At 37.8% G+C, this 40,943-nt stretch carries 39 protein-coding genes; 10 read left to right on the top strand and 29 right to left on the bottom strand.

Going from position 1 to position 40,943, the window contains the following annotated elements:
* Positions 1-318: 318 nt before the first annotated feature.
* Positions 319-888: a porin family protein gene (locus ACPDG9_RS13080; RefSeq protein ID WP_430528164.1), complete on the bottom strand. Its 570-nt coding sequence runs from the start codon at positions 886-888 to the stop codon at positions 319-321.
* Positions 889-1,101: 213 nt separating this feature from the next.
* Here ACPDG9_RS13080 and ACPDG9_RS13075 point away from each other — a divergent pair, with 213 nt between their 5' ends.
* The 3 genes from ACPDG9_RS13075 to ACPDG9_RS13065 all read left to right on the top strand — a co-directional run bounded on the left by ACPDG9_RS13075 (position 1,102) and on the right by ACPDG9_RS13065 (position 3,999).
* Positions 1,102-1,482, top strand: coding sequence for a winged helix-turn-helix transcriptional regulator (locus ACPDG9_RS13075; protein WP_430528163.1), 381 nt, complete (start codon positions 1,102-1,104; stop codon positions 1,480-1,482).
* A gap of 576 nt (positions 1,483-2,058) precedes the next feature.
* On the top strand, positions 2,059-2,919 hold the full coding sequence (locus tag ACPDG9_RS13070) for an NUDIX hydrolase (RefSeq protein ID WP_430528162.1): 861 nt from the start codon (positions 2,059-2,061) through the stop codon (positions 2,917-2,919).
* A 444-nt stretch (positions 2,920-3,363) separates the two neighbouring features.
* On the top strand, positions 3,364-3,999 hold the full coding sequence (locus ACPDG9_RS13065) for a LexA family transcriptional regulator (protein ID WP_430528161.1): 636 nt from the start codon (positions 3,364-3,366) through the stop codon (positions 3,997-3,999).
* A gap of 58 nt (positions 4,000-4,057) precedes the next feature.
* On the opposite strand, the gene ACPDG9_RS13060 is transcribed toward ACPDG9_RS13065, so the two are convergent.
* From ACPDG9_RS13060 to ACPDG9_RS13040, 5 genes are all read right to left on the bottom strand, one after another.
* Positions 4,058-5,953, bottom strand: coding sequence for a DUF349 domain-containing protein (locus tag ACPDG9_RS13060; RefSeq protein ID WP_430528160.1), 1,896 nt, complete (start codon positions 5,951-5,953; stop codon positions 4,058-4,060).
* 137 nt (positions 5,954-6,090) lie between these two features.
* Complete coding sequence (locus tag ACPDG9_RS13055; RefSeq protein WP_430528159.1) at positions 6,091-6,846, bottom strand: shikimate dehydrogenase family protein; 756 nt, start codon at positions 6,844-6,846, stop codon at positions 6,091-6,093.
* A 53-nt stretch (positions 6,847-6,899) separates the two neighbouring features.
* Positions 6,900-8,297: a tetratricopeptide repeat protein gene (locus tag ACPDG9_RS13050; RefSeq protein WP_430528158.1), complete on the bottom strand. Its 1,398-nt coding sequence runs from the start codon at positions 8,295-8,297 to the stop codon at positions 6,900-6,902.
* A gap of 29 nt (positions 8,298-8,326) precedes the next feature.
* Positions 8,327-9,520, bottom strand: coding sequence for an aspartate aminotransferase family protein (locus ACPDG9_RS13045; RefSeq protein ID WP_430528157.1), 1,194 nt, complete (start codon positions 9,518-9,520; stop codon positions 8,327-8,329).
* Between the two features lie 2 nt (positions 9,521-9,522).
* Positions 9,523-11,175, bottom strand: a complete 1,653-nt coding sequence (locus ACPDG9_RS13040) for an OstA-like protein (protein WP_430528156.1) — start codon at positions 11,173-11,175, stop codon at positions 9,523-9,525.
* A gap of 708 nt (positions 11,176-11,883) precedes the next feature.
* On the opposite strand from ACPDG9_RS13040, the gene ACPDG9_RS13035 reads away from it, so the two are divergent.
* Positions 11,884-13,203, top strand: coding sequence for a T6SS phospholipase effector Tle1-like catalytic domain-containing protein (locus tag ACPDG9_RS13035; RefSeq protein WP_430528155.1), 1,320 nt, complete (start codon positions 11,884-11,886; stop codon positions 13,201-13,203).
* A 76-nt stretch (positions 13,204-13,279) separates the two neighbouring features.
* Here the strand turns inward: ACPDG9_RS13035 and ACPDG9_RS13030 are convergent, their stop codons facing one another.
* From ACPDG9_RS13030 to ACPDG9_RS12975, 12 genes are all read right to left on the bottom strand, one after another.
* The gene (locus tag ACPDG9_RS13030; protein ID WP_430528154.1) at positions 13,280-14,551 is read right to left on the bottom strand and encodes an adenylosuccinate synthase; all 1,272 of its coding nucleotides are present in this window, start codon (positions 14,549-14,551) and stop codon (positions 13,280-13,282) included.
* 35 nt (positions 14,552-14,586) lie between these two features.
* Complete coding sequence (locus ACPDG9_RS13025) at positions 14,587-15,045, bottom strand: Fur family transcriptional regulator (RefSeq protein WP_430528153.1); 459 nt, start codon at positions 15,043-15,045, stop codon at positions 14,587-14,589.
* A gap of 102 nt (positions 15,046-15,147) precedes the next feature.
* Positions 15,148-17,364, bottom strand: coding sequence for a RelA/SpoT family protein (locus ACPDG9_RS13020; protein WP_430528166.1), 2,217 nt, complete (start codon positions 17,362-17,364; stop codon positions 15,148-15,150).
* Between the two features lie 157 nt (positions 17,365-17,521).
* Entirely contained in the window at positions 17,522-18,154 is a 633-nt protein-coding gene (locus tag ACPDG9_RS13015; protein ID WP_430528152.1) for a hypothetical protein, read from the bottom strand.
* Positions 18,155-18,324: 170 nt separating this feature from the next.
* Positions 18,325-19,050, bottom strand: a complete 726-nt coding sequence (locus ACPDG9_RS13010; protein WP_430528151.1) for an SDR family oxidoreductase — start codon at positions 19,048-19,050, stop codon at positions 18,325-18,327.
* A gap of 93 nt (positions 19,051-19,143) precedes the next feature.
* Positions 19,144-19,941 (bottom strand): TrmH family RNA methyltransferase, encoded by a 798-nt coding sequence (locus ACPDG9_RS13005; RefSeq protein WP_430528150.1) that lies wholly within the window; start codon positions 19,939-19,941, stop codon positions 19,144-19,146.
* Positions 19,942-19,944: 3 nt separating this feature from the next.
* Entirely contained in the window at positions 19,945-21,264 is a 1,320-nt protein-coding gene (locus ACPDG9_RS13000; protein ID WP_430528165.1) for a DUF58 domain-containing protein, read from the bottom strand.
* Positions 21,265-21,275: 11 nt separating this feature from the next.
* Entirely contained in the window at positions 21,276-22,382 is a 1,107-nt protein-coding gene (locus ACPDG9_RS12995) for an AAA family ATPase (RefSeq protein WP_430528149.1), read from the bottom strand.
* Between the two features lie 6 nt (positions 22,383-22,388).
* Entirely contained in the window at positions 22,389-23,600 is a 1,212-nt protein-coding gene (locus ACPDG9_RS12990; RefSeq protein ID WP_430528148.1) for a DUF4350 domain-containing protein, read from the bottom strand.
* Complete coding sequence (locus ACPDG9_RS12985; protein ID WP_430528147.1) at positions 23,597-24,421, bottom strand: hypothetical protein; 825 nt, start codon at positions 24,419-24,421, stop codon at positions 23,597-23,599. The genes ACPDG9_RS12990 and ACPDG9_RS12985 overlap by 4 nt, the downstream gene beginning before the upstream one ends.
* Positions 24,414-25,358 carry a hypothetical protein gene (locus tag ACPDG9_RS12980; protein WP_430528146.1) on the bottom strand — a complete coding sequence of 315 codons (945 nt, stop codon included), beginning with the start codon at positions 25,356-25,358 and terminating at the stop codon, positions 24,414-24,416. The genes ACPDG9_RS12985 and ACPDG9_RS12980 overlap by 8 nt, the downstream gene beginning before the upstream one ends.
* Before the next feature lie 9 nt (positions 25,359-25,367).
* Entirely contained in the window at positions 25,368-26,333 is a 966-nt protein-coding gene (locus ACPDG9_RS12975; protein WP_430528145.1) for a stage II sporulation protein M, read from the bottom strand.
* A 25-nt stretch (positions 26,334-26,358) separates the two neighbouring features.
* Between ACPDG9_RS12975 and ACPDG9_RS12970 the strand changes: the two genes are divergently transcribed.
* Together ACPDG9_RS12970 and ACPDG9_RS12965 are read left to right on the top strand one after the other, a co-directional pair.
* The gene (locus ACPDG9_RS12970; protein ID WP_430528144.1) at positions 26,359-27,102 is read left to right on the top strand and encodes an RDD family protein; all 744 of its coding nucleotides are present in this window, start codon (positions 26,359-26,361) and stop codon (positions 27,100-27,102) included.
* 12 nt (positions 27,103-27,114) lie between these two features.
* Positions 27,115-27,732 (top strand): trimeric intracellular cation channel family protein, encoded by a 618-nt coding sequence (locus tag ACPDG9_RS12965; RefSeq protein ID WP_430528143.1) that lies wholly within the window; start codon positions 27,115-27,117, stop codon positions 27,730-27,732.
* Positions 27,733-27,769: 37 nt separating this feature from the next.
* On the opposite strand, the gene ACPDG9_RS12960 is transcribed toward ACPDG9_RS12965, so the two are convergent.
* The 4 genes from ACPDG9_RS12960 to ACPDG9_RS12945 are packed head-to-tail and all read right to left on the bottom strand — an operon-like array spanning position 27,770 to position 30,181.
* Positions 27,770-28,306, bottom strand: a complete 537-nt coding sequence (locus ACPDG9_RS12960) for a mechanosensitive ion channel domain-containing protein (RefSeq protein ID WP_430528142.1) — start codon at positions 28,304-28,306, stop codon at positions 27,770-27,772.
* Positions 28,307-28,312: 6 nt separating this feature from the next.
* Positions 28,313-28,897, bottom strand: coding sequence for a Maf family nucleotide pyrophosphatase (locus tag ACPDG9_RS12955; RefSeq protein ID WP_430528141.1), 585 nt, complete (start codon positions 28,895-28,897; stop codon positions 28,313-28,315).
* A gap of 10 nt (positions 28,898-28,907) precedes the next feature.
* Entirely contained in the window at positions 28,908-29,435 is a 528-nt protein-coding gene (locus tag ACPDG9_RS12950) for a KdsC family phosphatase (protein ID WP_430528140.1), read from the bottom strand.
* On the bottom strand, positions 29,435-30,181 hold the full coding sequence (locus ACPDG9_RS12945) for a Rossmann-like and DUF2520 domain-containing protein (protein WP_430528139.1): 747 nt from the start codon (positions 30,179-30,181) through the stop codon (positions 29,435-29,437). Before ACPDG9_RS12945 ends, ACPDG9_RS12950 begins: the two co-directional genes overlap by 1 nt.
* Positions 30,182-30,237: 56 nt before the next feature.
* On the opposite strand from ACPDG9_RS12945, the gene ACPDG9_RS12940 reads away from it, so the two are divergent.
* Complete coding sequence (locus tag ACPDG9_RS12940; RefSeq protein ID WP_430528138.1) at positions 30,238-30,606, top strand: group III truncated hemoglobin; 369 nt, start codon at positions 30,238-30,240, stop codon at positions 30,604-30,606.
* 247 nt (positions 30,607-30,853) lie between these two features.
* Here ACPDG9_RS12940 and ACPDG9_RS12935 read toward each other — a convergent pair whose 3' ends face one another.
* From ACPDG9_RS12935 to ACPDG9_RS12915, 5 genes are all read right to left on the bottom strand, one after another.
* Entirely contained in the window at positions 30,854-31,276 is a 423-nt protein-coding gene (locus tag ACPDG9_RS12935) for a DUF1456 family protein (RefSeq protein WP_430528137.1), read from the bottom strand.
* A gap of 10 nt (positions 31,277-31,286) precedes the next feature.
* The gene (gene uvrB, locus ACPDG9_RS12930) at positions 31,287-33,272 is read right to left on the bottom strand and encodes an excinuclease ABC subunit UvrB (RefSeq protein ID WP_430528136.1); all 1,986 of its coding nucleotides are present in this window, start codon (positions 33,270-33,272) and stop codon (positions 31,287-31,289) included.
* A gap of 90 nt (positions 33,273-33,362) precedes the next feature.
* Positions 33,363-34,580 carry an OmpA family protein gene (locus ACPDG9_RS12925; protein ID WP_430528135.1) on the bottom strand — a complete coding sequence of 406 codons (1,218 nt, stop codon included), beginning with the start codon at positions 34,578-34,580 and terminating at the stop codon, positions 33,363-33,365.
* A 229-nt stretch (positions 34,581-34,809) separates the two neighbouring features.
* Positions 34,810-35,091 carry a DUF3817 domain-containing protein gene (locus ACPDG9_RS12920; protein ID WP_182650709.1) on the bottom strand — a complete coding sequence of 94 codons (282 nt, stop codon included), beginning with the start codon at positions 35,089-35,091 and terminating at the stop codon, positions 34,810-34,812.
* Between the two features lie 124 nt (positions 35,092-35,215).
* Entirely contained in the window at positions 35,216-35,581 is a 366-nt protein-coding gene (locus ACPDG9_RS12915) for a hypothetical protein (RefSeq protein WP_430528134.1), read from the bottom strand.
* A gap of 747 nt (positions 35,582-36,328) precedes the next feature.
* Between ACPDG9_RS12915 and ACPDG9_RS12910 the strand changes: the two genes are divergently transcribed.
* Positions 36,329-37,384, top strand: coding sequence for a helix-turn-helix domain-containing protein (locus ACPDG9_RS12910; protein ID WP_430528133.1), 1,056 nt, complete (start codon positions 36,329-36,331; stop codon positions 37,382-37,384).
* Between the two features lie 77 nt (positions 37,385-37,461).
* The gene (locus ACPDG9_RS12905) at positions 37,462-38,508 is read left to right on the top strand and encodes a helix-turn-helix transcriptional regulator (RefSeq protein WP_430528132.1); all 1,047 of its coding nucleotides are present in this window, start codon (positions 37,462-37,464) and stop codon (positions 38,506-38,508) included.
* Between the two features lie 222 nt (positions 38,509-38,730).
* On the opposite strand, the gene ACPDG9_RS12900 is transcribed toward ACPDG9_RS12905, so the two are convergent.
* Both ACPDG9_RS12900 and ACPDG9_RS12895 read right to left on the bottom strand, forming a co-directional pair.
* Complete coding sequence (locus tag ACPDG9_RS12900) at positions 38,731-39,606, bottom strand: PepSY-like domain-containing protein (RefSeq protein WP_430528131.1); 876 nt, start codon at positions 39,604-39,606, stop codon at positions 38,731-38,733.
* Positions 39,607-39,621: 15 nt separating this feature from the next.
* Entirely contained in the window at positions 39,622-40,071 is a 450-nt protein-coding gene (locus ACPDG9_RS12895; protein WP_430528130.1) for a PepSY-like domain-containing protein, read from the bottom strand.
* A 286-nt stretch (positions 40,072-40,357) separates the two neighbouring features.
* Between ACPDG9_RS12895 and ACPDG9_RS12890 the strand changes: the two genes are divergently transcribed.
* Positions 40,358-40,807 carry a hypothetical protein gene (locus ACPDG9_RS12890; protein WP_430528129.1) on the top strand — a complete coding sequence of 150 codons (450 nt, stop codon included), beginning with the start codon at positions 40,358-40,360 and terminating at the stop codon, positions 40,805-40,807.
* Positions 40,808-40,943: the final 136 nt, after the last annotated feature.

Raw genomic sequence — 40,943 nt, 5'->3', positions numbered from 1 at the left:
TTAACAGTGAACGGTTATCGGTGAACAGTAGATTTTGCTGAAATAGAATGTGTTTTCTTTAAAACAACGAACAACAACCCGATCGCGCGGATTTGCAATCCGTGCGCTAAATTGTTTTGACTCAAAGTTTTAGTTAAATTGAAAGAAGTTAGACCTAATCGTGCGGACTTGTAGCTCGTTTGTATAAAAAAAGTCACGGATTGCACTCGAGGCTTTAGCCGAATTGAACGAAGTTAAATCCGCGACATCGGTGAGTGTGGGTACTGAACAGTTAACGGTTAACAAAAAAAGGAGAATGCTGCTGCATTCTCCTTTTTTTTAAAACTTATAACCTACTGAAATTTGGAAGACACCATTTTTACTAGATTCGCCTTCTTTGAAGACCTTGCTTAAACCTAGGTTGTAACGGACATCTGCAAATACTCCCATTGGTAATTCGTAACCCGCACCGAAGTTTAAACCAAAATCAACAGAATTAACATCGTCTTTGACATCATTTTTTACTTTTACTCCCATTGCTTTGAACTCTGAATCAGCTTTTACGTTAAAACCAATTTGTGGACCTGCTTGAACGCTTAATCCATCCATTACATAGTATTTGGCCATGATAGGAATGTTTAAATAATCCAATTTTAGCTTAAAACTCTCATCTCCTTTTACTCCTTGAGAAGAGTATAGAATCTCAGGTTGAACAGAGAATTTTTCGTTGATGAAGATTTCGGCTAATGCCCCTACGTGGAAACCAGTTTTACTAGAAGTATTGTCAAGGTTTGAAACATTTGAAATGTTTAAACCTGCTTTTGCTCCTAATTTAATGTCTGGTGTTTGTGCTAATGCAGCAGCGCTGAATGCGAATACAGCTACTAAACTCATTGTAATTTTTTTCATGAACATTTATGTATTTGATGTTTAATTAATATTAAAAGTAGCTCTTTTTTTTGATAAAAGAGAATATAATAGAAGTATTTTTTAAGTATTTTTTAAGTATTTGATAAAGAGAATGTAGGGTTGTTAAGGTTAAATACAAGCCAACTATATTGTATATCCATTAGGTCATGCTAACTTTTAATTCGACCTTTGTTGGATTAAGTTTAAGGAAGGATGCAAAAACAAATCATTACAGATAAAGTATGTCCCTTAGAATACGCGGTTAAGGCGATTAGTGGAAAATGGAAAATCCCCATTATTTGGAGAATTAATGAGGGGGAACGCAGACCTAGTGAGTTTTTACGTGGAATTGCAACTGTAGATCGACGTGTACTCAATCAACAGCTCAAAGAGTTGGAAGATGCTGGGGTTTTGACCAAACAGCGTTTTGATGAGGTGCCACCACGTGTTGAATACAGCCTTACGCCCTTGGGTGTAAAACTCGTAGCGGTGTTAAAAGAACTCAACGCTTGGGGATCTCTTCTTTTAGAAGAGCAACAGCAAGCAAAATTCAATGCGGAAGGTCAACCCCGTGAGAATCACGCAGATCGGTAAGAAAAATTCAGTAGCTCAGCTACTAACTGCTTGAAATAGTGAAGGAAAGAAAGAAAATACAGTCAAAAATTCACTTTTTTTTAGTGAATCTCCAAAATAATCAAATGAGGAAAAAATAGTTTTCTCTTGTTTTTTTTGTATTATGTGTAATTTTTAAGCGGCTGTTTTTCATTTATTTTAGTTGGTTTTTTTTGACTATTAAAATAAAATTAAAAAGATAAATCACTTGTTTTTTTTCTTGTTTATTAGCTAGATTGTTATTTCCTTTGTTGGGGAATTAAATAATTGAGTGAAGGTGCTTTTGCGTGTAAAAATCCCTGTTTTAAGTAAGGCGAAAACAGCGATTGATGAAGCAATAGAAAGAAACTTCATAGTTGAATTAAAAGGAGAAAAGACGCTATTTTTTTATTTGTTGTTTCAAAATAGCCCTTTTGAATTTTAGTTAAAGTTAGGTGATAAAAACGGCTCGTTTTTAATACACGACAAAAATTTGTGAAAAAGAAAAAGCAGGACACTAAATGGTGTCCTGCTTTTTCTTTTTATCTTGCTCCTCTACAAAAAAAGAATACAAAACTCATGGATAAGGTACATCAAACAACAATCGACTTACTTCCTCTTAAACAAGCGGATCACTTGCAGCTACTGGAACTAAAAAAGCAGGGAATATTGTATTGTGTTGCTTCAGACGAAAGTGTGGCAGACCGAACAGATTGGGGGCAGAGGATTGGCTATTTCACGCAAGTAAACGACGTAGTGGTGGGGTATTTTATACTTTGTCCGAAAGGGGGCTTTGGGGAGTTGGAAGAACTTTGTTTGTTGCCTGCTTATGCGAATCATGGGATCGTTCAAGGGGTGATTGCTAAGAGTAAAGCGGTTGGACTGGCTCATGACTACAGCTACTTGTTGACGTGGACGACAACGGCGTTTAAGCTGTTTTTTGAGCAACTAGGCGGACAATTATCACAAGTGGTGCCTGCTACAGCGAACGGGCAGGAGAGGCTCGCTTATTACCTCCCAGTGGTTGATGAACCGTGGATTGATTTGCCAACGGCTGGGTTAGTATGCCTCAAAGGGGATCGACTGCTCTTAGCGTACAGCAAGAATAAAAAAGCTTGGTACTTACCGGGTGGAAAAATAGATCAAGGGGAAAATAGCCAAGAAGCGCTAATTCGAGAAATTGAAGAAGAATTATCTCTCGTTTTACAACCAGATCGACTGTCTTTTTTAACGCGTATTGTCGCACCCGCTTATGGGGAAAAGAAAAATAGGATGATGCAACAAGATTGTTATGTCTATGAGTTGATGCAAGACAAAATAGCTATCGCAAATGAAATAGGGGGGGTACAGTATTTTTCCTTGGCTGAGTATACCCAAGGGCAAATTCCCGTTCCGGGGGTATTGAAGGTGTTTGATTTTTTGTCGACCTGGAAGAAATAATTCCACCTTCTTTTGGGGTATAAAATAGTGCCAAGGGATGCGATTGTATGCGCCTTTTACTTTTCTTTGGGCTCTTTTTGCTTTTAACTGGATGTGTTGGGCTCTTTTGCGCGTATGCACGGAAGGGTTTTTCTCTTATTTGGGCTTTTCTTGTTCGGTTTTATCCTGGGTGGTAAACGCTATTTTACTAAGGAAAACAGGTTAAATACACATTATGTGAATATTGTTGTTAAATAAGTTATTATTTGCGATTTTTTTGTACATTTAATCGGCTGTCTTGGTTGTTGCTATCTTGTGGTAGCGGGAGTAAAGATCGATTGTGATAACAATAGGGGGTTTCTTATTGGTGGAACGATAGTTTTTAGGGTGTTGTTTGGTTTAGGTTGAACTGCTTCAACAGCCACAGTGGAAGTTAGATCCTCAAACAAAATTAATACGTACGTTATGTTAGACGCAAATGAAGTGATCCGCAAGTTAAAAGAACTCCTTGGTTTTAAGACCGACTTAGAATTGGCAAATTTGTTAGGGATAAAACCCAACACGCTATCGTCTTGGAAGATTAGAGAAACAGTGCGTTTTGATAAGATTATCGAGGTTTGTAGGGAAAATCACATAGACTTGAATGAGGTGTTTTTAGTTCGACCCAATTTGGTGTATAATGTCGATATGAATAATCGCGTGGTGAAAATGGTTGCTGCCAATCGCCTTATTGAGTATTGTATCCATCCTGAAAAGTGTTTGGCTTCTTCTCCTTCTTGTGTTTTTCCAACGGAGGAAGAGGTAACGGTAGGATTCCAAATTCCTATGGAAAATATGTATCCTACTATAAAGGTAAGTGCTTATGTGCTGTCAATGAAAATTGAGGTAAACGAAATCAAACCTTGGCATCTTTATGTTCTTGTTGTTGAAAACAGAGGGATTTTGTGCTATCGCTTTAAACGCTGGACAACAGACAATAGACTCTTATTTGTAAGTGATAACCCAGCCTTTGATAATCTGACTCTTCAACTTAACGATATTCAAGAAATCTTTATCATTCGCAGCATTTTCTTGCCCAATGTCAAAGGACTTTTGGAGTAAACGGTTAGCTGTCAACAACGAATAAAAAAAAAGCTGGTATAAAACCAGCTTTTCTTATTTATGCATCGAGATTTTTAATCTGTTGTAATTTATCTTGCCAGATTTTCAATTCATCTCTGTGTTTTTCAATGTTTTTGTTTACTTCTTTTACGAGTGGATTGTCTTTTGTTGCGTTAGAGACATAAGCTAAGTTATTTTCTAACTGTAGGATTCCACTTGTGATTTCTTCAATTTTGCGTTGAATAAAGATAGCTTCTTGTTGTAGTCTGCGCTTGTCATTTGATTCTAATAAATCGTCTAAACGATTCGAGAACTTCATCGCTTCAGCATCTCTTTTAGTCAAACTTAATTTATCGAATAATACATCGAGGATCTTATTGAATTTACCTTCTATAAAACGCTTGTTGTGCGGAACATGACCAATGCTTTTCCACGTATTAATCTTTTCTTTGATAGCTTCTAAGTCCGTTTTGTGGTCACCAACTAAAGTAAAGGATTTTAACTCTTCTAAGAACTCTTTTTTCTTGTTGTAGTTTTCATTTCCTTCTTGGTTTTCACTGTTTCTAACGGCGTGTAGGCGATCAAAATAGTGGTTGCACGCATCTTTAAAGTCCTTCCACAACTGGTCTGAATACTTTCGAGGTACATGGCCGATTTTCTTCCAATCTTCTTGAATTTGCTTCATGATTGGCGTTACTTTATCGTAATCTTCACTGTCTTTGTACGCTAAGGCTTTCTCAATTAACGCTAGTTTATCGTTGTAGTTCTTTTGTTGAACTTTTTTCAGGTCTTTGTAGAATCTATTCTTATTGGCATTGAAATTTCTCGTTGCTAATTTGAATAAGTTCCAAACTTCCTCGTTGTTTTCTTGAGGTACTTTCCCAATAGAGAAGAAGTGATTGCGGAGTTCTTCCACTTTTTTAATCTCCTTCTGCCATTGTGTATGCGAGCTGATCTCCTGTCTGGATAGCAAATCAATCTGACTGATAACGTGAACTTTTAAACCTAAGTTTTCTTTTTCACCTTCTCTTAGATTTGCAAAGAGCAGTTCGCGTTTGTCGTGAAGTTGTTTGGTTAAATCACTAAACTTTTCCCAAATCTCCTCTCTTATTTCGCGATCTACTGGTCCGATTTCCTCTCTCCAGATACGGTGTAAGGTCTGTAGCTCTCTAAACGCTTTGATTACATCATCCTCTTGAAGTAGCTCTTCTGCGCGAAGGATTATTTTTTGTTTTTGATCGAGGTTATACTTAAAGTCTAAATCTCTCGACTCTCTATCTAAATGCAGTTGATCGTAAAAACGCTCGATGTGGAAATGATAGTTATTCCAAACGTGATTGTATTTGTCTTTTGGAATAGCCCCTGCATTTTTCCATTCATCCCTTAAATCACCAAGTAATTTAAGTGCATCTGCTTTGTTTTCACTTGTGTCAACAAGATCTTTAATACGGTCGATAATCGCTAATCGCTTGTTTAGATTAGCGGTTAAATTATGCTGTAATTCTTTGTAATACGAATTCTTCTTCGTCTTGAAGTCATGGTAAAGCGAATCAAAGGTAGATTTTACGGGCAGGTTATAGTCGAAATCACTTGACTGAGCATCGGGATTCTCCTCTAAGAAAGCCTCCTTTTTCTCTTCTATAAAGTCGTTGTATTGTCGGTAGAATTCTTTTTTAATGTCTTCTACTAAATCCTTAATATTCGTGATTTTATAGCTTTGAATTAGCTTTTGTAACTCAGAAGTCAGCTGCTCCATATCCAACTTTTCGTAGTCAAGGATCGCGATGTCATTTTGTTCATGTACATCATTGTCTTCGCCTTCTTCAGCATTCGATGCAGTAATAGAATCTAGAGCTTTCTCTCTTTCAGCAAGGTGTGCAGAAGTTGGGGTATTTGATTCCGGATTTTGTCCATCTGCTAGCTCGTGCAGGTTTTCATTCTTTTGTTCTAACATAGGTATAAAAATCTTATAATTAACAACAATAATCCTTGATTAGGATATTTCTAATATTCTCAAATTTAGTAAAAAATATCTAAAGTATGAGGAATTAAGTAGATTAATACGCAATAAAAAATCTAGATTTTAGTGATTTAATCTTGTTGAAACCGTTTAGACCATATTTTATACGCTTTTTCAGCTTGTAAGACCAACATTTCATGTCCGTTTTTTACGGTGGCTTGTTGTTCTTGTGCTAAGCGAAGAAAAGTGGTTAGCTCCGGATTGTAGATCAGGTCGTATACCAAATGTTGGGCAGTAAGGTATTGGTAAGGGATGTTGGGTTTTTCTGCCGTATGGGGAAACGTCCCTAAGGGTGTCGTGTTAATAATGAGGGTAAAGCGCGTGAGAATGTCTTCATTGAGTTCTTCATAGGTAAATTCGCTGTCTTGCTTGGTGCGACTGACAAACTTATAGGTAATGCCCAATTTTTTTAACGCATACTCGATGGCTTTACTCGCCCCGCCAGTTCCCAAAATAAGGGCTTGGGTATGCTGTTTCTTCAACAGGGGTTTTAGGGAATGATAAAATCCATACCAATCCGTATTATACCCTTTGAGCTTGTTCTTTTTCGTAATGCGTATGGTGTTGACAGCACCAATCTGTATGGCTTTTTTGGATAAGCTATCCAAATAGGGGATTACCGCTTGTTTATAGGGAATCGTGACGTTTAATCCTCTTAGATGCTCACAACGCTCTAAAAGGTCTCCAAATTCGCTGATTTTAGCCATGTCGAAGTTGTTGTATGCCGAATCGGTCAGTCCCAATTGTTTAAATTTCTGGGTAAAATAGTTTTGTGAGAACGAATACGTAATGTCTTTTCCAATTAATCCATATTGTTTCTTGATCATAGCTCATGGTATTAAAATGAAACAGCTATTCAGACGAGTGAATAGCTATTTTTTTATTTGCTGTGTTTTTTTATGGCGTTTTGTAGGATGGGATTTTCCCATTGTTCATGAAATAGGGTTTCAATCAGTGTTACTTTTTCATAAGCGGTGGTCAATCCTTTTTCCAACCAGTTTAGCGCCTCTTCGGTATTGTTATTCGCTAGGTGATAAACAGCTAGGCGATAGTATAGCTCTGCTGTATTGGGATGTGTGCTTTCTACTTGATATAATTTGTCAATGGCACTTTCATACTCTTCTAACAAATATAAGATATCCGCCCAATCTATCCAGTAATCTAAGATATACTCTCCTAATTCAGTTGCCTTTCTATAGCCCAATTCTGCTTCTTTAAATTGAAGTAAATTGCGATTTAAAACGGCATATCTCACCCAATAGCGCTCGTTAAGCTCATCAATTTGAATGGCCTTTTGCAGCGTAACTAGGGCTTTGTCAAATTGACTTTCTTTGATGTAAATATCCGTTAAAGCAATCCATCCTTTATCGAGCATAGGATCTTCATGAACGGTTTTCTTGTAGTATTGAATCGCCAGCTGAAAATTAGCAAGCGCTTCATAACAGATACCGATACGCAGTAACACGTAAGAAGAAGGCGCATCAAGTTCTAAAGTAATCATATAATTATCAATAGCTTCTTGATATTGCTCTAGTTTTTCAAGCGATTTCCCCTTTTCTAAATAAGCACCTAAAAATTGTTCGTCAATAAGTGTGGCATAGTTAAAGGCCCACACGGCTTTTTCGTAGTTCTTTAAAGCGTAGTATTGTCGTCCTAGTTGGTGCCAAGCGATTTCGCTGTACGGATTTTTGTCAATGAAAGAGTTGAGGTAGTCGATCGCTTCCTCGGTTTCATTTAAAAAGTCGAAACAATAGACGATGTTATACAAGGTTGACTGATCTTCGTCGTCGTGTTCTAGACACAAGATAAAGTTCTGTTTGGCCTTTTCAATTTCGTCAATGAAAAGGTATTCCATTCCCAAAAGAGAGTAGATATCAGCGAGATCTTCGGTGATGCTTAACGCTTTTTCCAAGGCGTTAATGGCTTCCAAGTGATTCCCTTTTTTCGAGTAAATACTCGCTCTGTGGATGTAAACTTCGTCGTTATGCGGTTCTACATGTTCTATTTCATCAAGCAAGCGGTCTGCTGCTTCTAGTTTGTTTTGAAAGATTAGTATTTCTACTTCAACCAATTTTAATCCGATGGAAGTAGGGTGTTGGTCCAACGCTAATTTAAGCGCCTTTTTGGCCAAATTGATTTTACCTGAATCCAGGTAATGTAGTATGATATTTTCAAACTCTTCCGAATCAAAAAACAAAATCTTATTCGTCTTGAGCATCGACTCAAAACGAGCAAGTGATAAGTTGTTTTCTTCTTCTTCGTTTTTATTGAAATCCATTGCTGTTGTTTACTGCGTTAATTGTAAAGTTATAATCCTAACTCTTTTTGTACTTCGTCTAAAGCTTCTAAAAGAATAGCACACCCCTCTTTTATTTCAGTTTCGCTAATGGTCAACGGGGGAGTAATGCGTATTGCTTTCCCTTCGAATAATAACCAAAACAAAATTAATCCTTTTTCTTGACATTTGACGATTGCGCGGTTTGTTATCTCACTGCTTGGTGTCATAGGGGCAATCATAAGTCCTCTTCCTCGAATCTCCGTGATCAAAGGGTGAACAAGTAAACGTCTAAAAAGCTTTTCTTTTTCTAGCGTTTGCGCCATAAGATCCGTTTCTACTAATTCTTTTAGCGTTGCCAAACTTGCTGCGGCGATCACCGGGTGACCCCCAAAGGTTGTGATGTGTCCAAATTTGGGGTTGTCGTAGAGGAGGTTCATGTGTTCATCGCTAGCGGTAAATGCACCAACGGGCATTCCTCCACCCATTCCTTTACCCATGACAATGACATCGGGAACAACATCGTAATTTTGAAAGCCAAACAGCTTCCCTGTACGTCCGAATCCCGGTTGTATCTCATCGACAATCATCAAGGCACCCACTTCGTCACAGCGCTTTCTAACTTTGGTAAGGAAACCGTCAAAAGGCTCTACAAATCCAGCGCCACCTTGGATCGTTTCTAAAATAATACCCGCCGTCTTGGTCGTTATTTTCTCTAGATCTTCTACGCAGTTGAAGTGAATAAAATCAACGTCGGGAAGTAGGGGGCGAAAAGCGCGTTTTCGCTCTTCAAATCCCATAACGCTCATAGAACCCATCGTATTGCCGTGGTATGCATTAAAACAAGAAATCAATTGACTCCTTCCTGTTACGCGTTTTGCCAATTTTAAGGCGCCTTCTGTTGCTTCCGTACCCGAATTAACCAAGTATGTTCTATTCAGTGGTGCAGGAATGTTCTCTGCTAGTATTTTACAGAATTCTACAGCGGGATCTTGGATGTATTCCCCGTAAACCATTACATGCGAATACTTGTCTAATTGCTCCTTAATCGCGTTGTTTACTTTAGGGTGTTGATGTCCTAAGGTACAGGCAGAAACACCTGCAACGAAATCTAAATATGCTTTTCCGTTTTTGTCGTATATGTAAGACCCTTTTGCGTGGGAAATCTCCATCGCTAACGGATTGGGTGATGTCTGTGCTTGATATTTAAAAAAATCTTCTTTCATTTCTATTTGGAGTTTTTCTTCACAACCAAAGGTTGTTGAGGTTCAGCAACCGGTTGAAGCGTTTCTTTCTGAATTTCCATCGGTTCTTCTGCCTCTTTTTGTTTTTGTAATCGCTCTTCTTTTTGGTCTTCTTCCTCTTGAATTTCTTCCTCACTGAAGATATCTGCGAGTGAATTTATTTTCTCGTCGCCTCGCCAAACGAAATCCTTGAGGAATCGCGCATTCTCTGGCAGCATATGATCGGGGTAGAGCTGACTCTCTGGTGCCACAAATAGGGTTACACTGCTGATTTCATTGTCGCTAAAGCCAACATTGATGTGACTGCAAATGCCTTTGTCTATACCGATGAATTCGTTTTTTTCATTATAGGCGTAGTAGATCATCTCTGCATTTTTGACTAAGTCTAATTCGTTGAGCTTGTTGTCGACAAATTTTCCGTAGAGATTCACGCCTTTTACTTGGTTATACCCCGTGCCTAAGGTGTCTTTCTCTACAATAAAGGCATTGTTTAGCACTTTAAGGGAATCCATTTGTTTGGTTTCTAGATTACTCAACATATGCATGACTTCTCCGGTTACTTGGCTGTCGCCATTCCAAAGAACCGGACGACCAATCATCTGTGTTAATCCGAGTTCTTCACTCCAATGGATTGAATCTGCTTTTCCACTCATGCTATCTCTAAAGATTCGAGCATCGTGATAACCGCGGATTATGCGTTTTTTTTCGGGACCCGTCAATACAATTCGCTTCGCACTGAAATAGACCGAGTCGCCTTCTTCCGTTAACATGCTGACCAATGCCTTTTTGGTAACAAAGGTGGAGTCTTGGAGCTTGTAAAGTTCTGCGTAATGCCCTGTTATTTTGGACTTGTTAATGGTATCCGTTATGCGAACGTGATTGGTTGCTGAGGCAAATTCGATGCTTTTGTTGTAGTAAATAGAATCGCCCTCGATTTTCCGTTGATCGTACCATATATAAGAATTCTTGACCATTTTACCCAAGTCTTGCTTGACGTCGTAATAGCCGTTTTCCGTGTAGATATAATCGTCTTCATTGGTTATGGTCGACGGACCAAAGACATAGGCGTGTTCGGGAACTTCATAAAAATCTAAGTGATTGGATTTTACAATGGTACCTTGGGTGGTGGTAATGGTAACCGCCGTGAAAAATTGAAACTTTTTCTCCGTCAATAAGTATTTCCCAGCCTTGCTTTTTAAGGTGTTTCCCTTGTTGACAATTGTTCCAGGTGTATTGTAGTAAATTAGATTTTCGTTGCGGTTAAAGCGAAGTGTATCGGTTTCTAAGGTAGAATCCGGTGAACGAACAATAACATCCCCCTCCGCATAGGCAAAACCATTGATGGCATTGTACTCCGCATATTTACTGTCTAGAAATAGCGTATCCCCTTGATTCATTCGCACATCGCCCAATAGTTTGATATAGTTTTCCTTTTCAAAATAGTAGGCCGTATTACAGTTGAGTATTATTCCGTTGTGTTCGGCTGTAATATTACCCCTTAATAGGGTAGCGTCGGGCAACTCTGCTTGGTTTCGATCTGATAAATCCGCGTGATGAATAATAATCTTGTTTTTATCTTGACTGAAACTAGAAAAGCTTACTAAAGTAAATAGGATAAAGAAATATAATGTTCTCAAGTCTTTATTTTTGTTCAAATTTAAACAAAATATACGAAGTTCGATTTGAGTTGGGAATAATTTATTTGTGTGTGGGTCGTTGCTTTATAGGAATTGTGTAGGTCTTTTAAAAGCCAAGTAACATTCGTGTAAAAAACAATAGTAAATAGCACAATTTTTGGTATAAAAATTGCTCTATTTAGCGCAGTATACTAATTTGGCTAGCCATCGATCAGGTTACTTTCAATAGAAGGTAAAGTACGGTGTTTTACTAGTGGAGCCGTCTTTTATTTCTAGAGGATTGAAAAGGAAAAAAGGTGTGCTTGCACACAGAAAAGGGAAGTGTTTTTCCCTGTGTATTGCGTTCTTGTATGTTGAACGCGATAGTGAATCAATCAATTTATTTTACAGTTATGTTTCTGTGCATGAAGCGACAGATGCTAAGTAGAAGCAAGGGTATAAGCTAGATAGAAGCAGACTGCAGCTGTATTCCAATCACGGTCTTATACCTAGTCTGACTTTGCTTTCTGACTTTGCTTTCTGGCTTTGCTTTCTGGCTTTGGTGCAAGGAAAACTACGGATCTTCCCCGCGTTCAAGTGTAATGCGGTAGGGGCTGCTATGCTTGGCCTAGTGGTTCTGTCTTCCTTTGGTGAAGAGGAGCGGTGTATGCGTGAAATGCCAAGTGCATAGAGCAGGGGAGGGATCCCAATTTTAAATCAATACTTATTATGAAAACAGAACAAGCAAAAACGAGTTATACCGCTGCTGTCTTTTTTGACGGAACGGGAAATAACAGAATTAATTCAGCCAATGATCCTAATAAATTTGGTCGTGTAACGAATATAGGGCGACTTTTTGAGTGTTGTACCGTCGATGATCGCGTGTACATTGAAGGAGTCGGGACGCGTGATAATATGGATGATTCTTCAATAGCGAAGGGTACAGGAGAAAATCCTCCAGGGTATAGCGGCTACTCTTATATGGATAAACTCGAAAAGGGTACTAACTTTATTAAGGCGTATCAAAAACTACACGAAGCGGACGAGATTGAGCTTCTTGTTTTTGGATTTAGTAGGGGATCTACTTTAGCCCGTGACTTTTCGAAAAAAGCCCTCGCTTATCCTAATGTGAGAATTAAGTTCTTAGGTATTTTTGATACGGTGGTCTCTTTGCTTCTTAGATCGCCAAATATTCATTTTACCTCAAGTGAATTAGAACGCGTAGATTGCTTGCTTCACCTTACGGCAATTAATGAAACAAGAGGTTATTTTCCGCTCACTAGCGTTCAATACCACAACGGGGCTAAAGCCTTAGTGGATATTAAAAACGAGTATTCCGATAAGGTAAAGGAGATTTTTGTGCCTGGAGCTCATTCCGATGTAGGAGGAGGATATGGTGGTGGTATCGAGAATATTTATCTCGGTAAAGCTGTAAAAGAAGTAGCGGACTTACAAGCGGATGTTGCTACAATTAAAAACACCGTATCGGATCAATTTTCGGGTAGTACACATTATTTAATTTGGACTGCTCTCTTAGGGGATAACGTTGTTTTTAAGGAAGATTCTTCTACCTCTGGCAAAGCTCGTTTAGGCTCTTCACGTGAAGATGTTCCACCTGCTATGAGCGCTGTTTATTTTGAGGTGATGGGAGATTATGCCAATACAACGACCAATAGATCTATTTTCGATTTTACAAGCAATATAACAGATGGTGCTTTGACCCAATTGAAAAAGGATATAGCGCAATACATCAAATCCAATGATCCGGAGCGTGGACCTAATTATGATTATGCTGCTTTGGCTAAGTTTACGCATATTTCTTCCAACTATGGAGCTATCGATTCAAGCAATGTCAAGGAATTGACCCTCAATTGTTTTGATCCTGTTTTACTGAAAGCTGAAATTAAACAAGTGAAAGCTCAAAATCCTTCCATAGACAGCCGATGGTTGAGTGAAGCGGCGATCAATGAGGCTTTTGGTTTTGAGGATCTCATTGATGTCAATAAACCGAATAATCCACAGTGGCATCGCGGCGTGATTTACGGGTAAGTAGTAACCGTAACGCTTATAGCTAACAAAAGAATGTAAAAAAAAATCCCACTTCTTATGGAAGTGGGATTTTGTATTATTTTACAATTGTCTGTGTTCTATCAGGACCAACAGAAACAACTTTTACCGGTATTTCAAGGTAGTTTTCAATGAATTGAATATACTCTTTTAATTCGATAGGCAGTTGTTCGTAAGACGTCATACCTGTTAAGTCAGCATTCCATCCTTTGATCTCTTCGTATATAGGTTCTACGTTTTCAGGTTCGATATTGTAAGGAAGGTAGTTGATGACTTCTCCTTTATACGTGTATTTTGTACAAACTTTTAAAGTTTCGAAACCAGATAAAACGTCTGCTTTCATCATGTAAAGTTCAGTAACCCCGTTCACTTCAACAGCGTATTTTAACGCCACTAAGTCCAGCCATCCACATCTTCTTGCACGACCTGTTACAGAACCAAATTCGCGTCCTACAGAAGCCATAGTAGCTCCTACTTCGTCGTGTAATTCCGTAGGGAAAGGCCCGCTTCCAACACGTGTAGTGTAGGCTTTGAAAATACCAAATACTTCTTTTACACGGTTAGGCGCAATACCCAACCCCGTACAAGCACCTGCAGCAGTTGTATTCGAAGAAGTAACGAAAGGGTAGGTACCAAAATCAATATCCAATAAGGACCCTTGAGCACCTTCTGCTAAGATTGTTTTTCCTTCTTTCAATGCGCGATTTAAATACGCTTCACTATCGATGAACGTTAACTGTCTTAATTCTTTTACTGCTTGGAAGAATTCTTCTTCTAATTCAGCTAAGTTATATTGCATATCCACATCGTGGAATTGAATCATTGATTCGTGTTTATCAGCTAATGCGCGGTATCTTTGTTCGAAATCCTCTAACTCAATATCTCCAACACGAAGGCCGTTTCTACCGGTTTTGTCCATGTACGTTGGACCAATTCCCTTTAAAGTAGAACCGATTTTTGCTTTTCCTTTAGCCGCCTCAGAAGCAGCATCAAGTAAACGGTGTGTAGGAAGAATTAAATGCGCTTTTCTCGAGATCAATAAACGATTGACAAAATCAATGTTGAATTGTGCTAAACCTTCAATCTCTTTCATGAATACAACTGGGTCAATTACCACACCGTTTCCGATGATGTTGATTGCCTCTTGATGAAAAATACCAGAAGGAATTGTGCGTAGCACGTGTTTAATCCCGTCAAATTCTAAGGTGTGTCCAGCATTTGGTCCACCTTGAAAGCGTGCAATAATGTCGTATTTTGAAGTAAGGACATCCACGATTTTTCCTTTACCTTCATCACCCCACTGCAAGCCAAGTAGTAAATCTACCGCCATTCTTTTGTGTTGTTAAAGTTTTAAATTAGTTGTGTTTAGGATTCAGATTCTTTATCATTCGATTTTCTAACACCGTAGAAATAAAGAGAATGATTGTGAATCTCAATATTAAAAATATCTTCTATTGTTTTTTTAATTGTTTGAATACGAGGATCACAGAACTCAATCACTTCACCTGTATCTGTCAAGATGATATGATCGTGTTGTTTGTCAAAATACGACTTCTCGTAATGTGCCTGATTTTGTCCAAATTGATGTCTTCGAACCAAGCCACACTCTAATAGAATTTCAATAGTATTGTACAGCGTAGCCCTACTTACTCGATAGTTTTTATTTTTCATTTTGATATACAAAGACTCGATATCAAAGTGCTCTTCACTATCGTAAATTTCTTGTAAAATTGCGTATCGCTCAGGCGTTTTTCGATGCCCTCTTTCTTCTAAAAATTTAGTGAATACGTTTTTTACTATTTCTTGATTATTCTCGCTTCCCATAACTAAATACTAAAATGCAAATATAGTTGTATTTTCTCTTGTGAGAAAATTAATTGATTGATTATGTTTTTATATTTTTAAAAGTAGGTCAAAGTATGCTGTTTAATTTGTATTTACGCGCGTTACTTTATCCACTCCTTCAATTTTCTTGATATTGGTGATCATTTTTTTCAAAATGTCGTTATTGGGTACAATGACCGTGATGGAACCTTTGAAGAGTCCTGCGTTTTCACTCAAGGCAATACTCCTAATATTTACAGCTTTACTTTCCATGATGATCTTGGTGATTTCCGTTGTTAAACCAGCCGAATCTAACCCTGTAATATTAATCGCGGCCTCAAAGTTTAGCGAAGAAGAAGACGCAATCCAGCTAGCCTGCATAATGCGGTAGGCGTAATTTGAACGCATACTAATGGCATTGGGGCAGTCTGTTTTGTGTACTTTTATTCCTTCATTGATGGTTACAAAACCAAAAACATCGTCTCCAGGTATCGGATTACAACAAGACGCTAGTTTATAGTCCAACTTCTCTTTGTCTTTTCCAAACACCAACAAGTCCAAAGCGCTTTTGTCTTCCGATTCCTGATGTACGGGGGTAGAAGGAGTTCGCTTGATGCTCTTTTTGAAAAAGTTAAACAGCGTATTGTTTCGCTTCGATGCGTATTCTTTGAGCTGACTGTTGTCAATGATACCCGCACCCACGCGGTAAAATAAATCTTGACTTGTTTTGAGTTTGAAATGGTTGACCATTTCGTTCACTGTATTTTCGTCTAGGTTTATCTTTAAGTGTTTGAGTTTGCGCTGCAATTGTTCTTTTCCTTCATCGGCAATTTTCTTGGTATTTTCGTTTAAAGAACTCTTAATCTTGTTGCGTGCTCTACTCGTGGTAACATAGTCCAGCCAGTTGACATTGGGTTTCTTGCTTTCGGAAGTGATGATCTCCACTTGATCTCCACTGGATAAAATGTGGTTTAACGGAACTAGTCGACCGTTTACGCGTGTTCCTCTTGTTTTTAATCCAATTTCCGAGTGAATAGCAAAGGCAAAGTCTAAGGCAGTTGCACCTTTTGGAAGCGATTTAATCTCTCCTTTAGGTGTAAAGACATAAATTTCTTTGGCATAGAGACTTAGCTTAAAGTCCTCAACAAAATCAACGGCATTGGTTTCTGCATTTTCTAAAGCTTCTTTGAGTTGATTTAACCAAAGGTCTAAGCTATTTTCTTCTGTTACGCCCTGTTTGTATTTGTAGTGCGCGGCATAGCCTTGTTCTGCAATTTCGTCCATGCGTTCACTGCGAATCTGAATTTCTACCCAGCGTCCTTTAGGTCCCATTACCGTTATGTGCAACGCTTCGTAACCTGTTGATTTAGGTGAGGAGATCCAATCCCTCAATCGGCTAGGGCTAGGGCGGAAGTGATCCGTAACGATGGAGTAAATCTTCCAGGCTATAAATTTCTCCTCGTGTGGTGTAGATTTATAAATAATGCGCAGGGCAAATTTGTCGTACACTTCATCAAAGGTTACGTTTTGCGCTTTCATTTTACGGCGAATGCTGTAAATAGATTTAGGGCGTCCTTTCATGGAGTATTCGATGTGTTCTTCATCTAGAGATTCTCGTAAAATATCAGAAACAGATTTGATATAGGCTTCTTGTTCCTCTTTCGTTTCCTTCATTTTGTTGACGATGTCTTGATACACTTCGGGTTCTGTGTATTTCAATCCAAGGTCTTCGAGTTTGGTTTTAATGTTGAACAACCCCAAGCGATGGGCGAGAGGTGCATAGATATACAGCGTTTCTGAGGCGATCTTGGCCTGTTTGTAATCCACCATACTCTCCATGGTTTGCATATTGTGCAAACGATCGGCAATTTTGATTAAGATTACGCGAACATCGTCGTTTAGGGTTAACAACATCTTGCGGTAATTCTCCGCCTGCATTGAAATATGGGAGTCAGGCTCTAACATCGCCATTTTGGTTAAACCCTCAACGATTTTTGCAATCTTGGGATTAAACCACTCTTCAATTTGTTCTACGGTAATGGCGGTGTCCTCTACGACATCGTGCATTAAGGCCGCCGCGATGGATGTGGCCCCCAATCCAATTTCAGAAGCGACAATTTTTGCTACATCAATAGGGTGGAAGATATACGCTTCGCCCGATTTTCTGCGTTGATCTTTATGGGCTTCTACTGCAACGTCAAACGCTTTGCGTATTAATTTTTTATCAGCATCCGATAAAGTTTGATAACTGATCTTCAGTAACTCCTTATACTCTTTTGCTATTGCCTTATTTTCTAATTCAATTTCTGCTTCTGTCATACTACTATTCATCAATAACGTTCGATTAAAGTTATGAAAAAATGGCATTATATGCAAGTAGGGATGTATCCAAATACATCCCTACTGTTGTCTTTTTTACATTATGTTTCATTGCGTTTTTAATACGCTGTGTTTGTTTTACTTGACTTTTTTAAACCTAAAAAACAAAGAATACCCCTCCGTTAATTTGAAGGTTACTTCCTGGCCCTCCACTTAGATTCTTTTTGCCTAAAACCTCTAAGTTTAGTCCAAAACGATTGATTAACATATCGTGGTTATATTGTCCTCTTCTAAAGAGTTTTGTATCAGATAACCAAATATTCAATCCACCACCTAGGTTCAACATGGCTTTGTCGTCTTTGTTGAAGTGTGTATACCCCAATCCTGCCTCTACATATGGATCTACAATAGGAATGTTCATTAAGCCACCTAAGCTGTAAACCATTGTTGCATCTACTGCAAATACACTAAATTTGTCTTTCGCTACTCTTCCGTTGACAAGATCATCCGCTTTTATTTCACTAGAGACAACACCTAACTTAAAGCTAATATTGTGTCCTGCATAATACTCCAACGATACTTTAGGAAGAGAAGCGGCTTTCAATTCGTCAAAATTAGCGACGTCATTCCAATCAAAATTCGTGTTAATCATACTCATTTGAACATTTACTTTCCACGGGTAATTGTAGTGTAGACGCTGATCGTAGTTATATTGCGCCATTGCAACGTTGGTAAAAGTAAGGAGTATAGTAAGGATGAATAGTTGAAATAATGAGTTGCTTCTTTTCATAATCGCTTAGTCTATTTAAGTTTAAATGTTAAGGAAAAATTAATAAAAATCAAATATAAATAAAAAATGTATTCTACAAAGCGAGATTAACATATTAATTCTCTTAACTAAAAACGTTGAGCTTGTTGCGTTATTGTTAGCAACAGTCTAAATTTATTCTAGAAGTGTGTTTAGGCATCTTGCTTGGTATCGGAAATTAACAATTCTCTAATGAGTACTGCTTGAGGAAGCTCATAGGTGAACTTAATCGTTTTTGCTACATCAGCAGCAGTAATATTAACGGCTCCTACGGATTGTTTCCAGCTCTCGTAATTGGCGATAATTTCGGGTGTAGTGGTATGGCTCAATAATTCTGTTTCAACTGCTCCTGGTTCTACTACAATAACGCGGACGTTGTGTGGGCTTAGTTCCAAACGTGCGGTTTGTGTAACGCCTCTTACAGCGTATTTACTGGCGCAATAAGCAGCGTGATTGCCAAAAGGCATCACACCAGCCATAGAGGAAATGTTGATGATGGTTCCGTGTTGTCTTGCCTTCATGTCATTCATTACAATTTGCATTCCGTTCATGACACCGAGAACATTGACATCAAGCATTTTTTTCCATTCGGCTGTATCTTGAATGGCCAAGTCACCTAGCAACATAATACCGGCGTTATTGATCAGCAAGTCCGTTTTACCATATAGTGATTCTGCTTCTCGTACAGCTTTTTCAAAGGCTTGTTTATCAGTAACATCCACCTTTTTGCAAAGGGTGTTAGGAAGGTTTAAGGCTTCCATTCTTTCAATTCTACGGGCTAGCAATAGCAGAGGATAGCCATCTTGTGCAAATGCTTTTGCTAATTCAACGCCAAAACCAGAGCTAGCACCGGTAATAACAATTAAATTCTTTTTCATATTAAAGTGTTTTTACTTGCAAGTTACGCAATAAAACACATGATTAAAAGAATACTTTTTGCTGGGAAAATAAGAGATAAAAGAACGGTGTCTTTAGTTAAAATTGCGTTGTCTCTTCGCTTCAAAGAGCAAGATAGCAGCAGCTACGGATAGATTCATTGAATCAATAACCCCACTCATCGGGATGATAATATTTTGCGTACTACTTGTTCGCCACGGTTCTGTCAATCCCGTTGATTCCGTACCAACAACAAAAGCAGTAGCGGTGGTATAGTCTTGGGTGTGATAGCTGCAAGAGTTTTGTAAGGTAGCAGCATAGGTGTTGATTCGGTGTTCTTTGAGGAAGGCGATGGCTTCTTCTGTTGTGGCTACTGCAATTTGGTTGGTAAACAAGCAGCCAACGCTAGATCGTATGATGTTGGGGTTGTACAGATCGGTTCGCGGATTGGCTATGATAACGGCATCAACATGTGCCGCATCAGCTGTGCGTAGCATAGCACCGATATTTCCAGGTTTTTCTGTAGCTTCAGCCACGAGGATAATTGGATGCTCTGGTAAGTTGAGTTGCGCTAAGGTATGCGTTTTTACTTTAGCCAGGGCAAGTACCCCTTCTGTTGAATCGCGATAGGCTAGCTTTTGATACACTTCCTTGGAGATTTCAATGCATTGTGTGTCTCTTGTTAAAAAAGAACGCAAGCGGCTAAAATCAATGATTTCCGGACAGAATAGGATCGTCTCCAATTGATAGTTTCCAGCATGGGCTAATTCAATCTCACGCGCTCCTTCGATGATAAAAAGCCCTTCCTTCTTTCGATTTCTCGCTTTTTCCTGTAGTTGAAGAATGGATTTTATCAAGGGATTTTGAACGCTTTCTATTTTTTTTGTACTCATAGTTTAGAAACCTTTTGCTTTGATTTTAAGGTACGTATTAATCGTTTCAATGGATAAGTTTTGAGGCGTGGTCAAGATACTTTGAATGCCGTATTTAGTCAATTCACTGGCGATTAATCGCTTTTCAAAGTTAAATTTTTCTGCAATAATTTTATCTATAATGTCGTCTGTATTTTTTACTGGTTTTTGCGTGAGTTGTTTCAACTCGGTATTTTCAAAAAACACAACAACTAAAACATGACTTTTAGCTATGGCTCGAAGGTAGGGGAGTTGTCTGTTTAAGCTCGAAATGGATTCGAAATTGGTGTAGAGCAACAACAAACTTCGGTGTGTAATATGTCGTTTAACGGCACTGTAGAGATGCCCAAAGTCGCTCTCGCTAAAGTTTGTCTTTAGGTTGTACAAGTTGCTGATGATTTGTTGGAGATGGGGTCTCTTGTTTGAAGCCGCAATAGTGTTTTCAACCTTTTTAGAAAAGGTCATCATACCCACGCGATCGTTCTTTTTCAATACAACGTTCGATATCGCTAGGGTTGAATTGATGGCGTAGTCTAGCAAACTCATTCCTTCAAAAGGCATTTGCATTAAACGCCCTTTATCGATAATTGAATAAACGGTTTCTGTATTCTCGTCGAGAAACTGATTGACCATCAGTTCATTTTTCTTTGCAGTGGCTTTCCAATTGATCGTTCGAATATCATCACCAGAAACGTATTCCTTAATTTGTTCGAATTCGGTTGTATTGCCGATTTTTCGAATCTTTTTTAAGCCAAAGGCATATTTGTTTTTAGCAAAGGCAATCAAGTCGTATTTTCTCATTTGTATAAACGAGGGATAACAAGAGAGCATTTGACCTTCAGAGAAGATATAGCGTTTGGCAATTAAGCGCAAAGGCGAACTCACGTAGACATTTAATTTGCCAAAGTGGTATTCACCCCTTGTTTTAGGAATGAGATGATACGCTAGGTCTATTTCTTCTTCTGTTGCTATTTGCTGTTGAATAGAGAAGTCTCTTTGTTGAAACTGAAAGGGAATCTCATCTATTATTTCACAGTTTATACCAAAGGAATACTTGTTTTGCAGCTTTATTTTAATGCTATTCTCATCGCCATTCGACAGTTTTTCGGGTAAATGGCGCTGGGCTATTAGCTTGTCTTTTCCCCTAAACAAGGCTGCTATATCCGTTAAGATCAGAATAAATCCCACGCCAACGACGCCCCACGTAATTGAGTATAAGAGGGGAAATAAAAAAGAGAGGATGAACAGCACAATTACGATACTGCATCCATAGTACACGCGTTGGAGTAAGAAAAGGTTTTTCATCATGTCCTCTTTTATCTCGGAATATCGATTGCTTCCACAATTTGTTGAATAATATCGTGCGCTGTAACTCCTTCCATTTCGCGTTCTGGCGCTACAATCACGCGGTGAATTAACACAGGGTAAGCGGCTTCTTTGATGTCTTCTGGTGTAACGAAATCGCGGTTGTTAATGGCAGCATATCCCTTTGCTGCATTCAAAATAGCAAGAGATGCACGAGGAGAAGCTCCTAAGTACAACAGGGGATTTGTACGCGTGTGGTGTACAATCTTAGCGATGTATTCCATTACGTTGTCTTCTACGACGATTTGCTTGACCAATTGTTGAAAGGCAACGATTTCGCTAGGGGTAATCACGCGTTCAATTTGCGCTGTTTTAGGCTGTCCTACAAGGGCGTGTTCTTTGGCTAAAATATTGATTTCCTCTTCTAAATTAGGGTATTCGACCTCAATCTTAAATAAGAAACGGTCCAATTGTGCCTCTGGCAAACGATAGGTTCCTTCTTGTTCAATTGGGTTTTGGGTAGCAATGACTAAGAAAGGGAGGTCCATTTTGAATTGTAAGTTGTCAATGGTAATTTGTCTTTCCTCCATTACTTCAAACAGAGCAGCCTGTGTTTTTGCAGGGGCGCGGTTTATTTCATCAATAAGCACTAGGTTGGCAAAAATAGGTCCTTTCTTGAAATCAAAGGTAGACGTTTGCATATTGAAAACGGAGGTTCCCAAAATATCCGAAGGCATTAAGTCTGGTGTAAATTGAATTCGGCTATACGTCGTGTCAATTGTTTGTGCCAATACTTTAGCCGTTAGTGTTTTAGCTACTCCAGGTACCCCTTCTAACAAGATGTGTCCATTGGCTAACAACGCAACGAGTAAGCGGTCAATGGTTTTGTGTTGGCCTACAATTACTTTGTTGATCTCGTGCTTGATTGCTGCAATTTTCTCGGCTAAGGGACCGAGGTCTAAACGCGATTCAAAAGCCAATGCCTCGACATGTGGCTCAGTTTGCGGTTCAGTTTGCGGTTCAACAGTCTCTTCTTGCGCAGCTGCTGTTTGGTCTTGTACTTGCTCCGATGTAGGGTTGAGCGTTGGGTCTGGGGTATTATCGTGAATGTTTTCCATTGTATTTTAGTCTACTATTTTTTCAGTTAATCGATTCAGTTGAACAAGATCTGCTTCTGTAGCGGGGTGTTGTTGCTGTCTAAACGTGTTGACAAATTGAACATACGCTAAGATATCTTGTTTGTTTTTATTGCTTTTGAGCTGGTAATAATGAACAAAATTCTCGTCTAAATGAGTGGTTTCAATAAGGTAATTTCGCCTTATTTTCTCTAAGGTATAAATAATACTCTTGTGCATCAAATCACTGTAATCTTTGGATTGGATATACAAGTTTGAAACAGTTTTGGTAAACTGTATCGTTGTGTTTTTTACAGGTTTAATCAGGGGAATAATGCGTTGTCTTCGCTTAGCGGTAAATAGAGTAAACACAAGAAGCGTTAATAAAAAGAAATACCAAGCCCATTTGAGTGCTGTATTGGCAAAAATAAAGCGCAAAAGAGAGCTACTTTTTTGCTTTTCATGGGCTTCTTGTCCGTATAGGTAGGTTTTCTGATGGGGTAAATAAGAAAACAGCCCTTCTGCATACAAGTGATTATTACTACTCAGCAAGTAGTAATTGGTCAGTATAATAGGGTCTAAGCCCAAGATGAGTTCCCCTTTTCCCTGGCGGACGCGAACGAGGTTCACTTGCTTGATCGTGTCTTGAATTGTCTTATACCCAAGAATGTCAATGTTGTGTTTTAAACTATCGACAATCATAAATTCATTGGAATAATCCGCATTGCGAACAGTGAATTTTTGCTTCGTCAGCTGCTCATTGGTTAACTCGAGTATGGTATTTTCGGGAGTATCTCCTCTAAGGGAGGAATAGATATAGTCCTCTTCTAATCCGAATACATCTAGGAACATATTGTTGAAACTTCCTTGTAAGATGATTGCTGTGTTGCCTTCTTCTATATAGTCTTTGAGATAATCTGCGGTATAGACATCTAAGTCACCCGATCGATCAGCTAAAATGATTAGGTTCGTCGGCTGTAGGGTATCATACAAGTGATCAGACAAAAAGTCGTAGATAGAAGCGTTAAATCGCAGGAGGGTGTCTTGAGCGAGAAGTTGTTGAATCTCTTGATCAAAGATGTACAATCCATAGGGATTTTTATCGCGATTGCTAAACGATTCATACCAATTGATTGGTTTTTTCTTGCCGCTTTCATAGAGAAAAACACAGGTAACTAAAACCAATAAGGCAAGGCCAAACTTTTTTAAGGAGCTGTTCATGGTTTATTGGATTTTAGTTTTGTATCAAAGGATTTCTTCGCTTTGAAAAAATCCGCTTCTGCGATTTCATGTTCTCCATACCAAATGTTGTTATAGAGGTAAGAAAGATAGGTAAACTGTTCTCTTTCCCAGCTTTCTTGAAGTTCATAGTTATAATCGGCATTGGTTTTTTCGGGAGCCCAGGTAATTTTGTTTTCCTCTTGTAGGCGTTGTAACAACCACAGGTAGTAAAGGCGGATGGCCAAACGATAGTTTTGAGCTGCGGTAGACTCCGCAATAAGGGATTCAAAATTGGTTGAGCGGAAATCTTCTGTTGAGAGATCTTCAAAGGCATTAATTTTCTTGGCTTTTTTCTTTACGAGCCAATACATATCGTTTTGAATAAAGGCCCTTACAAGGTAAAAGATAATAACCCCAAGCAAGGTAAAGCCCAGTATGCGCAAGATCACTACATAGTAGTAATTGCTCAATTCTTCACCTGCTTTACGGGTGAAATTACGCGTAAACCAATCGCTGATCGATTGCTTAATTTGCTCCCAAGCACTTACTTTAGGATCTGTTTTTTCGTAGGTAAAATCTTCTTTTCCCTTGTATTGCTGCTTGAAATCTGTTTGAAATTTTTTGTTGTAAACCGTTCCTTCTTTATCGTTTAAGCGATAGAGTGAATCAGCTGCCACAAGAGAGACAACAGGAGCAGGTGTATCCGCTTCTTCTGCGGTTGGACAGTCTACACAATCGTCGATTTCTCCTTGTTCCTGTGCCTGAACAGCAGAAACAAAGAGACACAACAACAGGGTAAGTAAAGCAAGAGATCTACTCATTATTTGAACCAATACTGTCTATTTTACGTTTAGTGAAGAAGTTTTCTTCTTTTTCTCTTTCGCTATAAAAGATGATTCCTTGATTGATAAACATGATGTTTTGTGAAAGTGTTCCCAAGAGAATATACACAAAATAAAGCAAAACAATCCCCCAAGTAACAAGAGCAATCGTAGCAGGATCGTCTATGTTTTGTGGATCAAAAAGCATACCCCCTCCTAAAACAAGCATCTGAATGATGAAGGAAGGAATAAAAGTAATCATGGTTGTAATAAGATAGAAAATAAAAGTATTTCCGATAATAGACCAATAGTTATAACGCACGTATCTAATGGCATTTCCATAGGCTGTAAAGAATCCTACATTTCGAGTGAGGTATTCAAAAAAGGCTAGAGTTAAAACACTGTATACGGTAGGAATCATTAAAATAAGAATGGGAATCCCGATCAGTAAAAAGGCCAAGAGCATAGAAACATAGGCCATGATCATGATTAAAGGAAAAAAGATAAACGTCGTTCCCAAAAAGAAAACGATGATTTGGCCTAATTTTCCCATAATTTGCTTTCCGATTTTCGACTGATCCACTTCTTGATTGGCAGAAGCGAGATTTTGCATGTAGAAAATAGGATAAGAATAGCAAATAATTCCCATAACGAGCCCAATGATCATAAGTCCAAGAAGCATGAGTAGAGCCGTTCCCCAGTGTTCGGTAAAAAGTTGTTCAATGACGCGATCCGGTGAGCCACCATATGCATTTGCAGAAACTGCAGAAGAAACGCCTAGATCAGCGATAACGTAGATTAAGATTAAAATGAGGAATAAGGGAATCCCACATATTTTTAAAAAGTGTTTGAAATAGTTCTTACCTTCTAATTTTAAAAAATTAAAAGTATCGCTGATTTGCGTACTGAAATCGCGTTTTTGAAAGAGTGAAAACATAGCAATTGTTTATATTAGATTTAGTTTTTTTGATAGTCGTTTAGGGTAAATAAAGAAGTAGAAAAAGATCAGGCTAAACGTGCTTAGAATGATGGCATAATTTAATACATCAGGCATTTCTTTTGCGTGTCTAGTGATAAAACCTTCAATAAAACCAGCTAAAATAGTGAAAGGTATTGTGGCAATGAAGATGGTTAAGGCATCCTTAAAGCCGATTTTTACAGCATTCATTCGCGAGAGGGTTTTAGGAAACAACATACTCGCTCCCAATACAAGTCCGGCAAAGGCTTCTACTACCATTGCGGTGATCTCTAAGGCACCGTGTAGCCAGATTCCCCTAACACTGTCCATAAACGCATTTTCATTGACGAAAAAATACTGAAAAGTACCCAGCATAACGCTGTTGTACAAAAGGAAAAGCAAAGTTCCTAGTCCAGCTGTGAGTCCAAATAAAAAGAAGCGCAAGCCAACGTAGAGGTTGTTTGCGGTGATGCCTATGAAACTTCCCCAAGTACTTCCTGACTTGTAGATGGCCATTGCATCCTCATTTTTGATGTTGGTTAACGTCTGGTTGACATAGGAATCACCTAGTACATTTCGCGTGAATTCAGGGTCGTAATGTGTTGATATTACTCCAATTGCGACAAAAATAACGAAGACTAAAAGCGTGAAGTTTAACTTTCGCTTATGGCGATAAACCGTTAAGGGAACATCGAAGAGAAAGAAGCGTTTAATTCTACTTTCTTCAATTCGTTTTGTTTTATATATTTTTTGGTAAGTTTGTATCGCCAAACTGTTTAAATATTGTGTAATTTTACTTTTTGGATAAAAAGTCTTGGCATATGCTAAATCGTTCATGATTTGCATATACAATTCAGCTAGATAGTCCGGTTTTTGCGTTTGCGAAGAATAGAGTGCCTTCTCATAAGAAAGCCAGAGTTCTTTGTTTTTTTTAATAAACGCAACTTCTCTCATTCGGTGATTGGTTAAAAATATAATTATGGCTAAATTAACAATAAATACAACACAAAACATAGAAATTGATTTTAAAGTAGCATCTGTAGGAGAACGAATGCTCGCTTTTATCTTGGATATGATCTTTAAAATTCTGTATTTAATTGTGTTCTACTACCTTGATTATCTGTTTAAATTGTCTAATTATTTTATGCAAGATGTTTGGTCTTTTAATGCGTATTGGATTATCGTTTCTATTCCTCTTATTTTTTATAGCTTCTTTTTTGAAACTTTTTTACAAGGGCTAACGCCTGGGAAGAAGATCTTGGGGATTAAGGTGATTAAAATAGATGGATACCAAGCGACGGTCATTGACTATTTTGTGCGTTGGATTTTGCGCGTGCTCGATATTGTGGCTTCCAATGGAGTAGTGGCTGTTTGTAGTGTTATTTTTACAGATAAAAGCCAGCGTTTAGGTGATATCTTTGCTGGAACAACGGTGATTAGTACGAAAAGTAGAATACACCTTTCTACGACGATCTTTCAAGAAGTAGAGGAGGAGTATAAGCCTTTGCTCCCCCAAGTAATTCGCTTATCTGACGCGGATATCGGTGTAGTTAAAGAGATTTACCTCAAGTACAAAGGCAACCAAGATTTCTCACTGATCAAGGCGTTAGCGCGTAAATTGGAATCAGAGTTGGGGATTGATAAGCGAAAGTTGGAAATGAGTAATCAAGAATTTGTAGAACTTGTTCTAAAGGACTATAGTCATTGTACAAGTAAAGAATAATAGATTTTTTTCATGCTTAGTTTTTTTGTGATTTTAGATTTGCTCGGAACAGTAGCCTTTGCTATTTCCGGAGCATTAGCGGGGCGCGAACGTAAGTTGGATTTGTTCGGCATGGTCATTTTGGCGTTTGCAACTGCTGTTGGTGGGGGAACTATACGCGACATGATGATTGGGATTACCCCTGTTTTTTGGTTGACGGATCTAAACTATTTTTACGCAACCTTTATAGGTGTTTTCCTAGCCTTAGTGTTTTATAAACGCTTTACTATTTTGCGCTACTCTCTGTTTCTATTTGATACAATTGGAATTGCAGTATTTACCTTAATTGGGATTGCTAAAGGGATATCCGTGGGCTTACACCCTGTTTTTTGCATTGCTTTAGGAACGATTACAGCTTGTTTTGGAGGTGTTATCCGAGATATACTAGCCAATCAGATTCCCATTATTTTTAAAAAGGAAATTTATGCTACAGCGTGTATTTTTGGAGGATGTGTATTTTATTTTTTAAGTCATTATCACGTCAACCAAGAAATTATTTACTTGACCACAGCAGGAAGTGTGATTATTCTGCGCTTATTGGCTGTGCGTTTCAAGTGGAGTTTGCCTTTTGCACACGAGAGCAAGGAATAAAAAAACGGTTGGTAAGTTCTCTTACCAACCGTTTTTTTTATTCTTGAAGTGTGTTTTTCTCATGTGTTTCAAAGTGATCGGGTTTGAGGATCACAATTCCCTTTTGTAAAATAAGGTTGTTGGGGTAGGAGATTTGCTCTCCATCTTTGGTGACCAACAAAATATAAAAGGCTTTGATATCTACAATCCTCGCTTCCGTTGGAAAATCTTTGTCTTGAATGCGGATAATATCTCCAATTCGAAAAGGAAAGGAGAAGAACAACATAATTCCCGCTGTAATATTACTCAATAAAGACCACTGTGCAAACATCGCAACGCCAATTACCGTAAAAACAGAGGTTAAAGTCAATAGTACATTGTCTTTTTCCACCCCCCAAATGGTGAAGATAATAATGAAGAGCAGTACCAAAAGAAGAAGGTTGAACAGTCGGATAACGACAGCTTCCCTGCCTTCTTTCATTTCTGATTTCTTGGAAAAAGAGTGAATGATACTCGTTACAATTTTTCTCGAGATCAGGTAAATAAGAATGGCTGTTGCCGTAATTATAGCTTTAAATAAATATCCTTCAGGCATATTATTTTATTTGATAAACTGTATTAATTCTTCCATTAATTCGGTTGTAGGTAAACCTACAATATTGGTATATGATCCGTTGATTCGTTGAATTCCCACTAGTCCAATCCACTCTTGAATGCCATAGCCCCCTGCTTTGTCGTAGGGTTTGTACGTATCGATATAGTATTCCATCTGTGCTCTTGTTAGGGGCTTGAAGTGAACTTCCGTTAGGGCGTGAAAACAGTGGTTTTTTTGGGTACTGGTCAAGCAGATAGAAGTAATCACTTCGTGCATTTTACCCGATAAACGTTCTAGCATCGCAAGGGCTTCTGTTCGATCTTGTGGTTTACCTAACGATTTACCCTCACTCCAAACGGTAGTATCACTCGTAATGAGAATTTCGTCGTCGGCAGTCAGTTCGATTGCAGAGGCTTTTAGTTTGGCGATGTAATCGGTGATTTGTTCTCTTTGGAGTTCCGGAGGATATACTTCGTCAATATCCGAGGCACGTACAACAAAAGTCAGACCTAAATCGGTTAAAAACTGCTTGCGTCTAGGTGAGTTTGAACCTAAGACTAAGGTGTAGTTGTTTAGTATTTGATAGGGCATAGTGCAGGGGTTAATCGTATTTAGCATCAAAGTGTTGAAACCATTTCTGTTGTGTTTTCATCACTTGTTCGATTACTTCTCTTACAGCACCTTCTCCGCCATTTTTGTGTGATATATATTTCGATATACGCTTAATTTCTGGAGACGCATCTTGCGGAGCAGTAGGCAGTCCCACTTTTTGCATCACGTGATAGTCTGGAATATCATCCCCCATGTAGAGAATCTCGTCGGCTTGCAGGTTGTGCTCTTGACAATACTTTTTAAAGATGTCTACTTTGTTGGAAACACCTAAATAGATATCCTTTACGCCAAGGTTGCTCAATCTTGTTCTTACTCCTTCGTTACTTCCGCCCGAGATGATGCATACACGATAGCCGTTTTCTAAAGCAGCCTTGATGGCATAACCATCTTTAATATGCATAATTCTCAATAAATCTCCGCTGTTGGTAACGTGAACTTTTCCATCCGTTAAGACGCCATCTACATCAAATATGAATGTAGTAATGTCGTTCATGATTTCTTTAAAGTGTTTAGACATTATCTATTTTGTATTGATTTTGTAATGAGTTGATAGATTTCTTTTTTTGTGGGATCAGCAATCATGCTTAGATGTTGGTTGATTGTATTTTGATCTCCTCTAGATGCGGGTCCCGTTTGTGCTTCCCTCGGCGATAGTTCCATTACTTTACTAGCCGTTTCTTCAATTAAGGGTTTGAGAATATCAAAGGGAACTTGAAATTCTTTACACACTTCTTCCCCTAGGGTAAACATGTGATTAGCAAAATTATTGACGAAAACGGCAGCGAGGTGGATGGCTTTTCGCTGTTCGGACGAGATTTTGTACACGCGTTCGGAGAAGCTGACAGCCACTTGCTCTAGGAGTTGGAAATCCGCAGGGCGCTCAGCTTCAATACAAAAGGGAATAGAGGTGAAGTCCACTTCTTTGTCTTTTGTAAAGGATTGTAGCATATACATCACCCCACGGCGTTCTACTTGAATAGCCGTCATGGGGATTGTTCCTGAGGTGTGAACAACAAATTGGTTGGGAAGCTTGATCTGCTTGGATACTTCCTCAATTGAACTATCACTAACCGCAATGATAAAGATATCTGCTGGTTTTAATTGTGCTATATCACTTGCAACGCTACTTTCAGGAACCAAATCGGTAACTGAATTCACATTTCTTGCGTATATTTGTTGTAATTGTAATTGATCACTCTCTAATATGTTTACAATCAGATGGTGAGCGACTTTTCCCGAACCTAATATTGTTATCGTAATCATAAAGTAAAGATAAAGATTTAATAGGAAAGGGGAACGGATTTAAAAGAAATTTTAAGATGAAGAAAGATATAGAACACTTAGATGATATTCGATTGTTAGTCAATACGTTTTACGGAAGAGTACAACAAGATGATTTGATCGGACCGATATTTAATGAACGCTTAGAAGGGAAATGGGAATACCATTTAGAAAAAATGTACGCTTTTTGGCAAACCGTTTTGCTGGAAGAACACACCTATTCAGGAAGACCTTTTCCCCCTCATGCAAAACTACCTGTAGAACAAGAACACTTTGAGCGCTGGAAACAAATTTTTAACCGTACCGTTGACGAACTGTTTGAAGGGAAAATTGCAGAAGAAGCAAAATGGCGTGCAGAGCGAATGGCAGCGATGTTTTGGAGTAAAATTCAATATTTTAATAGTTGATTTTTTTTGTAAGTTGTTGGACGTTGGTCGTTTAAGAACAACAAACAACAAATAAAAAAGTTATCAGTGATCTGTTATGAGGTATCGGTAGATTTTTCTAAAATAAGAAATTGTTTTCTTAAAACGAAAATCTTACCTCCTCAACGCCACAACCTCTCAACAAACAACAACAAAAAAAGCCAATCTACAAAAGATTGACTTTTCTTCTATCTGATCCTTTCACCGTTAACTGTTCACTGTTCACTGTTCACTTTTTCTTTCCGTTGTTAAACTTGACATTACCTAGTGGATTTTTAGGTTTGTCCGTTTTGGTGAAAGGTTTTTTAGCTGAAGTGTTGTTGGCTTTAGGTTTGCTGTTGAATACCTTTGCTTCTGTTGGGCGGTCGGTTTTCACTTTCTTTGCAATATTATCCTTGTTTTGTTGTAAAACATCCATTGGATTTTTAGGTTCATCTTTCGTTCCTCTCAAGAAGATAACCAATCCATTTAAGAAATTTCTCAAGATTTGATCCCCACATTCCATGTATTTTGGGTGGTCAACATTTCTAAAGAAATTACCTAATTCTCCTTTAGAAATTCTAAAGTCAACGAGTTCTAGTATCTCCACGATTTGTTCGTCTCTCAGTTGTAAAGCAACTCTTAGTTTCTTTAAAATATCGTTATTTGTCATGTGTGAATACTTATAATTTATCTTTTAATATTTGAATTTCATCTCTTAATTGCGCAGCTAGCATGAAGTTGAGGTCCATGGCTGCTTTTTCCATCTCTTTTCTTTTGGTGTTGATTAGCTTTTGAATTTCTTCTTTTGAACGGTATTTCACCTGTTCTTCTGCTACTTTTTTCACTTGTTCCACCATAAGATCATCGTAAGAAGGTTTAATGAGGTCGTTTTTTATCTTCTTATTTAAACCTTTAGGAGTGATCTTGTGTTGGGTATTATAATCAATTTGTTTACTTCGGCGATAAGTTGTTTCATCGATGGTTTTTTGCATACTTGCTGTAATCTTATCTGCATACATAATCGCTTTTCCATTTACATTTCTAGCTGCACGACCTACAGTTTGGGTTAAGGATCGATGGCTGCGCAAAAAGCCTTCTTTATCTGCATCCAAAATAGCCACGAGGGAAACCTCTGGTAAATCGAGTCCCTCTCGAAGTAAGTTTACCCCGATGAGTACATCAAAAAGTCCCTTGCGGAGGTCTTGCATGATTTCTACTCGTTCAATCGTATCGATATCGGAGTGTACATATCGACAACGAACCCCCATTTTAGTAAAATACTTAGCGAGTTCTTCTGCCATACGCTTGGTTAAGGTGGTCACTAACGTTCGTTCATCTACATCGACGCGTTGTTGTATTTCCTCAATGAGGTCGTCAATTTGATTTTCTGTTGGACGCACTTCAATAACGGGATCTAAGAGTCCAGTAGGGCGTATTAATTGCTCTACAATAATACCTTCGCTTTTTTGCAATTCGTAATCTGCAGGCGTTGCTGAGACGTAGATCACTTGATTTTGCATGGCTTCGAATTCTTCAAACTTCAACGGGCGGTTATCTAAAGCGGCGGGCAATCGAAAGCCGTATTCCACCAAGTTTTCCTTTCTAGATCGGTCTCCTCCGTACATAGCGTGTACTTGTGAGATGGTAACGTGACTTTCATCCACCACCATTAAGTAATCATCAGGGAAGTAATCGAGCAAGCAGAAAGGACGCGTACCAGGTTCTCTACCATCCAAATAGCGGGAGTAGTTTTCAATTCCCGAACAATACCCCAATTCTTTCATCATTTCGAGGTCAAAGTTCGTGCGTTCTTCTAGGCGTTTTGCCTCAAGGTGTTTACCGATCTCTTTGAAGTAGCTCGTTTGCTTCTCTAAGTCTTGTTGAATCTCCCAAATCGCATTGTTTAAAACATCGGGAGAAGTTACGAACATATTAGCGGGGTAAATATTTAAGCGGGTAAATTTTTCAATCACTTGAGCCGTTGTGGCATCGAATACTTCGATTGCTTCAATTTCATCTCCAAAGAAGTGAATGCGATAAGGATGATCCGCATAGCTTGGAAATACCTCAATCGTATCTCCTTTAATACGGAAATAGCCCGGTAAAAAATCGGCTTCTGTTCGCGCATACAAACTTTGAACAAGACGGTGTAGCAATTGGGTGCGACTAATTTCTTGATCAAGCTCGAGGGAGATTACATTCTTTTGAAATTCTATGGGGTTTCCTATACCGTATAGACAAGAGACAGAGGCGACAACCAAAACGTCACGTCGTCCTGAAAGAAGGGTAGAAGTGGTGCTTAGTCGTAATTTTTCTAGCTCATCATTAATAGAAAGGTCTTTTTCAATGTATTGACCCGTAACAGGTATAAAAGCTTCAGGTTGGTAGTAGTCGTAATAAGAAACGAAATACTCCACCGCATTGTCAGGAAAAAAGCTTTTAAATTCAGAATACAGCTGAGCTGCCAATGTTTTGTTATGTGCCAAAACGAGGGTAGGTCTCTGAACTTCTTGGATGACGTTGGCGACACTAAAAGTTTTACCAGAACCGGTAACACCAACGAGCGTTTGATATTTCTGATTGTCTACTACGCCACGGGTCAATTGGCTGATGGCCTCAGGTTGATCCCCGGTAGGGCGATAGTCAGACTTTAAATCAAATTTCATAACTGCGTATTTAAACGCAAAGGTACACATTTAAACAAAAAAAAGCACAAGCTTTACGCTTGTGCTTTATAATATAATTTACGCTAAAAATTAGTTTACTTTAAACATAACTTTTCTTGCGATGTTTTTAGCTTGTGATCCGTCGATACCATTACCTTTAGCAGTAATTTTACCTGCAGGAACTCCAGCTTTAACTAAAATATCTTTCACTGCGTTTGCACGTCTAGCAGATAATTTTTGGTTGTAATCTTTGTTTCCTGTTGAATCAGCATATCCATTAACTTCTAAAGAAGCTGAAGGATTGTTTTTCATGTAAGCAACGATGAAGTTGATACCTTCTACGTTTGTTGGTTGAGCTTTATCGAAATCGAAATAAACACCTACATAACCTTTGTTGATTAATTCTTTAACCATTGCAGCGTCATCAGCATTCATTTTCTCAGTCGTACCGTATTTCTCAGCGAAGTAAGCTTCGATGTTATCAGCGATACCGTTGTTGTTTTTATCGATATTTCTACCTCTAGAATCAACTAAAGCACCAGCTGGAGTATTAGGTTCTAAGTCTAAGTAATCAGCAACACCGTCGTTGTCAGAATCAACTAACATAGACTCGATTTGATCGATTCTGTTAGCTAATGAATTGATTTCATTTTGAGTTTGAGACTCTTCAGAATACCAGTCAGCATGTTGACCTTGTTTTCCTAAATAGATAGAGATACCCATTGTTGCGTTGAACATAGTTCCTTGGAATACGCTACGGTTTGTTGCAGAAGCACCATCCCAGTTTCTATCTTGTTGTGTATTTTGAATTACAGTGAAGTCAGCGTTTAAAGCTACTCTAGAGTGTAATTTTACTTGACCTGTTAAACCAGCCATTAAGTGACCCATTTTATCAGTTCCTGAGAAGTTATCTCCGTTTAACCAAGAATATCCTCCCCCTGCGTGAGCTTGTAATCCAAAAGTTTTAGTCCAGTTTTCGAAGTTTAAGATTCTACCTAAGTTTACAACTCCTTCTAAACTTGTTCTGTAGTAATCACTTTGAGCATTTAAGTTGCTGTTTGTCCAGTTGTCGATTTTATCGTAACCAAATGAAGCTTTTACACCTATTTTATTGTTGATGCTATATCTAACACCACCATCTAAATGTAAGTTTTTGAAAGTCTCAGCAGCATAACCTGAGCTTAATGTTCTTGCTGGCTTAGCAAAACCTGCATTTAAATCAACTGACCACTTATTATATGGCTTGTCTTGAGCATTAGCACAAAGACCTACTGTAAGTGCTAATAAAGATAATGTGATTTTTTTCATAATTTAATTTTTACTTTCACTTGTCAGCTATTCTATTGTAATAGCTATTATTGTTTCGTTTACGAGGCAAATATACTATAAAGTTTTTAAATATACATTTTTTATAAAAAAAATACAATTTTTTCAGAGATTACTGAATTATATAAAATCAATGACAATCTCTTTTGTATTGTATAAATATTGTTTTTTAGTAGTAAAAATGTAAATGATCTACTTTTTCGTTAGTTTATTAACTAATTTCTCTTTTTAATTTTTTCTCTATTACAAAAGTTCCAAATGGGATTACTGAGGCAATACACACAAAAAACAAGGTTTTGTTAGACCACTTTAACTCATTTTTGATTAAAAAAGCGAAAACAATATAGGCGATAAATAAAATACCGTGCGCCATTCCGACTTTTTGTACCATGTACGGGCTATCCCAAATGTATTTCAAGGGCATAGCAATGAACAATAAAAGAAGTAAAGATACTCCCTCTAAAAAAGCTGTAATCCTAAATAGATTAACCATAATAATATAGACTTAAGTTTTATAGGGCTAAAATAAAGGTAATGCCGATTATTTCAAACAATTAGGAGGGAATTAATGCTAAATATATCATAAAAAAAGGCCTAGTAAACCTAGACCTTATATGTTATGCTAAAAACTTAGCGTTGTACTCTTTCAAATCAGCAATATTATGCTTGTTTGTAGGATCTTTAAAAAGCGACAATAAGTATTGTAAACTTTCGATGTCATTTTGCGTGCCAATAGCAGTTTCTTCTGCTACCTCATCTTCATCTATCGGCTCGTCATTTGGAATAGCAATGAAAAAACCGTTGTTATTTTCAATGTGCTCATACGTAAGTCTAATTGCTTTAACTAGTGTCGGAACCTCTTCTAGTAAAGCATATTCTCTTAATTTCTTAAGGTTTGGAACGATTTGATCCACCACAAGACCATTTGTAACTAAATCAGATTGTATTAACTTAATTAGTTTAATTGCATTTGCGTTTTCCACAGTATTAAATTTTGGGTATTATTAATTGTAGAGCAAAAATAAGCTTTTTAATAGTTTAGCAAATAAAAAAGTTAATTTAATTTTCTCTAATTGTAGTTTTTTTATGTAGAAGGCTATGGGTTAATGAGTTTCTGCTTCTTTGTTGCTTGTTCGTCGTTAGAAAGAAAATACACCTACTTTAGCAAAATCGGCCGTTAGCTGTTCACCATTCACCGTTCACTGTTCTCTATTAAAGAAATGTTTTTTTTTAAGATAAATTGTGTGAGTGTTGAAAATGTGCGGTTTTCTATAATAAAACTGTGTGTTTTTTTTTTTAGTTGCTTTTTGTTTGAGATGAACGGTTAAAACCTGTTTTTCTACACCCGAGTCTTGTGCTTTTTCTTTTTTTATTTCAATATGTATGTTTTTTATGAATAAAACCTGTTTATAACGGGCTTAAAGTGTTTTTATTTTTAAAAAAAGACAATAGTAAACTTGAACTGTTAAAGTATGTTTCAATAAGTTACTTTGCATAAGGAATGCGCTTTTTGATACATAAATTAACACAACAAAAGTTAAGTTTGATTAGCTGAAAAATCTAAATATTGTGAAAATAGCAGAGGATTGTTAATTATTTTTACAATCTCATTGAAAGCGTGTTTTGGTTTTTGGCAAAAAACAATAGTGGGGGGTATTTATGGTTTAATCTTATTTGGTACTAGGCTAATTGACTTTAGCTTCGTACACGGATAACTAATCTTAAAACGTATGAATTTTAAAAAGAATGATGAGATGAAGTTGGAGGAATGGAATTTTAATTTGCAGATTGATCGCTATTATTTTTTACTATTTGTTTTTTTCTCTCTGTTACTAAGTAGTAGTTGTTACTTTGTTTTAGTTGCACACAAAACAGCGTCTATTGTTAATCTTTATGCGATTGTTTTTAGTCTAAAACTCTTCAGAATGGCCAAAGATGGGAAGGATGGGATCTTAAAAACACAAATTCTTCAAATCGCTAGTTTAGCTGTTCTTCTGATTGTATTGAGTTTCCTTTGGGTTCCTTTGTGGATTGTGGTTGCTTTGAATAACTTTTTTGCTGTTGTTTATTTTGTTGTTTACTACGGAAATCAAAAGGAGTTTAAAGAACAAAGTACAAAAATTGGGGCTTATATATATATCGTTCACTTCTTCTTTGTGGTAAATCTCTGCCTTTTAAATGCTCAATTGTATCTGATGCACCATAAGTTGAGTTCTTTTATTCTTGTGGTTAAGCATGTTCAAGTTGGGATACAGGGACTTATTCTGATGATCTCATTGTTTACCTATGCTATTTTAACTAAAAAGGAGAAGGAAGTCGAAAAGAAAACGTTCTCTGTTTTAGTATCAGCACGGAATGGGGGAGCGAAGGATGGTGGTGATGCAGCGGTAGCGGAAGTAACCGAGGTAGATCGCTATCAACTGAAGTATAAGAATCAAGAATTAGGAGACCAAATATTAGATTTTTTTGAGACGAGAAAAGACTTTTTACAACGCGATTTTTCCCTTGATATGCTGTGTAGTTCGATTCCGAATTGCACGACGCAACAAGCTAGTTTTGTGCTGAACCATTATTTGAATACTACTTTTTACAAACTAGTCGCTTATCACAGAATAATTTATTCCTTGCAGTTACTCGTTAATCAACCCGATTGGACCATACTGGCTATAGCAGAAGAGTGTGGCTTTCGATCAGTCAATACGTTTACTAAATATTTTAAAAATTTGACGGGATTTAGTCCTGTTGATTACAGAGGTGTCATTGAAAAAAGTAAAGCAAAGGTATGAATTGGGTGGTGGTTGTTTTTATGGGATATGTTTTTCTTTATTGGATCAATAAAAGTAAACATAAGGGGAGAAGAAACATGTTAGTTTTTAGTTTATGTATTTTAGGTTTACATGGAATCGTGTATCTATCTGACGTTTACGAGCGGTATTTTATTACGGCTAACTTGGAAGTCGTATTGTTTTTATTCTTGGGTAATGGCTGTATGTACTTCTTGAAGTTGAAGCGTTATCGTTGGCTTTTACACGGTATTCCGGTGTTTGTGTTCATTCTCTTTGTCTTGAATCAAGTGACGGTATGGGGAACGATCTTAGCCGTGAGTCTAGTGCATGAAACCTTGTTTCTATCGATTGGTACCCTGTCTTTTTTTTATGGATGTTATGGATATTGCTGTTTGATTAACAATTGCTTATACAAAATACTAAGACCCTATGTTGTCTTTTATATTGTGGTTCTCTTTTGTGTATCGCTGTCTTTCTTCCTACTCTATTTTTATGCTCATTTATTTCTTGATTATATCGATCAGTTGTTTTATGGAAGTAGCCTTTTACTACTGATTGGAGCTTTTGTGTTTGAAGTGAAATTATTTGCTTTTTTGAGGTATCAACAAGCCGTAGATCCTGCGTTGGAAAGGGAGTGGATGCAGCAAAAACATCGATTGTTTGGAGAAGTAACCTTAGATGTTTCGCTCCCTCAAATGGAAGGGGGATCTAGTCGACTAAGGCCAACACAAGAATGTATTGATTTGAATCATTTGAAGATTAACGATCCTTGTGAGAATTTAGTTCAAGTGATGCAGGAGAATGAAATTCGCCAAATGATAACAGATCAATTGATTGAAACTCGTTTGTTCCTAAATCCGTCCTTAAACTTAGAGCAATTAGCGGTTGTGTTGAATTTGCAAAAATCGGAGCTACTTCGCTTCTTTAGAGCATCTCAATCAACAACCTTCAAGCAATACTTGAACCGGTTAAGGGTTGAGTACGCTATTTTGCTTATTCGAGATAATGAAGAAAATTTTACAGTTGAAGAGTTGAGTTTACTGTGTGGTTTTAATACGCGTTTGTCCTTTTACCGTGCATTTGTAGATGTTTTTGGGTTTGCACCCTCTGAAATAATGAGTTGATCGTGTTGAATTTCATTTTATTGTCGTTTACAAGTGGAAAATTAAATAGAAAAGTGAAGCAATTTTATTGAACATCCTGCTGTTGGATGTAAAACAAGCAGCAAAACCTAAAGCGGGAGGGTGAATCTTTGGTTCATCCTCTTTTTATTAGTACTAAGCCTTACTGATACAAAGGAGAAACGGGTGTTTTTTTTAAACACCCGTTTCTTTCGTTATATGATTTTAGTAATCCACTCGTACAAAATTACCTTCGAGGTCAAAAATAAGTTCTACTTCTTGTTTTCCCTTTGTTAAATCAACTTCAAAATGATTGGTTTTTTTCTCCACACTTTGAAGGGTAAAGGTGGTGTAATGGGTTTGTATATAGTCGATTAATGGAGCAGGAAGCAGCGCAGAAGGAATTGCTTTTCCTTGATTGCTTTCTATTTCTGTCCAATTGCCCAACAGATCGAATTCGATTTTGAATCCTTCAGTTAGATATACCTTGTATGTACTGTCCTCCTCGTCATTTTCCTTTTTGATTAGCACAATTTCCGATGTTGGAAAATGCGTTGTCAAAAGTGTTTGTGCGGTTGTTGGCAAGTCCTTAAGGGGGATTAATTCCTCGTCGTTGTCTAGGTCTGCATCAATTCCCATAAAGACTTGATTATGGTCAAAAATCAACTCTAATCCACTGTTTAATTTCACTTCATAGCCCTTGCGGTCTCTGTCAATTTCAACAGCGAAATGGGCAGGGTAGTGCTCCGCAATATACGTTTGTATTAAAGGCACTTCCTGTGTGAGGAATTCCTGTGGAATTGCGGTGTGATTTGTTGTTTCAATTTCGGTCCAATTTCCCTCTTGATCGAAGTCGATCTCAATATTGTTGTTTAAGATCAACTTGTAGAACGAACCGTAGTAATTGGGTTTCGTTCCTTTATTTGCTTGGGAAATAGTCGCATTGGGAAAAACAGACGCAATAAATTGTTGGGTTTGTTGCGGCAATTGATCGACAGCGATTGTTTCTATATGAACAGGGTTCGCATCATCGCTAGAACAAGCGGTAAATGCTATGGTACATACGGTAAAAAGCGCTAGGGCAATTAGTTTCTTTTTCATTTTTCTTTTTTTTTATTAGTGATCAATTCGTTTAAATGTACCTGATTTTGAGAATTCAAGCTCTAGTCCGTTTTGCAATTCAACCTCGTAATAGCTTCTTTTCTTTTCAATTTTTACAATCGCTGTTTCCTTGTACTGTTGTTTGACATACGCAACAATAGGATCTAACATAAACGAGGTAGGAAGTGCAGTGCCGTTACCATCCACTTCATCCCATTCTCCAGATCGATCAAATTCAATCTCCAGGCGATCGGCAAAGGTTACTTTGTATGAAACAGATAGAAAATCGTCATCTTTTTCAATTGTTTGTATTTCTTTACCCTTAAAATGCGTATCCATAAACATCAGTGCTTTTTGAGGTAACTCATTTTTTGTAATGATGATGTCTTTCGCTTGTGTTGTTTCACTGAAGAACAAGGTAGCCATACTGAAGACGCCTACTAGTATTGTTTTTAATTTTCTCATAGCTGTACTATTTTTGTATTTACAAGACAAATATAAGGAGAGAATCTGGAAAGAATTGGGAATATAGGGGAAAGATAAGAAGGATTGACGGGTGTATATAACACTTGTTTTTATGTTAAAATAACAGGTGAATTCATAAATAATTGTAAAGTAACTCCTTTAAATGCAGGTAATTGATTAAAGGTTGTATCTTAGGAGTTACGAAAAAAAGTAGGGCTGAATTAGGCTTGTAAAGAGCTATGAAGGATTTAGCCTTTTAGATTATAAATTAGATAAAAGAATAGCTATGAGGAAAGGAATGGTATTGTTATTTGGTGTTTTGGTTTTTGTTGCTTGTAAGAATACAACAAAAAATACACCTACTTCTACAGATCAAGAAGTTCAAGTAAAAGAAGAACAGGTTGAAAATTCGCCACGGATTGGTGGAGATAAAAATGACAAGGGTTGTTTGGTCGCTGCGGGAGAAACCTGGAGTGAGTTGAGACAAAAGTGTTTGAGACTTTTTGAAGAAGGGATGCGCTTAAATCCGGTGCACAAAGATAGCGCTGCTGTAATTAGTGCTTTTGTGTTGTTTAATGACGACAAGTCTAAAGTAGAGTTGTTTTTACCTGAGGAAAGTTCAAAAACACTTATTTTAGATCGCAAAGACACAACTGGCTATGGCGATGCTACTTATCGCTTTGACGCCGCAGAAGGAACGCTTTATGTTAATGGTGAAAAACAGTATACGAAATAGGTGTTTTGTTTGTTGTGAGGTTTGTTCGTTGTGAGGTTTGTTCGTTGTGAGGTTTGTTTGTTGTGAGGTTTGTTTGTTGTGAGGTTTGTTTGTTGTGAGGTTTGTTCGTTGTGAGGTTTGTTCGTTGTGAGGTTTG

It is taken from the genome of Myroides sp. C6-3 (assembly GCF_050522425.1).
GTDB lineage: Bacteria > Bacteroidota > Bacteroidia > Flavobacteriales > Flavobacteriaceae > Flavobacterium.
This window is presented reverse-complemented; position numbering and strand designations above follow the sequence as displayed.

Coding starts and splice junctions, on each gene's coding strand:
- ACPDG9_RS12895 (WP_430528130.1), bottom strand. CDS start 40,071: ATGAGAAAATTAAAAACAATACTAGTAGGCGTCTTCAGTATGGCTACC.
- ACPDG9_RS12920 (WP_182650709.1), bottom strand. CDS start 35,091: ATGGTTAATCTATTTAGGATTACAGCTTTTTTAGAGGGAGTATCTTTA.
- ACPDG9_RS13005 (WP_430528150.1), bottom strand. CDS start 19,941: ATGAGTACAAAAAAAATAGAAAGCGTTCAAAATCCCTTGATAAAATCC.
- ACPDG9_RS13065 (WP_430528161.1), top strand. CDS start 3,364: ATGTTAGACGCAAATGAAGTGATCCGCAAGTTAAAAGAACTCCTTGGT.
- ACPDG9_RS13000 (WP_430528165.1), bottom strand. CDS start 21,264: ATGAAAAACCTTTTCTTACTCCAACGCGTGTACTATGGATGCAGTATC.
- ACPDG9_RS13050 (WP_430528158.1), bottom strand. CDS start 8,297: ATGGATTTCAATAAAAACGAAGAAGAAGAAAACAACTTATCACTTGCT.
- ACPDG9_RS13055 (WP_430528159.1), bottom strand. CDS start 6,846: ATGATCAAGAAACAATATGGATTAATTGGAAAAGACATTACGTATTCG.
- ACPDG9_RS12935 (WP_430528137.1), bottom strand. CDS start 31,276: ATGACAAATAACGATATTTTAAAGAAACTAAGAGTTGCTTTACAACTG.
- ACPDG9_RS12940 (WP_430528138.1), top strand. CDS start 30,238: ATGAAGAAAGATATAGAACACTTAGATGATATTCGATTGTTAGTCAAT.
- ACPDG9_RS12995 (WP_430528149.1), bottom strand. CDS start 22,382: ATGGAAAACATTCACGATAATACCCCAGACCCAACGCTCAACCCTACA.
- ACPDG9_RS12985 (WP_430528147.1), bottom strand. CDS start 24,421: ATGAGTAGATCTCTTGCTTTACTTACCCTGTTGTTGTGTCTCTTTGTT.
- ACPDG9_RS13035 (WP_430528155.1), top strand. CDS start 11,884: ATGAAAACAGAACAAGCAAAAACGAGTTATACCGCTGCTGTCTTTTTT.
- ACPDG9_RS12975 (WP_430528145.1), bottom strand. CDS start 26,333: ATGAGAGAAGTTGCGTTTATTAAAAAAAACAAAGAACTCTGGCTTTCT.
- ACPDG9_RS12925 (WP_430528135.1), bottom strand. CDS start 34,580: ATGAAAAAAATCACATTATCTTTATTAGCACTTACAGTAGGTCTTTGT.
- ACPDG9_RS12905 (WP_430528132.1), top strand. CDS start 37,462: ATGTTAGTTTTTAGTTTATGTATTTTAGGTTTACATGGAATCGTGTAT.
- ACPDG9_RS13030 (WP_430528154.1), bottom strand. CDS start 14,551: ATGGCGGTAGATTTACTACTTGGCTTGCAGTGGGGTGATGAAGGTAAA.
- ACPDG9_RS13020 (WP_430528166.1), bottom strand. CDS start 17,364: ATGACAGAAGCAGAAATTGAATTAGAAAATAAGGCAATAGCAAAAGAG.
- ACPDG9_RS13010 (WP_430528151.1), bottom strand. CDS start 19,050: ATGAAAAAGAATTTAATTGTTATTACCGGTGCTAGCTCTGGTTTTGGC.
- ACPDG9_RS13060 (WP_430528160.1), bottom strand. CDS start 5,953: ATGTTAGAACAAAAGAATGAAAACCTGCACGAGCTAGCAGATGGACAA.
- ACPDG9_RS12910 (WP_430528133.1), top strand. CDS start 36,329: ATGAATTTTAAAAAGAATGATGAGATGAAGTTGGAGGAATGGAATTTT.
- ACPDG9_RS13015 (WP_430528152.1), bottom strand. CDS start 18,154: ATGAAAAGAAGCAACTCATTATTTCAACTATTCATCCTTACTATACTC.
- ACPDG9_RS13070 (WP_430528162.1), top strand. CDS start 2,059: ATGGATAAGGTACATCAAACAACAATCGACTTACTTCCTCTTAAACAA.
- ACPDG9_RS12900 (WP_430528131.1), bottom strand. CDS start 39,606: ATGAAAAAGAAACTAATTGCCCTAGCGCTTTTTACCGTATGTACCATA.
- ACPDG9_RS13025 (WP_430528153.1), bottom strand. CDS start 15,045: ATGGGAAGCGAGAATAATCAAGAAATAGTAAAAAACGTATTCACTAAA.
- uvrB (WP_430528136.1), bottom strand. CDS start 33,272: ATGAAATTTGATTTAAAGTCTGACTATCGCCCTACCGGGGATCAACCT.
- ACPDG9_RS13075 (WP_430528163.1), top strand. CDS start 1,102: ATGCAAAAACAAATCATTACAGATAAAGTATGTCCCTTAGAATACGCG.
- ACPDG9_RS12890 (WP_430528129.1), top strand. CDS start 40,358: ATGAGGAAAGGAATGGTATTGTTATTTGGTGTTTTGGTTTTTGTTGCT.
- ACPDG9_RS12970 (WP_430528144.1), top strand. CDS start 26,359: ATGGCTAAATTAACAATAAATACAACACAAAACATAGAAATTGATTTT.
- ACPDG9_RS12980 (WP_430528146.1), bottom strand. CDS start 25,358: ATGTTTTCACTCTTTCAAAAACGCGATTTCAGTACGCAAATCAGCGAT.
- ACPDG9_RS13045 (WP_430528157.1), bottom strand. CDS start 9,520: ATGAAAGAAGATTTTTTTAAATATCAAGCACAGACATCACCCAATCCG.
- ACPDG9_RS12950 (WP_430528140.1), bottom strand. CDS start 29,435: ATGTCTAAACACTTTAAAGAAATCATGAACGACATTACTACATTCATA.
- ACPDG9_RS12990 (WP_430528148.1), bottom strand. CDS start 23,600: ATGAACAGCTCCTTAAAAAAGTTTGGCCTTGCCTTATTGGTTTTAGTT.
- ACPDG9_RS12965 (WP_430528143.1), top strand. CDS start 27,115: ATGCTTAGTTTTTTTGTGATTTTAGATTTGCTCGGAACAGTAGCCTTT.
- ACPDG9_RS13080 (WP_430528164.1), bottom strand. CDS start 888: ATGAAAAAAATTACAATGAGTTTAGTAGCTGTATTCGCATTCAGCGCT.
- ACPDG9_RS12955 (WP_430528141.1), bottom strand. CDS start 28,897: ATGCCCTATCAAATACTAAACAACTACACCTTAGTCTTAGGTTCAAAC.
- ACPDG9_RS12945 (WP_430528139.1), bottom strand. CDS start 30,181: ATGATTACGATAACAATATTAGGTTCGGGAAAAGTCGCTCACCATCTG.
- ACPDG9_RS12960 (WP_430528142.1), bottom strand. CDS start 28,306: ATGCCTGAAGGATATTTATTTAAAGCTATAATTACGGCAACAGCCATT.